Source organism: Bifidobacterium xylocopae, from assembly GCF_003315615.1.
Classification (GTDB): domain Bacteria; phylum Actinomycetota; class Actinomycetes; order Actinomycetales; family Bifidobacteriaceae; genus Bombiscardovia; species Bombiscardovia xylocopae.
This window is the reverse complement of the sequence record NZ_PDCH01000012.1, coordinates 1-57,671: the sequence shown is the minus strand read 5'-3', so window position 1 is coordinate 57,671 and position 57,671 is coordinate 1. Positions and strand designations below refer to the sequence as shown.

40 protein-coding genes, 2 pseudogenes and 1 riboswitch (1 of these 43 running past the window's edge) are annotated in these 57,671 nt (G+C 58.0%); of the genes and pseudogenes, 17 read left to right on the top strand and 25 right to left on the bottom strand.

Annotation, left to right across the window (positions count from 1 at the left end; genetic code table 11):
- Window positions 1–616, bottom strand: partial view of a tyrosine-type recombinase/integrase gene (locus CRD59_RS06105; RefSeq protein ID WP_113853798.1) — the 5' portion only. The gene continues 347 nt to the left of window position 1, outside the view; 616 of the gene's 963 nt are visible here — the first part of the coding sequence; it begins with the start codon at window positions 614–616; the stop codon falls past the left edge of the window.
- Between the two features lie 617 nt (window positions 617–1,233).
- Between CRD59_RS06105 and CRD59_RS06100 the strand changes: the two genes are divergently transcribed.
- Together CRD59_RS06100 and CRD59_RS06095 are read left to right on the top strand one after the other, a co-directional pair.
- Window positions 1,234–2,211: a nucleoside hydrolase gene (locus CRD59_RS06100; RefSeq protein WP_113853797.1), complete on the top strand. Its 978-nt coding sequence runs from the start codon at window positions 1,234–1,236 to the stop codon at window positions 2,209–2,211.
- A gap of 36 nt (window positions 2,212–2,247) precedes the next feature.
- Entirely contained in the window at window positions 2,248–3,669 is a 1,422-nt protein-coding gene (locus CRD59_RS06095; protein ID WP_113853796.1) for an MFS transporter, read from the top strand.
- A 217-nt stretch (window positions 3,670–3,886) separates the two neighbouring features.
- On the opposite strand, the gene CRD59_RS06090 is transcribed toward CRD59_RS06095, so the two are convergent.
- Both CRD59_RS06090 and CRD59_RS06085 read right to left on the bottom strand, forming a co-directional pair.
- On the bottom strand, window positions 3,887–5,272 hold the full coding sequence (locus CRD59_RS06090; RefSeq protein ID WP_201736567.1) for a DHA2 family efflux MFS transporter permease subunit: 1,386 nt from the start codon (window positions 5,270–5,272) through the stop codon (window positions 3,887–3,889).
- Window positions 5,273–5,401: 129 nt separating this feature from the next.
- Complete coding sequence (locus tag CRD59_RS06085) at window positions 5,402–5,716, bottom strand: ArsR/SmtB family transcription factor (protein ID WP_113853795.1); 315 nt, start codon at window positions 5,714–5,716, stop codon at window positions 5,402–5,404.
- A 325-nt stretch (window positions 5,717–6,041) separates the two neighbouring features.
- On the opposite strand from CRD59_RS06085, the gene CRD59_RS06080 reads away from it, so the two are divergent.
- Window positions 6,042–8,774, top strand: a complete 2,733-nt coding sequence (locus CRD59_RS06080) for a YhgE/Pip domain-containing protein (RefSeq protein WP_113853794.1) — start codon at window positions 6,042–6,044, stop codon at window positions 8,772–8,774.
- Window positions 8,771–10,933: a YhgE/Pip domain-containing protein gene (locus CRD59_RS06075; RefSeq protein ID WP_113853793.1), complete on the top strand. Its 2,163-nt coding sequence runs from the start codon at window positions 8,771–8,773 to the stop codon at window positions 10,931–10,933. Before CRD59_RS06080 ends, CRD59_RS06075 begins: the two co-directional genes overlap by 4 nt.
- A gap of 79 nt (window positions 10,934–11,012) precedes the next feature.
- Here the strand turns inward: CRD59_RS06075 and CRD59_RS06070 are convergent, their stop codons facing one another.
- Entirely contained in the window at window positions 11,013–11,333 is a 321-nt protein-coding gene (locus CRD59_RS06070) for a hypothetical protein (RefSeq protein WP_113853792.1), read from the bottom strand.
- A 198-nt stretch (window positions 11,334–11,531) separates the two neighbouring features.
- On the opposite strand from CRD59_RS06070, the gene CRD59_RS06065 reads away from it, so the two are divergent.
- From CRD59_RS06065 to CRD59_RS06055, 3 genes are all read left to right on the top strand, one after another.
- Window positions 11,532–11,918, top strand: a complete 387-nt coding sequence (locus tag CRD59_RS06065) for a VOC family protein (protein ID WP_113853805.1) — start codon at window positions 11,532–11,534, stop codon at window positions 11,916–11,918.
- 243 nt (window positions 11,919–12,161) lie between these two features.
- Window positions 12,162–13,052: a 3-hydroxyacyl-CoA dehydrogenase gene (locus CRD59_RS06060; RefSeq protein ID WP_113853791.1), complete on the top strand. Its 891-nt coding sequence runs from the start codon at window positions 12,162–12,164 to the stop codon at window positions 13,050–13,052.
- 327 nt (window positions 13,053–13,379) lie between these two features.
- Window positions 13,380–15,128, top strand: a complete 1,749-nt coding sequence (locus tag CRD59_RS06055) for an MFS transporter (protein ID WP_236632768.1) — start codon at window positions 13,380–13,382, stop codon at window positions 15,126–15,128.
- A 36-nt stretch (window positions 15,129–15,164) separates the two neighbouring features.
- Here CRD59_RS06055 and CRD59_RS06050 read toward each other — a convergent pair whose 3' ends face one another.
- Window positions 15,165–15,914 carry an endonuclease III domain-containing protein gene (locus CRD59_RS06050; RefSeq protein ID WP_236632767.1) on the bottom strand — a complete coding sequence of 250 codons (750 nt, stop codon included), beginning with the start codon at window positions 15,912–15,914 and terminating at the stop codon, window positions 15,165–15,167.
- 161 nt (window positions 15,915–16,075) lie between these two features.
- Between CRD59_RS06050 and CRD59_RS06045 the strand changes: the two genes are divergently transcribed.
- The 3 genes from CRD59_RS06045 to CRD59_RS06035 all read left to right on the top strand — a co-directional run bounded on the left by CRD59_RS06045 (window position 16,076) and on the right by CRD59_RS06035 (window position 18,852).
- On the top strand, window positions 16,076–16,303 hold the full coding sequence (locus CRD59_RS06045) for a FeoA family protein (protein ID WP_113853789.1): 228 nt from the start codon (window positions 16,076–16,078) through the stop codon (window positions 16,301–16,303).
- A gap of 117 nt (window positions 16,304–16,420) precedes the next feature.
- Window positions 16,421–18,493: a ferrous iron transport protein B gene (gene feoB, locus CRD59_RS06040; RefSeq protein WP_113853803.1), complete on the top strand. Its 2,073-nt coding sequence runs from the start codon at window positions 16,421–16,423 to the stop codon at window positions 18,491–18,493.
- Window positions 18,490–18,852, top strand: a complete 363-nt coding sequence (locus CRD59_RS06035) for a peptidase (protein ID WP_113853788.1) — start codon at window positions 18,490–18,492, stop codon at window positions 18,850–18,852. Before feoB ends, CRD59_RS06035 begins: the two co-directional genes overlap by 4 nt.
- A 144-nt stretch (window positions 18,853–18,996) precedes the next feature.
- Here the strand turns inward: CRD59_RS06035 and CRD59_RS06030 are convergent, their stop codons facing one another.
- The 3 genes from CRD59_RS06030 to CRD59_RS06020 all read right to left on the bottom strand — a co-directional run bounded on the left by CRD59_RS06030 (window position 18,997) and on the right by CRD59_RS06020 (window position 24,514).
- Window positions 18,997–20,322, bottom strand: coding sequence for an MFS transporter (locus CRD59_RS06030; protein WP_113853787.1), 1,326 nt, complete (start codon window positions 20,320–20,322; stop codon window positions 18,997–18,999).
- Window positions 20,323–20,481: 159 nt separating this feature from the next.
- Window positions 20,482–23,145: an alpha-L-rhamnosidase gene (locus CRD59_RS06025; protein ID WP_113853786.1), complete on the bottom strand. Its 2,664-nt coding sequence runs from the start codon at window positions 23,143–23,145 to the stop codon at window positions 20,482–20,484.
- A gap of 55 nt (window positions 23,146–23,200) precedes the next feature.
- Window positions 23,201–24,514 (bottom strand): MFS transporter, encoded by a 1,314-nt coding sequence (locus tag CRD59_RS06020; RefSeq protein WP_113853785.1) that lies wholly within the window; start codon window positions 24,512–24,514, stop codon window positions 23,201–23,203.
- A 266-nt stretch (window positions 24,515–24,780) separates the two neighbouring features.
- Between CRD59_RS06020 and CRD59_RS06015 the strand changes: the two genes are divergently transcribed.
- A complete protein-coding gene (locus CRD59_RS06015; RefSeq protein ID WP_113853784.1) occupies window positions 24,781–25,869 on the top strand; it encodes a LacI family DNA-binding transcriptional regulator in 1,089 nt (362 codons plus the stop codon).
- A 42-nt stretch (window positions 25,870–25,911) separates the two neighbouring features.
- On the opposite strand, the gene CRD59_RS06010 is transcribed toward CRD59_RS06015, so the two are convergent.
- Entirely contained in the window at window positions 25,912–26,259 is a 348-nt protein-coding gene (locus tag CRD59_RS06010; protein WP_407923123.1) for a DUF4186 domain-containing protein, read from the bottom strand.
- A 246-nt stretch (window positions 26,260–26,505) separates the two neighbouring features.
- On the opposite strand from CRD59_RS06010, the gene CRD59_RS06005 reads away from it, so the two are divergent.
- Window positions 26,506–27,795 (top strand): class I SAM-dependent methyltransferase, encoded by a 1,290-nt coding sequence (locus CRD59_RS06005; RefSeq protein ID WP_113853782.1) that lies wholly within the window; start codon window positions 26,506–26,508, stop codon window positions 27,793–27,795.
- Window positions 27,796–27,951: 156 nt separating this feature from the next.
- On the opposite strand, the gene CRD59_RS06000 is transcribed toward CRD59_RS06005, so the two are convergent.
- From CRD59_RS06000 to CRD59_RS05990, 3 genes are all read right to left on the bottom strand, one after another.
- The gene (locus CRD59_RS06000) at window positions 27,952–28,785 is read right to left on the bottom strand and encodes a hypothetical protein (RefSeq protein ID WP_113853781.1); all 834 of its coding nucleotides are present in this window, start codon (window positions 28,783–28,785) and stop codon (window positions 27,952–27,954) included.
- Between the two features lie 270 nt (window positions 28,786–29,055).
- Complete coding sequence (locus tag CRD59_RS05995) at window positions 29,056–31,101, bottom strand: SpaA isopeptide-forming pilin-related protein (protein WP_113853780.1); 2,046 nt, start codon at window positions 31,099–31,101, stop codon at window positions 29,056–29,058.
- Between the two features lie 273 nt (window positions 31,102–31,374).
- Entirely contained in the window at window positions 31,375–32,895 is a 1,521-nt protein-coding gene (locus CRD59_RS05990) for an amino acid permease (protein WP_113853779.1), read from the bottom strand.
- Window positions 32,896–33,116: 221 nt separating this feature from the next.
- Here CRD59_RS05990 and CRD59_RS05985 point away from each other — a divergent pair, with 221 nt between their 5' ends.
- Window positions 33,117–34,619 (top strand): amino acid permease, encoded by a 1,503-nt coding sequence (locus CRD59_RS05985; protein ID WP_113853778.1) that lies wholly within the window; start codon window positions 33,117–33,119, stop codon window positions 34,617–34,619.
- A 59-nt stretch (window positions 34,620–34,678) separates the two neighbouring features.
- Here CRD59_RS05985 and CRD59_RS05980 read toward each other — a convergent pair whose 3' ends face one another.
- Entirely contained in the window at window positions 34,679–35,629 is a 951-nt protein-coding gene (locus CRD59_RS05980; RefSeq protein ID WP_113853777.1) for a 3-hydroxyacyl-CoA dehydrogenase family protein, read from the bottom strand.
- Between the two features lie 129 nt (window positions 35,630–35,758).
- Window positions 35,759–35,940: riboswitch (Lysine riboswitch) on the top strand.
- A 106-nt stretch (window positions 35,941–36,046) separates the two neighbouring features.
- Here CRD59_RS05980 and CRD59_RS05975 point away from each other — a divergent pair.
- Both CRD59_RS05975 and CRD59_RS05970 read left to right on the top strand, forming a co-directional pair.
- Complete coding sequence (locus tag CRD59_RS05975; protein WP_113853776.1) at window positions 36,047–37,528, top strand: amino acid permease; 1,482 nt, start codon at window positions 36,047–36,049, stop codon at window positions 37,526–37,528.
- A 281-nt stretch (window positions 37,529–37,809) separates the two neighbouring features.
- Window positions 37,810–39,318, top strand: coding sequence for an amino acid permease (locus tag CRD59_RS05970; protein WP_113853775.1), 1,509 nt, complete (start codon window positions 37,810–37,812; stop codon window positions 39,316–39,318).
- Here the strand turns inward: CRD59_RS05970 and CRD59_RS05965 are convergent.
- From CRD59_RS05965 to fbaA, 3 genes are all read right to left on the bottom strand, one after another.
- Window positions 39,308–40,429 carry a LacI family DNA-binding transcriptional regulator gene (locus CRD59_RS05965; RefSeq protein WP_113853774.1) on the bottom strand — a complete coding sequence of 374 codons (1,122 nt, stop codon included), beginning with the start codon at window positions 40,427–40,429 and terminating at the stop codon, window positions 39,308–39,310. The two genes, CRD59_RS05970 and CRD59_RS05965, sit on opposite strands and share 11 nt — an antisense overlap.
- Window positions 40,430–40,483: 54 nt before the next feature.
- Window positions 40,484–41,785 (bottom strand): adenylosuccinate synthase, encoded by a 1,302-nt coding sequence (locus tag CRD59_RS05960; RefSeq protein WP_113853773.1) that lies wholly within the window; start codon window positions 41,783–41,785, stop codon window positions 40,484–40,486.
- A gap of 98 nt (window positions 41,786–41,883) precedes the next feature.
- Complete coding sequence (gene fbaA / locus CRD59_RS05955) at window positions 41,884–42,957, bottom strand: class II fructose-bisphosphate aldolase (RefSeq protein ID WP_113853772.1); 1,074 nt, start codon at window positions 42,955–42,957, stop codon at window positions 41,884–41,886.
- Between the two features lie 610 nt (window positions 42,958–43,567).
- On the opposite strand from fbaA, the gene dcd reads away from it, so the two are divergent.
- Window positions 43,568–44,149 carry a dCTP deaminase gene (gene dcd / locus CRD59_RS05950; protein ID WP_113853771.1) on the top strand — a complete coding sequence of 194 codons (582 nt, stop codon included), beginning with the start codon at window positions 43,568–43,570 and terminating at the stop codon, window positions 44,147–44,149.
- 368 nt (window positions 44,150–44,517) lie between these two features.
- On the opposite strand, the pseudogene CRD59_RS05945 reads toward dcd, so the two are convergent.
- Window positions 44,518–45,352: pseudogene (locus CRD59_RS05945) on the bottom strand (sugar phosphate nucleotidyltransferase); the annotation flags it as partial.
- 950 nt (window positions 45,353–46,302) lie between these two features.
- Between CRD59_RS05945 and CRD59_RS08170 the strand changes: the two are divergent.
- Window positions 46,303–46,644 carry a hypothetical protein gene (locus CRD59_RS08170; RefSeq protein ID WP_236632772.1) on the top strand — a complete coding sequence of 114 codons (342 nt, stop codon included), beginning with the start codon at window positions 46,303–46,305 and terminating at the stop codon, window positions 46,642–46,644.
- A gap of 61 nt (window positions 46,645–46,705) precedes the next feature.
- Here CRD59_RS08170 and CRD59_RS05935 read toward each other — a convergent pair.
- The 8 genes and pseudogenes from CRD59_RS05935 to CRD59_RS05905 form a co-directional block, all read right to left on the bottom strand.
- Window positions 46,706–47,268: pseudogene (locus CRD59_RS05935) on the bottom strand (GDP-mannose 4,6-dehydratase); the annotation flags it as partial.
- A 444-nt stretch (window positions 47,269–47,712) separates the two neighbouring features.
- The gene (locus CRD59_RS05930) at window positions 47,713–48,675 is read right to left on the bottom strand and encodes a DMT family transporter (RefSeq protein WP_269088374.1); all 963 of its coding nucleotides are present in this window, start codon (window positions 48,673–48,675) and stop codon (window positions 47,713–47,715) included.
- Window positions 48,662–50,449, bottom strand: coding sequence for an NTP transferase domain-containing protein (locus CRD59_RS05925; protein ID WP_113853768.1), 1,788 nt, complete (start codon window positions 50,447–50,449; stop codon window positions 48,662–48,664). Before CRD59_RS05925 ends, CRD59_RS05930 begins: the two co-directional genes overlap by 14 nt.
- 171 nt (window positions 50,450–50,620) lie before the next feature.
- The gene (locus tag CRD59_RS05920; RefSeq protein ID WP_127920949.1) at window positions 50,621–51,460 is read right to left on the bottom strand and encodes a LicD family protein; all 840 of its coding nucleotides are present in this window, start codon (window positions 51,458–51,460) and stop codon (window positions 50,621–50,623) included.
- 49 nt (window positions 51,461–51,509) lie between these two features.
- Complete coding sequence (locus tag CRD59_RS05915; RefSeq protein WP_127920948.1) at window positions 51,510–52,868, bottom strand: MATE family efflux transporter; 1,359 nt, start codon at window positions 52,866–52,868, stop codon at window positions 51,510–51,512.
- A gap of 921 nt (window positions 52,869–53,789) precedes the next feature.
- Window positions 53,790–54,518, bottom strand: a complete 729-nt coding sequence (locus tag CRD59_RS05910) for a glycosyltransferase family 2 protein (protein WP_161522288.1) — start codon at window positions 54,516–54,518, stop codon at window positions 53,790–53,792.
- A gap of 757 nt (window positions 54,519–55,275) precedes the next feature.
- A complete protein-coding gene (locus tag CRD59_RS08285; RefSeq protein WP_269088373.1) occupies window positions 55,276–55,404 on the bottom strand; it encodes a hypothetical protein in 129 nt (42 codons plus the stop codon).
- 512 nt (window positions 55,405–55,916) lie between these two features.
- A complete protein-coding gene (locus CRD59_RS05905) occupies window positions 55,917–56,792 on the bottom strand; it encodes a glycosyltransferase (protein WP_113853764.1) in 876 nt (291 codons plus the stop codon).
- Window positions 56,793–57,671: the final 879 nt, after the last annotated feature.

The following is a 57,671-nucleotide window of genomic DNA, read 5'->3' as shown; positions in this document are numbered from 1 at the left end:
CATTACATATATGACCCCCATGGCCACCAGGGAATACCCAACCCTCCGGTCTGCACTCAAGGTCACGAACCAAACGGTCGGTTAATGGCACCACTCGATCCTTGTCACCTTTGCCGTGCACCACCAGGCTTTTGCCGGTGAGGTCTCCTACCAGATCGTCCGTCCTCACAATAGCCGCCTCATTGCGGCGCAATCCGGCATCACTGAAAAGCCTGACAAGAAGTCGTACACGGCCATCCGAATGGTACAGACCCTTGACTACCGCCTCGGCCGGCGCAGGCAGCTGTTTCTTTTTCCTTCGTTTTATAGCTGGAATAATATCCATTGGATTAGAATCAATTCGCCCATGGACGACCGCCCAACGGAAGAACGACCTCAGCGCGTTTACACGTGACCGCAATGCGCTGTCGCCGACGCCCTTACCCACCCAAGTCAAGACTGCCTCCGAGGAGACACCGGCAGGGGGCAGGTTCGTCTCACGTGCAAATTGAGAAATGATGTACCACCAATGCTCAATCGTATTACCGGTATCGCCGTGCACCCGAAGCTCCATGACCCACTGATCCAGCCACTTAACCCACTCCTGCGACGGCTGTCGATGCGACGCATACTCCATGCCTGCAACCTCCCCCAGACACAAAAAAAGCCGGCTACAAGTACCGGCTGTGAACAACTACGTCTTTCAAGACTAATAATTCCGAGAAACCAGACAAAAAAAGACAACCCATGCCCGAATAGTGTCTAGCATAGGTTGTTGATACTGATCAGGTTCTGCTTTAGTGACACCGTTCGCAGAAGGAATGAAGCATAGATTTAATTGTAATTGAACAGACACGTCAATTATGGCTAATAATTCCGCCATACTTTTAAGTCGTGGGTTCTCGGTTCGAATCCGAGGGGGGGCACTTGGCCGGCAGGAAGCCCGCCCGGAGCCTGATTCTCAGGCTTCTTTCCTCTATGCGTTTTCCTGCAACCGCCAACCCCGCGTAGCCCGCCTTCGGTGACTGGCGGCACCTATCCGAGGGCGGTTCGCCCAGACGACACGGAGAGCGAAGTCGGCCCCGGCAAATTGACAACATGCTTTCCAGCAATTAAGTTTGGTCTCTGCCTCGTACAGTAAAACGTTTTATCAGCAGCTGTGCGCAGGTCCGCAGCAACCAGACGGCTCCTCCGGTTCGAACGACCAGGAAGAATGCCGCCAGCCTCGACAGAGGAAGCAAGAATGGAGCGAAGATGCTGACAGACACCGCCAAAATCATCCTGGACCTCGATACGGGCATCGACGATACCCTGGCGCTCTCCTACGTGCTCGCGTCGCCGGACGCGGAACTCATCGGGATCACCGGCACTTACGGCAACGTAGTCGTGGACCACGGCGTATCCAACGACCTGCGTCTGCTCGCCATGTACGGCCGCGAGGACATCCCCGTCTTCAAAGGTATCGACCACCCCTCCACGGCCGAAAGCTTCGCGGTGCCGCCGGACTCCGAGATTTTCCACGGCGCCAATGGCACCGGCAACGCCGAAATCCCCGCACAGACCGACCGGCAGGCCGAGAGCCGGAGTTCGGTGGATTTCATCATCGAATCCGTCCGCAAGTACCCCAAGGGTGAGCTGACCATCGTCCCCACCGGTGCCTTGACCACCATCGCAGCCGTTCTTGAGCAGGCACCCGACATCGTCGACAAAATCCGCATCGTCCTTATGGGCGGCAGCCTCACCCAGCCCGGCAACGTCGGCCCCTTCGCCGAAGCCAACATCAACCAGGACCCCGAAGCCGCCAACGCGGTCTTCGCCAGTGGCGCCGACATCACCATGGTCGGCCTTGATGTCACAACCCAGGTGCTGATGACCAAGGACGACACCAAAGCCCTGCGCGAGACCGGCACTCCCGTGGGTAAGTTCCTGGCCGACATGACCGACTATTACATCGGAATTTCGGAGCAGGAGGACGGAGACAACTACCAAGGCGGCTGCAACCTGCACGACCCGCTGGCTGCTGCCGTGGCCATCGACCCGACTCTGGTCACCACCCTGGCCACCAATCTGATGGTCGAGACCGAAGGCCCCCAGCGTGGACGCACCATCGGAGACCCCAGCCGCATCCTCCAAGAGCCCAAAACCACCAAGGTCGCCCTGACCGTGGAAGCGCAACGCTTCCACACCCAGTTCATGGACCGCCTGCTGAACCTGGCCAAGGCCAGCAAGTAAGCGATACAACAACCAATCGATAAGGAACATCTTCACATGACTGCAAACACCAGTCCGGAGGCCACCGCACAGCCGGGCACCCCCAGCGAGGCCGAGATCAACCGTGCCAAGACCAAGAAGTCGCTGCCGGCCCTGCTCACCATCTTCCTGCTCGGCACACTTATGATCCAGGCCTTCAACCTGGTCTTCCAAAACGTGGGCGACTCCCTGGGAATGTCGGCCAACGCAGCTCTTGTCTCCACCCTGCCCGGCATCGTTCTGGGCGTGGTCTGCATGCTCTATGGCACCCTGTGCGACTACATCTCCCCCAAGAAGATGACCATATTCGGCGTCGCCGCCCTGATTTTCGGCAGTCTGCTCGGTTTCTTCGGCTCCTTCAACTTCTGGGTGGTCGTCCTGGCACGCATCATCCAAACCGCAGGTGGTCAGGTGGCCGGCTCCGTGTTCCTCGTGATGGCCATGAAGTACCTGAACAACAAGGAACGCGCCTTCTACCTGGGCATGTTCAATGCGGTCTACTACGCATCCTCCGCGGTCGGAGTCCTCGCGGGCGGCCTCATTGCCTCCATTGATTGGAGGTACCTGTTGCTGGTGCCCCTGCTGTCCGTCTTCCTGATCCCACAGATCATCAAGAACACGCCTGATATCAGCGGTACAGGCGAGCGCATCGATGTCCTCGGCATCGTGCTCTTCGCGGTCATCGCCGGCCTGATCGCCATCTACTTCTCCTTCCCCTCCCCCTGGATCCTGCTCATGCTGGCACTGTTCATCCTGACCTTCGCCGGATACGTCTGGAAGGCCAGCAACCCCTTCCTCAGCAAGCGCTTCCTGGCCAACAAGGGCTACATGGCCGTTCTGCTGGCACTGTTCGTCTTCTACTTCTTCAACTTCGCCTGTGTACCGATCTACAACGTAATCGGCGACCAGATCTACCACATCTCCCTCAGCCAGGTGTCCCTGTGCCTGACGATCGTCTACATCGTGGCCACCTTGGTGGGCTGCGTGTCCGGCGCGATCATCGCCGCGATGGGCCGGGTCCCCATGCTGCTGCTCTCGGCGGCGCTCATGGCCGTCGGTGCATTCGGTTCCGCCCTCCTGATCACCAAGGGTTTCTGGCTGCTGACCATCATGGCCTGTGTCTTCATCGCCGGCATCACCATGTCCTACACGCCGCTCTATGACTCCTTCTCGGTCACACTGCCCCAGGACGAGAACGGCCGTGGCGTTGGTATCGGCGATTTGATGATGAACACCTCTGCCTCCATCGGCATGGCTGCCTACAGCGGCCTGATGGCCAACGACGGTTTCGGATCCAAGGGCTTCCTGGGCATCCAGCCCGGTGCCGAAGCCCAGGCCTCGAACATGTTCCTGGTCATGGGCGCGGCCGCCGTCCTGGCCCTGCTCATCGTCCTAGCCGTACGTCGCAGCATTTCCGACAAGGTGCAGACCGCCGAGTAACACCGCCCGGCTGGCCGCAAAGCAGAAGCCCCTCCCTGCCTCAGCCGGGAGGGGCTTCGCATATTCGACCGAGGATCAAGAACGGCGAACGTGCCCGAGGTGAACCGAGCGGAATGCCCCGTCATGGCTTGGGAGCCACGGACCGGGGGATGGCGAGCCCTATGGGCCTGGGAAACTAGCATGCGGCAGCCTGCCCATGGACCGTACAAGGAACGGCTTATGCCTTCACCTGCCGTCCATCGGAGCCTTCACGCGTCCGATGGCCATGGCGGCAGGCAAACCCAGCAGGGATAACAGGGCGGCGACCAGCATCGCCGCCCGGAAGCCGGAGGCGAAAGCACCCGCCGAAGACGCGCTGCCCCGGGAGTAAAAGACCAGCACCGAGACAGCGACCCCCCACCGCACCACCGAAAAGACGGGACATGTTGTATATACCCGAGGCCTTTCCGCTGTCGGCTGGCGCCACTGCACCCAGGACGGCTTTCTGCAAAGCCGGGCCGCCCATGGACAAACCGGCGCCGGACATGACCAGCGGTACGACCAAGGCCAGATAGGAGGTCCGGGTTCCCGACACCAGCGCAATCCAGAGGTAACCCAGGCCTTGCAGCAACAGGCCTGCGGCGGCGACCATCCGTTCCCCGAACCGATCCACCCAATCACCCGCCAATGGGGCTATAAGCACCAGCGTCCCCGTCCAGGGCAGGAGCTCAAGGCCGGAGACCAGGGCGCCGGCCCCACCCACCACCTGCAGCTGCTGCGGCAGGAAGAACACCACGCCATACATGGAGGCATACAAGAGGAAAGTCGCCAGATTACCACCGTCGAAGGAGGGCGAGTGGAACAGATGCAACGGAATCATCGGTTCGGTCCGACCACGCTGGCGGACGATGAGCACGCCCCACAGGGCCACTCCTGCCAGACCGGTCGCAATCGATGAAGCACGCCAGCTCCTGTCGGACAATCCGACGATAAGAGCCGCCGAGGCGACCACGACAAGTACCCCGTCGGCCATACTGATACGGGCAAGGCTGGGCCTGTCTGCGGGCAGATGCTTGCGACTGAGCCAGATCCCGGCCAGACCGATGGGAATGTTGATCCAGAAAATCCACTGCCAGGCCAGCTGGGATACAATCAGGCCGCCCAAAGCCGGACCGACGATCAGACCAAGCCCCCCTATGCCGGAATAGACACCGAGTGCCCGTCCCCGCCGCTCGGGCGGGGTAGCGGAAGCGAGGATGGTCATCGACATGGGCGTGAGCACCGACGCACCCACCCCCTGCACCACACGGGCGGCGATGAGCATGGCTATGCCGCCGGAGAGGGCGGACAGGAGGGATCCGAGGACGAACACAGCCATGCCCGCCATATACACAGTGCGATGGCCGAAGCGGTTGCCCAGGGCCACACCGACCAGGAGGACAGCCGCGATCGCCACGTTATAGGCGTTGAGCGCCCATTGCAGGGAGGCTACAGTTATGCCAAAGTCACGGCGGATGGCCGTGGAGGCGGTGCTGACGATCATCGAATCCATCATCGACATGAAAAAGCCCAGCGAGGTCAGGATCAGGATCCAGGACGGACTGGGTGGCGGTTGTTTACGCATGATGAAGCGTTCCTTTGTGCGACATGTTTATTCAACTGTTCATGAACTGTTGAATAATATCACATGGCATTTCCCGCAAAACTGCCCCCCCCCCCCCGGAGAAGGACCGCGGAGACGGTGGGCCGTTGGTTACAAAGAAGACAGAAAGCCCGGAACATATCGCCGGAAAGTCGTCTTATCCAGCGAAACGTATTTCTCCCTGGAGCGACGCTCATCCAGCGTGAGACCGGCCTCACGCAGGGCCCTGAAGTGGTATGAGCCCGCAGAGGGGCTCATCCGCACCGCCTGTGCTATCTCGCCGCAGGTCACGCCCCGGTTTACACGGTTGAGGTATCGCACAATCTGCAGACGGGTCGGATCCGCGAGCGCCTTGAGCGCTTTGACCCGATCCGCATCATCGGCCGCAGCCAACCCGACGCCTTTGTTTACCGTTTCAATACTCATACAAATATGGTATCTTCCAAACGATTCCCGCGCTTGCGCTCCTGCCAGCTTCCGTTCAACCGGACGCCGATCCATCAATGCCGCCCCTCCAGCAGAAGGTGCAATCACACAAGAACGGAATGGAGCGCTACGCCGGCAGAAAAAACGGCAGAGGAAACGGAAGGCTTGCGGGAGTAAGCCCGGAACAGCGGAGCGCCTCCCCATATTTTTGTATCTCCGCGCTACTACCATAAGACTTTTAGTATGCTCGTCAGGTCGCCATACCTGGCGCACGGTCTCAGCGGCCGAACCCGAGACGAATCCGAAGGGAAGACGATACAGGACCATGAGGAACGTGCTTGCCATCGTCAAACGCGACGCACTGCGTCTGCTTCGCGTGCCCGCGGCCTGGGTGATCATGTTCGGGCTCGTCTTCATCCCCCCGCTGTACGCCTGGTTCAATGTTCGCGGCTTCTGGGACCCCTACGGCAATACGCTCAACATACGCGTGGCCGTGGTGAACGAGGACCGGGGCGCTGACAGCGACATCATGGGCAAGGTCAACCTGGGCGGGCAGATCGTCTCCCAGCTCAAGGACAACAAGCAGCTGGGCTGGCAGTTCGTGGACCACGACAAGGCCATGGACCAGGTCAGGTCGGGCGAAAGCTATGCGGCCATCGTGATCCCCAAGGACTTCAGCCGCCAGCTTTCCGGGGTTGTGACCGACGGCTCGGCCCGGCCCCAGCTCAAGTACTACGTGAACGAGAAGGCGAACGCGATCGCCACGAAGGTGACCGACACCGGTGCCGCCACTGTGGACAAGCAGGTCAACAACACTTTCGTCTCGACCGTTTCGAGCGTGGTCTCCAATGCCGTGAACACCACCGGCGACAAACTGGACCAAGCCGGCCGCTCCGCCAGCAACCAGGCCATGGGCGACCTCGCGGCAGTGCAGTCCAGCATTGGCAAGGCACGCTCCACGATAAGCGACGTAAGCGGCCAGCTGGACCAGGTCCCCAATAAGACCCGGACGGCCCGCACGGCCCTCGACCAGGTGAGCAAGCTGCAGGACGAGACATCACAGGGGCTGTCCTCAGCCTCCTCCCTGCTGGGGCAGACACAGGGCGGACTGAACGGTTTCATCACCTCCTCCACCACCAATCTGGACCAGGCGTCATCGCTGCTCAGCCAGGCCAGCGGCCAGGCCAACGTCTCAGTCTCCACAGTGACGGGGATCCTGACCGAAGCAAACGGCGAAGTGGGCTCCGCACTTGGCCAGGCCAGGCAGATCAACCAATCCAATGCCCAGATCATCAGTGACCTGGAGGACCTCGGCCTACCCGGTACGACCGGCATAATCAACAACCTCAAAGCGCAGAATCAGTCCCTGGGGCAGTCCATCGCCGGCCTGGACCGGTTCAACAAGGACACCGGGGCGACGGTATCCTCCACCGCATCCCTGGCGGACACGCTCAACCATGCCACGCAAACCACCTTGTCCGCCAACGGCGCCGCCCGCAAGAACATCATCTCCGGCGCCCTGCCTCAGCTCAACAACGGTCTGACAGGCCTGTCCTCGGCATCCGGGGGTCTGGGGGCGGGCCTGAACGCCCAAGGGACAACGGTCACACAAGCCAAGGCCATCCTGGATCAACTGGACCGGGCCGCTGCCTCCACCCGCCAGTCCCTGTCCTCCACAGACTCCTATCTTTCCGGCCTGCAAGGCAAGTTGACGACCCTCTCCACCGATATCGGCGCCTTGGGCTCCTCCAACGCCCTCGCTCAGGTCTTCGGCCGGAACGGGAGACTGGATGTGGGCAAGGTGGCCGACTTCATGCTTTCCCCCACCGTCCTGGACACCAAGGTGGTCTACCCCGTGGCTTCTTACGGTACCGGCATGGCTCCGCTTTTCGTTAACCTTTCCCTTTGGGTGGGAGCCTTCGTGCTCATGGTCATCGTCAAGCTGGAGGTGGACGACGAAGGACTGGATGACCCCACTCCCGGCGAACGATACTGGGGTCGATGGCTCCTCTTGGCTCCGCTGGCGGCCCTTCAGGGCCTGGCCACCACCATCGGCACCATGGCGATCGGTGTGCAGACCGCTTCGGCGCCCCTGTTCGTGCTGACCGGTGTGATTGCCTCCCTGGTCTATCTATCGATCACCTACGCCCTGTCCACGACCTTCATGCATGTGGGCAAAGGTCTATGCATCGTCCTGGTCATCCTGCAGATTCCCGGTGCCTCGGGCCTGTACCCGATCGAGATGATGCCTTCCTTCTTCCGCCGCCTCTACCCATTCTTCCCATTCACCTATTCGATCAACGCCCTACGCGAGACCATCGGCGGCTTCTATCACAATGACTGGGGTGTCGATCTGGCCAAGCTCGGGGTCTTCGCCCTCCTCTTCTTCCTGCTGGGCCTGTTCGGCCGGCCACGGCTGAACAATCTCAACCGCCTCTTCGCCCGAGAAATCGACAGCTCGGACATGCTCGTCGGGGAACCGGTCGAGCGCATCAGCAACGAGTTCCCCCTGGCACAGGCCCTGGCCGTGCTGGCCAACAAGGACGAGTACCGGCAGGCGATTGTGGCCCGCGCCACCCGCTTCGCCCGGCTCTATCCGCGTTTGAAGCGCGGTGCCCTGGTCGCCGGCATCGCCGTGCCCGCGATCCTTGCGGTCACCTTCTCCTTCACATCCGGCACGATGGTCACGGCCCTGGCCGCCTGGATCATCTGGATCCTGATCATTATCGCCTTCCTGATGACGATTGAGATGATGCGCGACAGCGTGGTGCGCCAAATCAGGCTGGGCACCCTGTCTGACCAGGACATCCGCGGCATGGTCTATGGCTACGACCGGCCCCGCCGCAGGGGCGGCAGGGCCAGGAGGGCGGCCACCGCACCATTGCCTGTGCCCCCTGCCGTCCCAGCCCCTGCCGCAACAAACCCGGACGACGGAAGCAACGACCGAGATGAAGCCGACGCAGCCGATACGATCAGCCTGCCCACCGGCAGGGAGATGGGTGACGAAACGGCCCGCCAAGACCACGACGGCAGACGAACGGGGGACCAACGAGCATGAGCGCCATGTGGAAACTGTTCACCGGTGACCTCAAACGGATCACCTCCAACATCGTCTCGATCATCATCGTAATCGGGCTGATCGTCATCCCCGGCCTGTTCACCTGGTTCAATGTAGCGGCCTCCTGGGATCCTTTCTCCAACACCAAGAACCTCAAATTCGCCGTAGCGAATGTTGACAAAGGCTATAAGTCTAATCTGATTCCGATCAGGATAGCGGTGGGCGACCAGGTGGTCAACGAACTGCGCGCCAACAGCCAGCTGGACTGGACCTTCACAACCAAGGAAGACGCGATCGATGGCACCAAGTCGGGCAAGTACTATGCTTCGGTCATCATTCCCGAGGATTTCAGCCGCGATATGATGACCTTCTTCTCGGCGGACGTCCAACACGCCAAACTGACCTATTACACCAACGAGAAAACGAACGCACTGGCCCCCAAGGTCACAGGCCAGGGCGCCGACCAGGTGTCCGGGCAGATCAACGAGATGTTCGCCAAGACCATCACCGGGACCGCCCTGTCGATCGCCTCCCAGCTCGCCAAACAAATGGACCGCCCCGAGTCCAAGGACATGCTGGCCCGGTTCACCGCGAATGTGGACGACTTCGCCAAGGACCTCAACCAGGCCTCATCCACGCTGACCAGTTTCGCTTCCCTGAATGACGGGGCACAAGGCCTGCTGAACTCCTCCACCCAGATGGTCGCCTCACTGTCGGACGGTGCCGGCAAAGCCGGGGCCGAGCTGCGCAAGGCCAAGGGCAGTGTGACGGACGTGACCGGCGCCCTCGACGCTACGGCAAAGAACCTGTCCGACGCCCTGGCCGAGTCCGCCTCCTCCTACGAGGCGGTGGGCGGGAGCATCGACAACACCTTCGACTCAGCCGACCGGTCGGTGGCCGACGTGTCCGCCGGGCTGGACCGCCAGGCCGGGCAGATCGGCCAGCAAGCCGACCAGTATCAGCGGATTCGAGATTCACTTGTCGGCATCACGGGCGAGAATTCCGTCTCCCACCGTCTCGATTCGATCATCGCCCAACTACGCCAGCTGAGCGCCTCCCTGACCGCCTCGTCCGCAAACCTGACCCACAAAACAACCGAATCCAAACAGCAACGGCAACAAATCAAGGATCTGGCGGCGCAAGCCAAAGGATCGATCAACGCCGTTTCCTCTGATTTCAACCGCACACTCAAGCCTCAGATCAACCAGGTCGCCTCCTCGGTCAACGCCACTACGGCCACACTCGACGCAACCGGCAGCCAGCTCAAGGGCACTTTGAGCGGTCTGGGAACCGACAACTCTGCGGTCACCAAAGACATGGCCGGCGTACGTGAACTGCTGGATTCAATGGCCTCCCTCATGGACAGGACCAGCGGGCGGCTGACCGACTTCACCCGTAAGCTCGACAGCGCCCTGTCCTCCGGCGACATGGACCAGGTGCGCCACATCCTTGGATCCAACGACCCCGAAACCTTGGCGGCCACCCTGGCGGCCCCGGTCAAGCTCAACCGAAGGGTCCTATACCCAGTGGAGTCCTTCGGCGCCGCCCTAACCCCCTTCTACACCCTCATCCCCCTGTGGGTCGGCTCGCTGCTGCTGGCGGTCACACTAAAAATCACAGTCTCCCGCCGGACCCGGGAATCCCTGGGCAATCCCAAACCACACCAGCTCTTCCTGGGACACTTCGGTGTCTTCGCGGTCATCTCCCTCCTCCAGTCCTCCTTCTCCTGCGCAGGCACCCTCCTCTTCCTGCGGGTGCACGCAGTACACCTATGGCTGTTCATGGCCACGGGATGGATCAGCGGACTGGTTTACGCCTTCTTCATCTACGCATTGGTGGCCTCCTTCGGCAACGTGGGTAAGGCCATCGGCGTGATCTTCCTGGTCATGCAGATCTCCGGCTCTGGGGGTGCCTACCCCTTGCAGGTGCTCCCCGGCTTCGTCTCAGCGGTCAATCCCTATCTGCCGGTCTCCCACTCAGTGCAGGCCATGCGCGCAGCCATCGCCGGCATCTACATGAACGACTACTGGATCGAGATCGGCAAACTCCTCCTGTTCGTGCCGCCTATGCTCCTGCTGGGTCTGCTCCTGCGCAAACCCCTGGTCAAATTCAACCAGTGGTACGTGGCCAAAGTGGAAACCACTAAGCTCATTGGCTGAACGCCCACACTCCACATCCAGTCCCGCGGCAATACCACCGTGCAAGGCACCCCATCCGTAACGACCATCGCCGTCGGCACTACCGACGACGAATGCTTGGCCGACAGGCCAACCAGAGCGCCAGGAGGATCAGGGAGAAGAGGATGCGGATGATCAAGTGATGCTCATGTATCCGCCCGTACATGCTCAACCCGTTGGCGATGGCAGCAGCGATCAGACCCAGCAAACCCACAGGCAGTAACCAATCCCAGCGCAGGCTGCCCAGCAGGCAAGCGGCGAACACGATGGTCATCAGCAGGCACCACAGAGGTTCGGTGTGCACCGCGGCGACCGCCGACCCAGCCATGAGCACCGCATACACAACCGTCAGCAGCCTCAACACATTCGTGAGCGCTTTCATCAGTATCCTCCCATACCCCACACTGAATGCCCTCGGTCATTAAAGCATAAAATAATATGAAGCCAGGGTGAGTACCCATTCCGAAGACCCCGTCCAATTCCGGCAAGCGCGACGTAGCGACATGGGGACGGATAGAATGGTGGAAAAAGCGAAACGGTCAGAGCTGACCCATGAAACAAGGAGCAGGACATGAAACCGATGACGGCTTTTACTACGGATTTGCAGCATTCGGGGATGATCGCCTGGGATTTGGACGAGACGATCAAGTTCTACACCGAAAAACTGGGCTTCGAGCTGGTGGGCACCTTCCTCAACGGCGGAAACCGCTGCGCCTTCCTGCGCTACGGGCACCTCACAATCGAGACCTGGGAGGGCGAAACGGCGCCCATGACCACCGGAGCCATCAACCACTGGGCCCTGGACACCCCGGACATCGAAGCCGCCTGGGCCAACGCCAAGACACTCAAGCTGAACATCAAGGAGAAGGGGATCCAGTCCATTCCCTCCTTCTGGAAGCATGGCATCCGCTATTTCAACATCTGGGGCCCTAACAAGGAGACGATCGAATTCTGCCAGATCCTGTGATCCCGATGGTGCGCCGTACGATTTCGACCACCACCACATGGATATCGGCCAGGTGCATACCGCCCTGTCGGGGTATGCCCATGCCCCATTCCGCCAGCCCCCTCTCTACCGAGGATGTGCGATTCCCCACAACATCGGGGAAATATGCGGGTGGCTTTCCTGACCGCGCGAGATTAGATTAAGTAATGAGGTGTTTAACCAGCCGACCCAAAGACGGGTAGGCCCAGGAAAGGAAGTTCGCAGATGAACTTGGAACGTGTGACTGTAGCAGGCGGCGGGGTGCTGGGCAGCCAGATCGCCTATCAATCGGCCTTCAAAGGCAAGACCGTCATCATCTATGACATCAACGACGAAGCGATCGAACAGGTCAAGAAGCGCGTAAACGCCTTGCGGGATCAGTACAAGCATGACATCCAGGCCACCGACGAGCAGTTTGACGATGGCCTGTCCCGCTTGTCTTTCACCACTGACCTGGCCAGCGCGGTCGCCGACGCGGACCTGGTGATCGAAGCGGTGCCCGAGAGCCCCTCGATCAAGCATGACCTGTACCACAACCTGTCAGCCATGGCGCCCGAGCGCACCATCTTCGCCAGCAACTCCTCCACTTTCGTGCCCTCCGTTTATATGGAGGACACCGGCCGCCCGGATCGTTTCCTGAACATGCACTTCGCCAATCAGATCTGGATGAACAACACCGCGGAAATCATGGGCTCCCCGAAGACCGACCCGGATGTCTTTGCGCAGATCGTCCGGTTCGCGCGGGAGATCGGCATGGTCCCAATCGAGCTGAAGAAGGAACAGCCGGGATACGTGCTCAACACCCTGCTGATCCCGCTCTTGAACGCGGGCGGCTACTTGTGGGGCAACGACATCGCCGACCCCCACACCATCGACAAGACCTGGATGGTCGGCACCGGCGCCCCCATGGGTCCTTTCGGAATCTTGGACGTGGTGGGCCTGCGCACCTGCTACAACATCACCAAGGACCAGTCGGGCGACAACCCGCAGGCCCAGCCCTTCCTTGCGAAGGTGAAGGAAATGCTGGATGAAGGCAAGCTCGGCCGTGAGTCGGGGGAGGGCTTCTACCACTATCCGAACCCCGAATTCGCCGACCCGGGCTTCCTCAAGTCCTGACGCCAGCCGCCGCGCAAGGCAGCAGGCAGACGCACCGGACGTGACCCTTCCAATCCGCATGCAGCCCGACGCCAGGTTCTCTCAGTGGGCGAAACCACCGGCAGACCAGCGCCGGGCTGAAGCATGCTCGGAGGGGCGGCAATCGGCCATATACGCGACTCAGACAGCGACCAATACCCGAAACGGGACTCCCCTCCCCCGCGGCCAGGCGGTCCAACGGTGATAAACTGCATTATTATGACATTTTTGTGAAGAAGGACGGCAGCCCAGGAACAGAGCGAATCGGACAAGACCAGAACCACGGCCAGGCGGGCCGGGGAAGGGTATATGACAGTCGAGAATCAGACAACCGCAGGAATGAAGAAACAGGGCCGCGACAAGAACGGCGCGAAGAGGACGAATCCGCTGGCGCATGCGGACGGGGAGTCCGACAGTAGGCGCAGCGGGGCGCAGGACAAGACCAGGGAACGGGCCGAACGCAAGGCACGAAAAGAACAGGCCAAGGCACAGGCAAAAGCCAGAAAAGCCAACAAGGCGAACAAGACCGGGAAGCAGAACCCGTACAGCTTCCACACCTGGCGGCGGCGCCTTCACATGAGCGATGTGACCGTAGTGGAATCCTCCACGCTGAAGCGGGCCATAGCCGGCACCGTGGTCGGCAATTTCATGGAATGGTACGATGTCGGCGTCTACGGCTACTTGGCCGTCACCATCGGCGTGGTCTTCCTCTCGGATGCTTCGCCCGCCATCCAACGCCTCTTCTCCCTGGGCGTCTTCGCCGTCACTTTCATCGCACGGCCACTCGGGGGCATCGTGCTGGGGCAGCTGGGCGACAGAATCGGCCGCCAGCGCATCCTGGCCTTCACCCTCTTGTCCATGTCGGGAGCGACGCTCCTGATCGGCTTGTTGCCCGGCTATGAAACAATCGGCTTCTGGGCACCCGTGGCCCTGATTTTCCTGAAACTGGTCCAAGGATTCTCGACAGGCGGCGAATACGCCGGCGCTTCCACCATGGTCACCGAATACGCACCTGACCGCCACCGCGGGTTCTTCGCCTCCTTGCTGGATGTCGGCTCCTACCTGGGCTTCGCTTTCGGCGCCGGCCTGGTTTCCTTGATCGAGTTCCAGCTGACCCCGGAGGCCATGCAGGCCTGGGGCTGGCGCATCCCCTTCATCCTGGCCCTGCCCCTGGCCGCGATTGCGGTCTACTTCCGCACCAAGGTGGAGGACACCCCGGCCTTCCAGCAGGCACAGAACGCCACCGCCAAGAAATCCGAAGCGGAGCACAAGGGTGTGATCAGCCTGATTCGCGGCTACTGGAAGGAACTGCTGATGGCGTTCGTGCTCGTCTCGGCGGCGAACACGCTCAGCTACACCCTCACCACCTACATGCCGACCTATCTGACCACCACCCTCCACCAGAACATGGCCCAGTCCAACCTGCTGACCCTGCCGATCCTGCTGATCGTGGCGGCCTGCATCCCCATCACCGGGCTCATCTCCGACAAGTTCGGGCGCAAAAAGGTCCTGTTCATGGGGGCCCTGACCGGCCTGGTACTCGTGCTGCCCGCCTTCCAGCTCATGGCCCGCGGCGATTCGGCCAGCACCTTCCTCGGTCTGTTCCTGATTGCCATACCGGTCACCTTCTTCGTGGCCAACCTGGCTTCTTCCTTGCCGGCCCTGTTCCCGACCGCCTCCCGGTACGGCGGCATGGGCTTGTCCTACAACCTGGCGGTGGCAGTCTTCGGCGGCACCGCACCGCTGATCATGGAAGCACTGGTCGCGGCGACCGGGCAGGATCAGGCTCCTGCCTACTGGATCATGTTCACGTCCGCCTGCGGTCTCGTTACCGTGCTCTTCCTGGAGGAATCGGCACGAAAGCCCATGCCGGGCACCCTTCCCACGGTCTCCAGCCAGCAGGAGGCACGCGACCTGGTCGCCACCCAGGACAAGAACCCAGACCTGGACGTCAGGACCATCATCCACGATGCCGAGGCCAACGGCACCCGTCAGGTCCCCAAAGCAGTCAAGGTAGCGGCCAAGACCGTCCAGCAAATCCATTCGCAAACCGAATAGGACAACCCTCATACGGCAGTGGGACGCCGGATAGGCCTACGAGGGCCTGCCGGGCGTCCCACCGTCAAACCCGCTCGGCCCCTCTGCCAGGAAGGACCAATCCCCCGTCTGACGGGCGCACTTGCCGGCTTCGACAATCAGACCGTGGTATTCCTTGAGCTCGTCCAATCCGAAACCAGCCGGGTCCATGAAGGCGGCCCCCTGGATGCGGGCCGTCTCATAACTGCCCCACTCCGGCCAGCCCACGGCGGGGAGTAGACGGCGGGCGTAGGCGTCCCAGATGAAACATGGCTGGTCGAAGGCATAGAGGCGGATTACGTCTGCGGTCTCCGGACCCACGCCAGGAACGGCCAGCAGGCTTTCGCGCAGTCTCCGATCGGCGGATGGCCCTACATCGGGCCGGCGCAGCCCCCGTCCCAACATCCATTGGGCCAGGCCAATACAGGTACGGGCCTTGGCTTTCATGAAACCGCTGGGGCTAATCAGGGCTCTCAGCCGGTCATACCCCACCTCGGCCATGGCCACCGGTTCCAACAAGCCGGCCTGGCGCAGGACTGCCAGCGAGGTATCCACATTCCCCCAGGCGGTGTGCTGCACCAGGATGGCACCCACCATCATCTCGAAGTCGCTTTCAGCCGGCCACCAGTTCACCCGGCCAATCGCACGGACCAGGGCCTCATACAAGTCACGGGCGCCCATACCCGCTTTCGGCCCCTGCGCCCCATCCGGCGCCTTCCGTCGAGCCGGTTCCCTGGTCACGGACGTATCAGGATGTCTCTTTTTCACTGCGCTTCCATTCGATAGCATGGCGGTCATACACCTGTTGGTAGCGCGAATCAGCCACCAGGTCAACCCTCCCGGCCGGGTCGGACTCGCCGGGCCGCGCCATGTGAGAAAACGGCTGATAAATCTTTACAAGCCACCCTCCAAGGTCTACTGTCACAAGTATGACCGAGTCACTGCGAACCTGCCCGCTGGGTGTCGACATGGAGATATGTCGCATCGACCTCAGCAGCGCCTACCGTTTCCGACTGCGGGAGTTGGGCTTTCGCGAGCACGAGCGCATACGGGTTATCCAAAAAGCCAATTTCGGCGGCAGGGTCGTCGCCCACGGCACGGAACGGATCGCCGTGGACGGAGCCACAGCCAGGCATATCCTCGTCCAATTACACTAGGCCGGCTGGGCATCGCCTCCAGGCACAAGGCTGACCAAGGAGGGAAGGATCATCATGGCTGACGATCTGGCCGGCGGTGGGACCATGGGCGTCGGCACCGCAGGCATGGAGCACGATATGGGCAACCATCACGGCCACCATCACCGCAGGGGTCTGTCCGTCCTCCTGCCCATTGCCCGCCAACACATGCATCATCAGGAGGAAGCGGTTCCAACTGTCGCTTTCGTGGGCAACCCGAACGTCGGCAAATCCACGCTTTTCAATGCCATCCTCGGCGCCTCCGCATCGGTCATGAACGCCCCTGGGACTACGGTCCTGGTGGAACGCGGCCGGCTCAGGCGCGTCAACGCCACCTGGGACTTCGTCGACACACCAGGCACCGCGTCCCTGGATGCCCTGAGCCCGGACGAGCGGGTGGCCTCCGAGGCCGCCATGGGTCGGGCAGGCAACCCGCAGCCGGATGTGATCGTAGCGGTCTTCGACGCTACTTCCCCCTCGAAATCCTTATATCTGCTGAGCCAGCTGATCGACCTGGGACGCCCCATCGTGGCGGCCGTAACCATGCTCGACCTGGCCTCCAGGCAGGGGTCCCCCATCTCGGTAGCAACCCTGAGCCGCCTGGTGCCGGGCCTTGATTTCGTTGCTGTGGACGGGCGCGACGGCAAGGGTACGGACGACCTGCTGGAGGCCATCGGCGCCCGGCTCGCCGCCAAGGAGCAGGCCGACGCAGCCACGGCCCTGCGGCAACCGCCCCGCATCTCAGCCGTGCCGGCACCGGGACGAGCCGCCAGCCAGGAGGAGGTCTCGTCCTGGGTGCGCGCCACCGCCGACCAGCGCTTCGAATGGACTGCACGCATTGTGGCGGACCTGAACCCTTGCACCCCGGACGCAGCGAATCCTGCACCCACCTTCTCCGACCGCCTGGACCGGGTTCTGCTCCATCCGGTGGCCGGCATCGCCATCTTTCTGGCCGTCATGTACCTGGTGTTCGAGGCCACAACGGCCATTGCCGCCCCCATCAACGACTGGTTCGATGTCACCGTGCGCGGATGGGCCGCCACAGCCATCGACTGGATCTTCGCCGGTTTGGCCGGACCCGGTTCCCTGTCCACATGGCCTCACTCGCTCCTTGTGAACGGCCTCTTGGACGGTTGCATCACGGTTCTGACCTTCATCGCCCCCATGGGCATCATCTTCATCACTCTGTCCCTGCTGGAGGATTCGGGGTATCTGGCCCGCGCCGCCTTCGTCATGGACAAAGCCATGCGCGTGATTGGCCTGGACGGCCGGGCCTTCCTGCCGCTCGTAGTCGGTTTCGGCTGCAACCTGCCTGCCCTTGCCTCCACGCGCACGCTGCCCGATTCCCGACAGAGGCTCATGACCGGCCTGCTTATCCCCTTCACTTCCTGCTCTGCACGGCTGAGTGTGTATATCGTGCTGGCCTACGCCTTCTTCGGGCACTACGCGGGCCTGGCTATTTTCCTGATGTATGTGGCGTCCATCCTGATCATCCTGGGCGTGGGACTCCTGCTGCGCAGGACCCGCTTCCGCGACCTCACGACCCAACCGTTCGCGATCGGCCTGCCGCCCTATCAGATGCCCCGCCTCCTTCAGCTGGGCAAATCGGTGGCCATGCGCCTGTGGGCCTTCCTGACCGGTGCCAGCTCCATCATCATCACCATGATTGTCATCATGTGGTTCCTCTCGGCCATTCCCGTCTCGGCGGGCGCTGCCGGAACGAATTCCTTCGGCCATGTGGACGACGTCCATGATTCCCTCTATGGGGCCGTCGCCACCTCGGTGGCTCCGATCTTCACCCCCGCCGGCTTCAATGACTGGCATGCCTCGGCGGCCCTGATCACCGGTTTCGTGGCCAAGGAGGTCGTGGTGGGCTCCATGTCTCAGTCCTACCAGATCCACACCTCGGACGACGCTTCCGGTCAGGAGCAGGGACAGGGCACACTGGGGCAAGCGGTCCGCAAATCCTTCATAGCCTCAAGCCACGGCCACGGGGCGGCGGCCGCTGCCGCTTTCATGATTTTCGTGCTCGCCTACACCCCCTGTCTGGCCACGGTCGCGGAGATGCGACGGCAGTACGGGGGCAAGATCGCGGCCCGGTCGGTGGGTGCGGGCCTGGTCATCGCCTATATCCTGGCCGTCATCGTCTTCCAAGTGGGACGGCTCCTATGAGTGCCGCCAACGAAGGCTTCCGCCGGACCGCCTCCCCCCGGTCCGACCCGACGGCATCTGATGCGCAGGCCCCGATCTCCGAGCGCATCCTCGCGGCACTCTCCGCCGGTCGGCCGCCCCGACGTGTGGCCGCCAGCCTCGGCGTGCCTCTTGACTTCGTCTCCCTGGTCACCGAACAGGCCCGGCGCTCCGGCAAGTTGGACTACTACGATCTGGCCACAGGCAACTGCGGTTCGGGCCCCGGCTGCAACCCCGATCCCGATTCCCTGGTCTGCGCCTCCTGCCCCATCCTTCCCGCCGCCGTCCGCCGTCGGCAGTCCATCCTCGGCCGCCTGCTGAACCTGAAAACCAGGCATTGACGGCGATCAGAGCCCTGCGCTCCCTGCCCACAGAGTGAACCGGCCATCGCTGCCCCCCCTACGGGATGCTTCTAACCCGGGGGGGGGGGGGACTACAGTGCGTTCATGCTGCCCCAAGAAAGGTTGCGGCCTGAAGCATGGTGTTCATCTGACAGAGCGGATAAGCATGATGATGGCTGCGCCGAGCAGGACCGCCGCGATCGCGACGGGAAAAATCACCGAGTAACCTAACCTGATCACAATGAGAGACACCAGCACCGGCGCAATGACCTGGCCCAGGGTATTCGCCAGATTCAGGATTCCCAGGTCCTTGCCCGCCTCTTCTTTGCTGGGCAGCACGTCCACGTTCAGGGCCTGGTCCACCGAGGTATAGATGCCACTGCCGACCCCGGCCACCCCCGCGTACAGCATCATGCCCAGGGCAGTGGGTAGAACCCAGGGAATTGCTATGCCCAAGGCCAGGATGCAGGAGCTGATGACGACGATGATCTTACGCCGACGAAGCTTATCGGAGATCGGCCCGGCGATGATTGACGAGCAGAAGGTCACAATCATGGAGATGACCGACATGGTCGAAATAGCAGCCGCCGAAGCTTTGACGGACAGCCCGCAGTATTTCTGCAGGATGTAGAGCTGGTAGGTGGCCACCATGGAGGTTCCCACCATCATGAACAGCCGGCCGCCCAAGGCCAGATAAAAGTCCCGGCTGCCTCTGGTGGGGGGCGTGAAGGACACCCGCAGCCTATGCCATACGCTCTGCGCTTGGGCACCTTGGCCGGCGCGGGCCGCCATCGAAGCGGGATTGTCGAAGGCTGAACGCTCTCGTGGCCAGATGATGACCGTAACGATGCCGGTTACTGCAAAGAGGCATACGCCTACGATGAAACCCGGCTGAATACTCTGGATGAATTGGGCACCAATCAAAGTCCCCAAGGACTGGCCCACAATATTACCACCACCGTATAGAGCCGAAAACGTACCACGCGTCGCTTCGGGGATACGATCGGACAACACGGCCACCGCAGGCGCGATCATCATATTGACGCCGACCTGGACCATGCACCAACCGATGACGATGGTCACGATCGTAATCGCATGCGCCGTATAGAGGTAACCGGCTGCGGTCACGACACCTCCCGCCACTATCCAAGGGGTTCGCTTACCCAACCGCGAGCGCGACATGTCGGATAGAGCACCGAAGATCACGTTGGACAGCAAGGCGAAGACGCAACCGACCGAGTTCATCGTGCCAAGTATGGCTTCAGGCACGCCGACCCCCAGATCGGTGAAACGCTGGGGCAAGAGCACCTGCGAGCCGGAAGTGCCCGCAGTCATCCAGATTATCGAAAAAAGAGCAAATCCGAGACCGAAACGGACTTTCTCCACTCCAGTGAGTGGTCTGCCCGAGTCAGGTGCAATCGTATCCGGAAGTGGTGTCTCAGGTGGTTTTTGTTCGACTGCAGTGCTCATAGTCGCATCCAATCATGTATAGCGGGGCAACCATGTCCCGCCTGAGCCGCTTTGCTCATTCACCGATATTGAGGCGGCCGTCCGCTGATACGACGCGGTCGCCTCCAGGGGCGTCACACCGGCAAGCCTCCCATGAGAGGGGACAGACCGGCACGGCGCTCATCTCCGCTTAATCAGCAGGTCATGTGTTCCGGGTCCATAGTCCTCAGCCTTCCGGTCCACACCGGAGGTCACGGCCCCGACCATCACGCGGGCTGTTGAACCAGCGGGAACCACAAGATGGAGATGCAGTTCGCCATCTACAAGCTTCCATGAGGACTCAGCCAAGCCCCGTGGGGTCAGATGACTGGTGGAGCCCTCGGTCAGACCACCGCCAGTCCGGGGGTCCACTTCGAAGGTTCGCCAACCCGGTTCCAGAGCCTTAAGACCCCCGATCCGCTCGTGCATCCACTGAGCCACCGAACCCAAGGCATAGTGGTTGAATGAGGTCATGCCGCCAGGATTGATGGACCCATCAGGGCGCATGGAATCCCAGCGCTCCCATGTTGTTGTCGCACCCATCCGAACTTGGTAAAGCCAGGAGGGGCAATCGGTGGACAACAGAAGGGAGTACGCCTCACTGTCATGGCTCGTCTCGCTCAAGGCGGGCAGCACAAACGGTGTGCCGGCGAAACCGGTAGCCACCTTACCTCCCGATTCGCGAACCAGTTCGGCCAGTCGATCGCCCGCGCCCTGCTTGAGTCGGGGATTTCCATCGAATAAGCCGAAAGCAACCGAGATCGCATACGCACACTGGGTGTCGGAGGTCATGCGCACAGCGGAGCCGGAAACGTCCACGAACCTGGCATGGTATCCGGCGACGATCCGCTCGTACAGTTTTTTGTAGTCGCTGCACTTGTCTTCCATCCCCAGGACCTGGGCCATACGGGAGGCATAGTCTACGGAACGTGCAAAATAAGCGCTCGCCACCAGCTCCTTTTGGGTGACCGCCTGGGTGGGATCGTCAGGCGGGGCGGTCGGGTCGAGCCAGTCGCCCAGTTGCCCCAATGGATAATCCGGCCGACGGTCCCAGACGCCATCCGGTGACAAGTAGCCACGGACCTCCTCGACCCAGCCGCTGACCAGATCCCAGGACTCGGCCAGCACCCGTTCGTCGCCTCCGGCCATATACAAGGTCCAAGGCACCGCCACAGCAGCATCGCCCCAGATGGCGATGGCGCACGGTTTTGCCCACACACCGAGCGGCACGAAGGGAGCAAAGAACGGAACTGTGCCATATTTCTCCTGTTCGATGCGTACATCCTTGAGCCAAGAGGACAGGAAGCCCTGCACGTCGTACAGGTAGGCGGCCGTCGGTGCGAACAGGTCGATGTCCCCCGTCCAGCCCATCCGTTCGTCACGCTGGGGGCAGTCGGTTGGTATGGAGACGAAGTTGGAACGCATGGACCATAGGACGTTACGATGGAGTTTGTCCAACATCTCGTTCGAGCTCGAGAACCATCCGGTACGCTCCATATCGGAATAGTAAATCCGGCAGTCGATGTCGTCGGTGGTCAGCTCGCCGGGCCATCCTTCGATGCTGGCATAGCGGAAGGCGTGCATTGTGAAACGGGGCTCCCACCACGCATCAGAACCGTCCGACGTATACAGGTCATGCTCCTGCCCACGTCGTAAGGTGCGGGTCGCCAGCGTACCGTCCTGCTCCAGCACCTCCGCATGGCGGATGGAAACCTGGGCACCCTTTCGCAGACCATGCATGTGCAGTCGCATGCGCTGGGTACGATTCTGGCCGAAGTCCAGCAAATAGGAACCACAACCACCCTCACCACCAATGCGGGTGATGGAGACCGGTTCGCTCTTACCCTGGTCACGGACGGCCTGCAGCTTCGGATTCTCGATCTTGGACGGATCGTAAGGCACCTCAGCCACAGGCGCCCAGGCCGAATCGTCGAAACCGGGGCGTGACCAGCCCGGTTCCTCCAGACGGGCATCGTATGTCTCCCCCTCGTACAGGTCCGAGCACACAATCGGCCCCATAGAGGTTTTCCATCTGCGGTCCCAGGAATTGGAATAGATATGGGTGATTGAACCGTCCTCGCCTTCCACCTCGAGTTGGGCGAACACCCCAATCCGGTCTCCATAGAAGTTTGCCATGCCGCCATCGAACCCGAGCCGCCCCCGGTACCAGCCGTCACCCAGCCAGAAGCCCAAGGCGTTTGCGCCCTTGTTGAGCTGATCAGTGACATCGTAGGCCCAGCACTCCAACCGGTCGCGATATACGGTCCAGCCGGGCGTAAGCTCATCCGATCCCACGCGGCCGCCATTCACCTCCGCCTGCACTACACCCAGAGCGGATAGATAGAGTCTTGCGGCTTTGGGCCGGGACGGCAGGCCGAACTCAGTACGCACCAAAGGCAGATGGCGATGGTCGGTCTCGACTTCAGACCAGGATGGGCCCACAAAGTCGGCGATTCGATCGGTCACATCGAGCCCCGACTCGAAACGCCGCTCAAGCGAGCGCCCCAGATCCCTGCCATCGCAATCCTGCAACAGCAAGGTCACGACGGCTTCCTCCCGTGAGGACAGGGGGGCGAAAGGCCAGGCCAGAAGCAGGTTATCACCCGCATCGACCTCAGCCTCCTGCCTCACCGGATCCCCACCTGGCATCCGCCTCGTCACAGAGACCGTCACCCGCGCGCCCTCCGGTGGTTGGCTGGCATAGGTCCAGGAGAGCCTGGGCCTATGATCACCTATTCCCAATACATCCCCGTGAAAGTGCTCCACCTCAGGTGCGCTGATTACCGCCGTGTACCCACTGTCCATCTCGCTCGACCTCTTTGCCTTATCAGTTATATCTGACGCTTATCCCCGGTGGGGATCAGCCTTCGACTTGGTCCCGCTGGACCCGCTCGCGACGATCCTCGTCAGTGCCATACCGGGACTGGAGCTTGATCATTATCGAACCGGCTACGGCTTCGACGACGACAACCACGGCGAACCCCCACATTGTGGTACGGATGGCCGATGGCACGACCAGGGCAGGCGTGACCAGAGCGAACAGACCGCAGCACAGACGGGAGAATCCATTGATGAACCCTTGTATCGAGGCCCGAATCTCAATGGGGAAGGATTCCTGCGTCCACACCTTGTACAGCGCCTCACCGGCCAGGGGACTGCCCAGGTTCATGAAAGCCGTCGCTCCGACGATGACCCACAGGTTGGTCCCGCCGAGGGATAGGGCGACCATGGCTATGAAAGTGATGATGATGCCCGCCACAAACGCCTTGTTGCGATATTTACCCCCTGCGATCGAAGCGAAGAGGATATTGAGAACCAAGGTCACGAAGTTGAGAATGATCCCCATACCGGTGGCCAGGGTTTGTGAAGCGTGGGCGTTAACCAGCATAAAGGTCTGGAACTGACCCCAGGTATTGGCCAGCAGGTTCCAACCCACATAGAAAATCAGGATGGAGGCAAAGAAACCCAAGTACATTTTCTTGTCGGCGCCCATCATGATTTTGACGACAGAGACCTTCTCGCCCGTGTTGACCCCGGGCTCGGCCGCGTCACGCTGGTCCGCCGCCTCATGGAAGGCGCGGAAGGTTGGAGACAGCGTACGCCACAGCCAGGCAATCAGCGCAAAGACGGTCAGAATCACGAAGACGACACGGCCACCGGCCGCACCCTGCATACGGGAGACCAGGAAAGCGCAGATGAAGGAGATGAAGACGCCCACCTGCCAGTAGACCTGTGTAGTCGAAACAAGTCGTGCCGCCAGAACGTCGTTGGGGGCATCGTGCGAGACCACGGTCATCGAGACCGGCAGATCCGCACCGGAAGCCGCGCCGGCGATGACGACACCGACCAGGAGCATGGTGTAAGAACCGGAGAAGACCACTACGGCCGCACCCACCGCGTAGAGCAGGTTGATCCAGTTGAAGAAGCGCACCCGCCCCACTGCATCGGCTATTCGGCCGCCGGCCAGGGAGCCGAAGGCGATTGCAAAGGTGAGCGCGCCTGAGAGTATACCGACCTGGCCATTGCTCAGCCCCAGACCTTGCTGCCAGACCGTAATGGTGGAGGATAAGCCGACGATGATTCCGGATCCCAGCATGGAGCCGATGCCAGCTGCCACAGCGAGGGAGCCATAACCCCCCAGCCCTTTGTCAGACACTGCATTCCCCGTACCCATGGGTTGCTCTCCTTTGTCGCAAAGACCGCATCGAATACAAATCCGCCCATACGCGAAAACACCAAAATGCGGTCATGAATTAGATTTTTCATCCGCTCAACGAGCCTTACGACTACGTTGTCACCGCCAACTATAAACCCACATTTTGAAAATTTCAAACCGTTTCAAATGCTGACTCGCGCGGCCGACGTGGCTCTAGGCTAATCTTGTTGTTATCAGCTCCACTGTCGCGGGGGCCACTTGTGTGCGCACAGGGAAGGAAGGCAATGCCGTCAGCAGGAGATTCCTCATCCACTCAGGGGGGCGGCAAGGTCGGAGTCGCCGACATCGCGCAGAAGGCCGGTGTGTCCCTTGGCACGGTCTCCAACTACCTCAACTATCCCAACCGCGTTTCGCAAACCCTTAAGGAACGCATCAAAGCGGCGATCGACGAACTGGGATACGTCCCCCGTCCCGCCCGCGGCGCCGCTGCCCTGACCGGTCAATCGACGATCGGCATCATCATGACGGACATCGAGCATTCACTGTTCACGGCCGTCTTCGAGGGCGCGCAAGAAGTCTGCGAGGACGATGACCTGCAGCTGATAGGCGCCAACGCATTCTCGGATTCGCGACGCCAATCCAGCCTGCTCAAGCTCTTCTATTCATTAGGTGTCAAAGGCGTCATCCTGTGCAGCGTCGTGGATTGCGAAGCCGATATGGAATGGGCTCGCTCCGTGGGACTGAATGTGGTCCTAGTCGACCATGCCCCGCCGTCCGGCGGGCCGCAGGCCTGCAGCGTATTGGAGGACAACGATTCCGTGGGCGTCATGGCAGCCGACCACCTGCTCGCCGCTGGCTGTAAACGAATCGCGTTCGTGGCACATTCATTCGATTACCAGAGCATCTATGACCGCTACCGGGGGGTCGAACGCGCGCTCCTTGGACGCAGCGGAATCAACCTGTCCGTCATCGACTCGCATGGCATTATGGAAGAGGACGGAACTGCCGTGGGGGCGACCATCAACAAGCTAGGGCCCCAAGAGGTCCCGGACGGCATCGTGGCCGGAACCGACAACCTCGGCATCGGCATCATAACGGCTTTGCGCGATGGCGGCCGTTACAGGGTTCCCAAGGACATCAAAGTCATCGGCACTGAAGGAGTCCGTTTGGATTCCTACCCTCCCGTGCCCTTGTCAACGGTGGCGGCCCCCGGCATCGACATGGGCCGCAAAGCGGCCGCCCTTCTTCTGGACGAAATCGGCAACCGCCGGCACGTTCACGGCACAGTGCTCATCAAACCCACACTCGTTCCGCGGGCATCCACCTTCGTGGGGTCGCAGTCCGACATTCGGAAAATTAACCGAACGACATGACCACCGAATCGGGCACTCCGCCAACGTGGAAAAAGCAGGGGATCAGACATTCGGATGGGCGACAAGGTCCCGCTCAATCCAAGCCATGACGAGTGCGGACAGGTGATTGACCTCCCCATCCGTCAGTGGGCGGCCCTTGGGAATGTGGTGCCAGCGTTCGATGCAGCCCCTGCAGCAGGTGGCTGTGGCGTGCTGGGCGGTAAAGACCGGATGCCCTCGGTAGGGGGTCTGCTTGCCGTCCTTGGCCGGGTACGCGGCACCCACACGACGCCGCAGGAGGTCACGTGCATGCCGGTCGATTGTCGCTTTACCCTTGGCGCGGGCATAAGCGCGGTCGCCGGGACTTAGCGCGAATGAGGCACGGAACTTGGATGTTCCAAGCCGATCCATCGTTTCCCGTACCCATTCCCGTGACTTCGCATCGCCATGATCCTGCGTCTGCCCCTCTTGCGCCATCCGTTCGTGCCTTCCTTCGTCGTTCGCTGCTATGTCCAATATATGCACGGACTTCGCTATGCGCGCCTGCCCCACGAAAGAGCCCCCCCCGGGGAGTAGGGTTGTCATTAGGAAGTAGCAGTGATTACGCCCCGTTCACCGCATCTGAGGTGTGCGGGGTTCGCAGGAGAAAGAGGCTGTATGAACGCACGAAATATGACGGTCGCGCAGATGGTCGAGGCCTTCCTGGAGCCTGATGCCCCGGTGCAGGTGAGGGCCTTCGATGGCTCCCGCTTCGGCGCAGACGATGCGCCCCTCCACTTGGAGGTCAAGAGCTCGCGCGCTGTGTATTATATTGCAGAGCATCCCAACGACCTGGGCCTGGCCCGCGCTTATCTCCAAGGAGATCTTGACTCGCCTGAGCTGCTGCCCGGCAACCCTTATGGTGTGTTCAAGCAGCTGACCGGTCTGAAGGCGTACATGCGCAAGCCGAGCAAGCCGGAACTGGCCCGCATCGCCGCCGGTGTCTTCTCCCACGGTGTCCACGTGCCGGACCCACCGGCCATCGAAGGCCCATCGCTGTTGATGCGTCTGCGCGATGGCATCCGGCCCCACACCCGCAAGGGCGATGCAGCCACGGTCAGTTACCATTACGACCAGTCCAACGATTTCTACCGTCTGTTCCTTGGCTCCTCAATGACCTACACCTGTGCCGTGTTCGACAAACCGGACACATCACTGGAGGATGCACAGTGGCACAAGCTCGACATGGTGCTGGATAAGATGAACCTGAAGGCCGGCGACCGCTTGCTGGACATCGGCTGCGGCTGGGGTTCCATGGAGATTGCGGCCGCCAAGCGCGGCATCCACGTCATCGGCGTCACCCTGGCGGATGAGCAGGTTGAGTGGGGCCAGGATTGGATCAGGCGCGAAGGCTTGGAGGACCTGGCCGAGATTCGCCTGATGGACTACCGGGACGTGCCCGAGTCCGGTTTCGATGGCATCTGCTCCATCGGCATGATGGAGCATGTGGGCTTCAAGCAGTATCCGGCATACTTCCGCGAGATGATGGACAAGCTCCGTCCTGGCGGCATCCTGCTGAACCATCAGATCACACGGACCAATTCGCATGACGGCAAACGTGCCGGCGGCTTCATCGATCGTTACATCTTCCCTGATGGTGAGCTCGCCAGCCCTGCCGAAATCGAGATGACCATACAGGACAGCGGATTCGAGGTTATGACCCAGGAGAACCTGCGCCAGCATTATGCCTTGACGCTCAAGCACTGGACCGAGAATCTGCAGGCCAACTGGGAACAGGCTAAGGACATGGTCGGTGAACCGAAGGCACGGCTGTGGGGTCTGTACATGGCCGGATCACGCCTGAACTTCGAAATCAACACCATTCAGGTGCATCAGTTCCAGTGCGTCAAACCGGATCCTGCGACGGGCACCAGCACCTACCCCCTCCGCCCCTGGTGGGAACGCTGAACCCTGCACGCTGTCACAAGAATATAAACCCCCACCTGACTACCGGTGGGGGTTTCGTATACGCCCAGCATTCCTGGTATCGTCTTCCAGGAATTACTTTGAGTATAGTAACAGCCCCTCCGCGGAGGGGCTGTTACTAAAGGTTGATAAACGTTTTCAGCGACGGTTCCTTGACATGTACGTCATCGGAATAGCGACCGCAAGCAGCAGCGTAACCGCAACAAGCGGGGAAACGATTGAGGAACCCGTTGCGGCGAGATTGCCTGATGGTATGCATTCAGGGCATCCAGCCGGGACGGCAGGCTCAGCTGGTTCCGCGGGTGCCGGCTCTGCAGGCACATCTTTTACCGTGATTTTGGGCTCATACTTCACATCGAAATGCAATGTGCCGTCACTATCCTTCGTAGGCACTCGCAGAACCATGGGATCGCCTCTCGCTATCTTCCCGGTGGGGCCCGAAACAAGCTGTATGGCCCAATATGTACCGGTGCTTACAAGAAATGTCGCCGGGGTTCCGCCGGTTACCTTGTTCTGTGACTGATCGTAGTTCGCTCCCTGCAGCCAGACACCCTCGCGTACGCCGTTACCGACGGTTATCTGCCCATCACCATCCGTTGTACCGAAGTATATGGTTGTGTTGCCATTGGTCCGGTCAATTGTCGAGGACATCTGCCCCATGACCTGGTCTGTAATGGCTTTCGTGCGAGCATGTTCATCGTTGCCGGAAACACCGTTTATGATCCGCTGCATCGCGTTGTAATCCAGTTTGGTCGCGGAATAGATGTAACCGCTGCCCGCTGGTTGCGGGGTCTGGGGGATGATATTCTCGCCATCGCCGTTAAGCTTAACCTGCACGGTCAGAATACCGTCTTGAGGCTGGCCGTTACCGGCCCAGGCACGCACGGGGCGCAAGCCCACTATCATGGCCAGCAGCAGTGTACAGGCCAATATGCCGACCCCCACTGCTCTGAGCGTCTTCTTCAGGCCCATTTGAAACTCCCCATCAAAGCTACTTTCGGCCCCGGACTCTTACTCGGGTGTCTGCTCTTCTCAATGCCGAGAACCGTATTCACCCCACTGCTCTCTCTTTCAGTGGGTTCCTGGGGCCCCGCAGATAGCGGAGACCCTAGGAAACGGACCCTTACAGGTCCATGCTGAGCCAAACTGCTGGGCGGACATCCACCGCCCGCCCAAAGGCGGACGGATGGATACCGCTGGTCACCGCTGGCTAGTGGACGGTGACCGGATCTGATTCAGCAATCAGATGTGACGACCGACGGAAGCAGACTTCCGGTTGCGAACAACCAGCACGCCACCCATGATGGCCAGGCCGACAACCAGCAGCAGGACAATGCCCTTACCACCAGTCAAAGGCAGGCTGATGGGCGCACCAGCTTCACCGTCTGCCCAGTTCATCATGCCCTTGGTAATGTGGTTATTATCTGCATCTTTGATATTGCTATCGATGTTTGTCGCCTCAAACCTACCGAAGTTCAGGCTATTAATGTCCGCCCGCAATCCTGCAGGGTTGGCGAGAATAGCTGCAGCAGCACTTGGTTGAGACACGATGTTACCGAAATCGACAGTATCGAAGGCACTTGCGGCCTGCTGGTAGTTGTGAGGCGCTTGGGTCTCGATAAGCTTAAACTCACCCTGGTTCCTGCTCACGCCCACCGGCAGGACAATGCCGGTGAAGGTGACGACACCCTGTGCGTTAGAAGTGGCGGTCACCTTCGGGTTTGCTGCTGTGCCGGAACCAAAGGTACCATCAGCAAGAAGGAAATCACCGGAACCATCGTTCTTCTGGAGTGCGAACTCCGCACCAGCAAGACCGTGACCATGGGTATCCACCTTGGCAAACTGGAAACCAGCGGAAGGCATCGAAGCATCCGCCTGCCCTGCATTTTGGCCACTCGTATCATCATTGTCAGTATCTGTTGCAACAGAATTGGCCAGACGCCCGGGCTGAGAAGCATCAGAAGCTCCATTCGCGGATATCTTGGACTTAACAGTGATGACGAAGTGCGGATTGTTGACAGTGCCAGTCAGACCAGTGAGGTATGAGGCGCTAGCATGCTTGAAGTGCACGATGAGGAACTTGGATTGACCGTCACTCGCAAACATGTTTCTCGAATTGTCAAGAGACTTCGGGGCGGTGGTGGTGTAAGAAGAGTCCACATTCACATCGTCAGGACCGAGAGCATGAGTTTGCTCACTGTTGCTAGCATCAGTATAAACGAATTCTACGGTCACATTTCCACTGACCGTGGGATCGACTTCCAATGCGCTGGAGACTCGATCAACAACTTTCAAATACTCACCAGTGACCGCTGTATCATGCACATGGCTCCAGTACACATTGTTGTTGTTAGGCTGCGCTGTGCCAGTATTGATGCTTTGCGTAATCTTCCAGGTGACATCCTTACCGACCTGAGCAATGTCATTACCAGGGGTATAGGAATGTCCATCATACTCTGAAATCGTCTTGGAGATTTGCTGATTGCTGACGTTCTTGGGGAAGATATGCAGGTGATGGATATATCCTGTCACTCTGTGCTGCCCACCACCATCGGTCATAAGACCGGAGGTCATATATGGAAGGCTGAAAATCGTGGCTTCAGCAACAGAGTAACGGCTCAGATTATCAGGATGTGCAACCTCAGAAAGCTCATAGTAGTGCATACCGTTGCTTTCAAGAGGAACCACGTCGGAGTCTTGTGCGTTCGCAATGGGGTTGGTAACTCCAACTCCAGTAGGGTTGGTGCCCTTGGCCCACTTCGCCCACTCATCTGCATTACCGGGCAAAGTGCCACCGCTTGGCTCCTTCATCCAGATGCCAATATCGTGATGCGCACCGGCTTCACCGTCACTGTTCCTGTTGATGATCTGGCCGTTGACGTCAGTGACACCGTACCAAGTCTTCCCAGACACTGCATCATAATTGGTGCCTAGCGGATGAGCGCTCATCTCGCCAGGAGTGTGTGTCCCGCTTGGCGTTATCTCCTGCAGCTTGAAGACCACACCTTGTCCCGGAGTGGAGCCAGGCCTGGCATCCAAGGAAGAACCGGTAGCAGCAGTGCCAGCAGCGTTGGCCAGGTACTTGGTTAAAGTGACCTTGTTATTATGATTCGCAACCGGGTTAATGGCGGTAGAAAACTCATCGTCGGCTGAAATAGTGTCGGGAGCAGCGTGGGCACCAGGTGCGGCAACCAGGAAGGCTGCCACCGTGGTGAGCGCCGCCACTGAGAGGCCAAGCAGTCTGGTCGACAGACTACGCCCCTCGGCGTTCTCGTTATGAATACGCATTGAATGCGCTCCTTTTCTCTTACCTTATCTATAGCGCGGGCCTTGGCTGATTCATCCCCCATCTTTCACCGCAGCGATGTAAGACCGCAGACAGCGTCAGTCAGACTCCGCACGAAGGTCATTATACGCACCGCCTGCGAGAAAGAGCAAATATACGGACTGTGCCAGACCTACTCGCGTAATGAGTTTGTAACTACATCGCTGTCGTTCATGGCCGCAGGCCCAGGCCATAGAGGGAAAACCTGCGCATCCGCGGGGAACGGGGAAACACCCTCAGCCCAGGGAATCACGCCGGTGCCGCCAGAGGCAGGCACCGCCGAAGACCAATAGCCAGAGCAGGCCACAAATGGCGGAAGCGCGCGTATCCTCGGCTAGGAACAACGATGCGTAGACGAAGACGAAGAACACGATTGCTAAGCCACCTGTCCACCGGTAAGCGGGCATCAGGAAGCCGTCGGGCAGGAAATCCTGCGACGAACGGTAGCGGCGGTGGGCCAGGACCAGGAGCACATATATGAAAATAATCACAGCGCTGGAAGCCGACGCGAACAAAACGAAAGCCGATGAGAAGCCCGGCAGGAAACGCAGCAGCGGCGAGAGCAGGATCAACAGACCGGACACGAGGATGGCACGGGCGGGTACATGGCCCCGGTTGGAGATGGCCGCCAGCGAGCGCATGGCCGGGGACTTGGCGGATCCAGCCAGCTGGAAGAGGTTGCGGCCGGCCGAGTAGAGCAGGGAGTTCAGGGCTGAGGAGGCCGCCGTGATCACCACGAAGAACACAAGGGCCGCGGCCCAGTCCAGACCTGCGTAGCGGAAGACCATCACAAACGGGGAGGCGAAACTGCCGTCCGCCTTGGGATGGAAGGTGCGCCAAGGCACGATCAGCATGATGGCCAGCAGGGCTCCGACGTAGAAGATAAGCACACGCGCTATGATCTCGTTGATGGCCTTGGGCAGCACCTGACGGGGGTCCTGGGTCTCCGATACCGTAACGCCCACGAACTCGATCATCTCATATGCGAAGAAGACCATCTGGAAGCTCATGAAAAAAGCCATCCAGCCGTTGGGCGCCAGGGAGAAGCCCTGGAGGATGTTGTCGAAGCCCGCGTGACCGGCCGGAGAGGCTGGTTCCGAACCGGACATGTGGACTGCAGGGTAGTGGAAGTCGATGGCCACCATGACCACGGCAGTGGCGATCATGGCCACTATAAGCGTGATCTTGATCATGGAGAACCAGAATTCGGCCTCGCCGAAGACCTTGACCGCTATCAGGTTGATGCAGACCATGGCCAGGAGGAAAGCCACCTCGATCGGAAAACGCCAGGCGGACAGGTCGATCCCGAAGGTGTTGAAGAAGGTGACGAAGTAGGTGCCCACGGCTGTGAGCTCGGACATGCCAATCAGAATCAGCACGATCCAGTATGACCAACCGGCGAAGGAACCCCAGCCGGCGCCCAGGTAGCGGCTGATGAACGCGATGAAGGTGTGCTGGTCGGGATCGGAGTACATGAGCTCACCGATGGCGCGCATGAGCAGGAACATGATGACGCCGACCGCGATATAGACGAACACGATCGACGGCCCGGTCAGTGCGATCGACTTGCCCGAGCCAAGAAAGAGACCAGTGCCGATGGTGCCGCCGATGGCGATGAATTGTACGTGGCGCTTGCTCAGACCGCGTTCCATCCGGTTGGATGAGCCTTCCCGCTCCCTGTCCCCGCCGCTGGAAGTCCTCCCCAGGGCTGATCCGGGTGCGGTCGTCTGCTGGCTGTCTTCATCTGAATGTCGCATAGGGCACCCATCGTAACTCCCCATCCGGGACGAGCCGGGCGCTTCCACACAGCGAGACGGTTGGACGCCGGGGACGACCTGCTGGCTAGACTGGTGCATGGACTTTCAAAAGCCAAGGCCCACAAGGCGCGGCGGACTGGAGCCTCCGGTACCGACCGGGCAAGGGCCCGGCCTCCCCGGGACAGGACCAGCGAGCGGATAGGGATAGGGAGCACTTGAGCATGGGTCGGCAGAATGTCCTGCAGGACAGCGAACGAACGGCGGAGCGGTCGGGAGGAGACCCAGGCGGGGCCGGCAGTTTGCGGCGCACACTCAAGAACCGGCATATTCAACTGATCTCCCTGGGCGGCGCAATCGGAACCGGACTCTTCTACGGATCCAGCGAGTCGATTGCACTGGCGGGCCCGGCGATCCTGCTCGCGTATCTGATCGGCGGGACTGCCATCTTCCTGATCGTGCGCGCACTCAGTGAGATGAGCGTGGAGGACCCCCAGGCCGGCGCCTTCTCCTACTATGCCACTCGCTACTGGTCCAAGCGGGCCGGGTTCGTGTCCGGCTGGAACTACTGGTTCAACTACATTCTGGTCTCCATGGTGGAGCTTTCGGTCGTGGGGTCGTTCGTTAATTACTGGTTCCCAGCCATCCCTGCCTGGGTCTCGGCGGCCGTGTTCCTGGTCGCGATCACCGCCGCCAACCTGATGGGGGTGTCGCGGTTCGGCGAATTCGAATTCTGGTTCGCGATAATCAAAATCGTGGCCATCATCGCCATGATCCTTGGTGGCGCGGCGGTCGTGGCCATGGCCCTGCCGTCCGCCGCTGGGATGCGCGCGTCGTTCGCCAACTGGTTCAATGACGGCGGGTTCCTTCCCACCGGGCTAATCCGGCGGTGCCCGGACGGACACTGGACCGGCCTGCTGATGGCACTGACCGTGGTGATGTTCTCCTTCGGCGGCACTGAGCTGATCGGCATCACAGCCGGTGAGACGGCCGAGCCACGCAAGACCATACCGCGCGCCACCAACGACATCATCTGGCGGATCCTGGTCTTCTACATCGCCGCCCTGGGCATCATCATGGCCGTGGTGCCCTGGCGCTCGATCGGGCGGCCGGACACCAATGGCAACGTGTCCAGCCCCTTCGTGCAGATCTTCGACTCGGTGGGCGTGCACGCGGCCGCCGGCATCCTCAACTTCGTCTGCCTGACCGCCGTCATGAGCGTCTACAACTCGGCCCTCTACTCCAACTCGCGCATGCTTTACTCGCTGGCGAAGCAGGGCAACGCGCCCGCCTACCTGGGCCGGGTTTCGCGCGGTGGCGTGCCCTACGCGGGTGTGCTCACCTCGGCCGGCATCACCGTCATCGCCGTGGTGGTGGTCTTCCTGTGGCCGCAGTTTGCCTTCAACTACCTCATGAGCGTGGCGACGGTCGCGGCCCTGATCAACTGGGCCATCATCATGGTCACCGAGATGAGGTTCCGCCGGACGGTCGCCGCCGGGCACGGACCCAATGCCCTGGCTCGCAAGAGCGGGGGCGCGGCCTTGGACGCCATCGCCTTCAAGCTCCCCTTCGCGCGCGTCACCCCATGGGTCCTGCTGGCTTTCATGGCCCTGGTGGTAATCCTGATGTGCCTCTCCCCCTCCTACCGGGTCGCCGTCATCATAGGTCCCATCTGGCTGGCCCTCCTGCTACTCGCCTATCAGCTCACCGCTCGCGGGAAAGGCTAGCCATTTTTGAGTGAAAATCCACGTCGGGGATTCCCCCCTATGGGACGATGCCCGGAAGACTACTCATGGTCGCGGGCATCACGCTGGAGGGCGGACAGGAGTCGGCGGTCCCGGTAGGCGATCCGACGACGGGCCTGGGTGCCCTGCCAGGGGTAGAAGCCGCGACCGGTCTTGGCGCCAAGCTCTCCGGCCGCGACCTTGGCCTTGAGCACCTGATCCTCGCCACCCTCACCCGCCAGATCGTCGTAGAGGTACTTGGAAATGTTGTCGAAGATGTCCAGACCGCCCAGGTCGGCGCTGGCGATCGGGCCCAGGATGGCCCAGCGGCGGCCGAGCGAATACTTGACGATGTCATCCACCGCCTCTGGCGAGGCGATGCCACGCTGCACGATGTTCAGGCATTCGCGGATGACCGCGGCCTGGATGCGGTTGCCGACGAACCCCAGGGACTCCGTCTTGAGCGGTACCGCATGCTTGCCAACCCGGTTCATCAGGGCCACGGTCGCCTCGACCGTCTCCTGGCTGGTCTCCTTGCCCGGAACCACCTCGACCAGGGGCATGAGCTGGGCCGGGTTCCAGAAATGGGCCACGACGAAACGCTCGGGATGGGACAGGACCGAGGCGATCTCGCTGGGGCTCAGGCCCGAGGTGTTCGTGGCCAGGATAGTGCTCTCGGAGACGATGGCCTCCACCTGCGACCAGACCGAATGCTTGACGTCCAGGTTCTCCAGGACCGATTCGATGATGAAGTCCACATCCGCCAGGGCCTGGTAGTCGCTGGTCGGATCGATCCGGTCCAAGATGTCCTGACGCTCGTCGGCCGGGACCAAGCCGGACTCGATGAAGGTATTCAAATCGTTTTCAATCAAGGTCCGTCCACGCTCCAAGGCCTCCTGGCTGCTGTCGACCAGGACCACCGGATAGCCCTTCATCGCGAACTGAAGAGCCGTCGCATGCCCCATCGTTCCTGCACCGAGATTACCGATACGCTTGATGTCGTCCACTGCCATGGCGTCCACCCCTTCACTGTCCGGCGCTCGGCCGTCGAACGCCCGCGGCCCCAGTATATCGGGAGGTCCAGGATGTGGGACGGAAACACCCGGAGGCCAAACATGCGCTATAGTGTGTGGCACAACATTAGTCACAGAAGAGGTCGCTGAGCTCATCAGTAACCGGACAGAGGCGCAACGGCGCCTGGGAGGTCCGGCGAAAGGGTGGTCAGCCGAAACGTTCAGGCACCGTCGGGCCTGGAGGTTGGGACTGGGTTCAACAAATCCAGGACTGTCGCAGCGGTTGTTCGCTGCGGAGCGCTATGGACGATTCAAGCGTTAGCCTCGGTCGACGATGCCCGGAGCTGCATGGCTTCCAGACAAAGCGGCCAACGGCTTCCGTCGTTTTTACGCTCCTTCTTACGTATTGCAAGGAGGATGGCCATGACCCAGACGGGTTCGGCAACTACCAGCGGCAGCGGCGATTCGGGAGGGGTGCAGCGCAATCTCAAGGCACGGCACGTCTCGATGATCGCCCTGGGCGGGTGCATCGGCACCGGCCTGTTCATGACCTCCGGGTCGACGATTTCCAAGGCGGGCCCGGGTGGTGGCCTTGTAGCCTACGCCGCCATGGGCATCATGGTCTACTTCCTGATGACCTCCCTTGGCGAGCTGGCCACCCACATGCCGGTCTCCGGTTCTTTCGCCACCTACAACGCCAAGTATGTGGATCCGGCGCTCGGCTTCGCCATGGGCTGGAATTACTGGTTCAACTGGGCCATCACCGTGGCGGTCGACATCTCAACCGCCGCCTTGCTCATCCAGTACTGGCTACCTGATTCACCCGGGTGGGTCTGGAGCCTGTTAGTCATGGTCGTGATCTTCCTGATCAACGCCCTCACCGTCTCCACCTTCGGCGAGACAGAGTTCTGGCTCTCCCTTATCAAGGTCCTGACGGTCATCGTATTCCTGCTGATCGGCTTCGCCATGATCTTCGGCATCATGTTCCAGCCCGCAGTGGGTCTGAAGAACTTCACCTACAAGGGTGGCCCGTTCGTGGGCGGATTCCCGGCCATCCTCTCGGTGTTCCTGATTGCGGGGTTCTCCTTCCAGGGCACCGAGCTGGTGGGCGTTACCGCCGGCGAGTCCGACAACCCGTCCAAGGCCGTGCCCAAGGCCATCAACGAGGTGTTCTGGCGGATCCTGCTCTTCTATATCCTGTCCATTTTCGTCATCGCCGCACTGATTCCCTACACCTCTCCCAACCTGCTGTCCGCCGCGGACGGCGACATCGCAGTCTCCCCCTTCACCCTGGTCTTCAAGAGGGCCGGTCTGGCGAGCGCCGCATCAGTGATGAACGCGATTGTGTTGACCTCCGTGCTCTCAGCCGCGAATTCAGGCTCGTATGCCTCCACTCGCATGCTCTACGCCCTGGCCAAGGACCACTACGCCCCGCAGATTTTCGCACGCACCACCAAGCATGGCATTCCGATGGCCTCCCTGATAGCCACCACGGTCGTGGCGCTGGCCACCTTCGCCTCCTCGATTTTCGGACAGCAGGTCTACATGTGGCTGGTGGCCGCCTCGGGCCTGACCGGCTTCATCGCCTGGATCGGCATAGCCCTGAGCCACTACCGCTTCCGCCGGGCGTTCGTCCTGCAAGGGCATGACCTCAGCGAACTCAAATACCATGCCAAGCTCTTCCCGCTGGGCCCCATCCTGGCGCTTATCCTATGCCTGGTCGTGATCGGCGGGCAGAACATCGAGGCATTCATCCAGTGGAATTGGCAGGAAATCGGCGTGACATACATGTCAGTGCCTCTGGTGCTGATCCTCTTCTTCGGCTACAAGATCAAGCACCACACCCACCTCATCCCCCTCAAGGACATCGACGTGTCGGCCGCTGACGACACCCGCTGAACCGCCGCGAAACCAGGCGGACGCCCACACCTTCCTGCCGAACGCGACATCTGCCTGACTTCTACAGGAGCTAGACTGGCCCACCATCAGCCGATGGCGGGCCGGCCGTCGTGCGGGCCAGTTCCTCGAGGAATGGCTGGCACGCACGGGTCTCCACCAGCGCGACGAATGCCGGCATGACATCGGAACTGAGGACTTCCCGCGACCGCGTCCAGGCCCCGGAAGCCGCAACAGCAGAGCGCGACAAGCAACCGCACGAGCGATCCCGGAAGGAGGGAGATATGACGAACACACCAGCGGACACACGAGCCGCCACCGGCACCGTCGGCAACCAGAAGGGTGGCGATGGGCACGGCGGCGTGCAACGCAACCTCAAGACCCGCCATATCTCCATGATCGCCCTGGGCGGGTGCATCGGCACCGGCCTGTTCATGACCTCGGGATCCACCATAGCCAAGGCAGGCCCGGGTGGTGGCCTGGTGGCCTACGCCGCCATGGGCATCATGGTCTACTTCCTGATGACCAGCCTGGGTGAGCTGGCCACGCATATGCCGGTCTCCGGCTCCTTCGCCGTATACAGCTCCAAGTACGTTGATCCGGCGCTGGGCTTCGCCATGGGCTGGGATTACTGGCTGAATTGGACCATTTCGGGCGCAGTCGACATCTCCACAGCTGCACTGCTCGTACAATACTGGCTGCCCGACACGCCAGGTTGGGTCTGGAGCCTGCTCGTCCTGGTGGTCGTCTTCCTGATCAACGCCCTGGTCGTCTCGGCTTTCGGCGAGACCGAGTTCTGGCTGGCGCTGATCAAGGTCGTGACCATCATCGTCTTCCTGGTGGTCGGCTTCGCCATGGTCTGCGGCATCATGTTCCATCCGGCCGTGGGTCTCAGGAACTTCGCTTACAAGGACGCCCCGTTCGTAGGCGGGCTGCCGGCCATCATGTCCGTATTCCTCATCGCGGGCTATTCCTTCCAAGGCACCGAGGTGGTCGGTGTGACCGCGGGCGAGTCCGAGGACCCAGGCAAGGCGGTGCCCAAAGCGATCAATGATGTGTTCTGGCGGATTCTGCTCTTCTATGTGCTCTCCATCTTCGTGATAGCCGCGCTGATCCCCTACACCTCACCCAATCTGCTGGGTGCCTCCGACAGCAACATCGCGATGTCACCGTTCACACTCGTCTTCCAGCGCGCAGGACTGGCAGGTGCGGCCTCCGTGATGAACGCGGTGGTGCTCACATCCATCCTGTCGGCCGTCAACACCGGTGCATACGCCTCTTCACGCATGCTTTATGGTCTGGCGAAGGACCACTATGCCCCTCGATTCCTCGCCACCACCACCAAGCGAGGCATTCCGATGGCGGCGCTGCTCTCCACACTGGGTATGGAACTGGCCACTTTCGCCACTTCCATCTTCGGGCAGTCCTTCTATATGTGGCTCGTGACAGCGACCGGCCTGACCGGCTTCATCGCCTGGATCGGCATAGCCCTGAGCCACTACCGCTTCCGCCGTGCCTTCCACAGGCAAGGGCGCAGCCTGAAGGAGCTTAAATACCGCACCAGACTCTTCCCACTTGGCCCGATTCTGGCCATGGTCGTGTGCGTCATCGTCATCGCCGGTCAGGACCTCCCGGCGTTCACGTCCGGCGACTGGCGGGAGATCGTAATGACCTACTTCAGCGTAATCCTGGTTGCAGGGTTGTACTTGGGCTACAAGTTCACCCATCACACGACAATCGTGCCCTTGGAGGACATCGACCTGGAACCTGGACCCACTGCAGTCAGCGGCTGAGCAGTTCTTGAACGGAACCCGTCCATCGGGTGGATTCCCCTGGCTTGAGCGACATGGAAATAAGCTCGGACACAGCCTGATCACCCTCACCTGCACCTGGTTGATCAGCGGCCCCTGCGCCTTGGTAAGCCTTCCCTGGAATGACCTGGACCAGGCGCCGCACCAAAGCGTTCGCCAGGCCGTCGAAATCCTGGAGGACACTCGTCAATCTGACTCCGGCCAAGTCAGACACATACGTGCCGTCGTATGCGATGATCTGCACATCCCCGGGAATCGACCGACCCCGGCGTAAGGCCTCCTGCGCACAGAAAGCAGCGGCCAGATCGGGTGCCACTATGGCATCCAGGTCCGGATGCCGCTCAAACGCCAGATGGGCCGCATCCTTGAACTCCTCCATTCGGGCCACCGACTCGATCTCCATGTACTCGTAGCGAATGCGCTTGGCCAGCAGTGTGCGCTCGAACGCCAGGTGATAGCGAATCGGCGGAAATGTGGGCTGGCCCGCGATCGTGATTGAACCCAACGGCTCGGAGTTGAGACCGGCAGCAGTCTGGTAGTGGGTACGGGGGCCACCTATCTCCACCACCCGCCTTGCGCCGGTCCGCACGAACAGTTCGGCCGCCAACCGGCCGCCCTGGGAATGGTCCGATCCGACCGAGGGGATGGATCCGCCCAGAAAACGGTCGAAGGCCACGATTGGACGGTCGATGGAGGACCAGTAGTCGGCAGGATAGACCGCGTGGGCACCCATGATGATGCCATCCATGGCCCGCCGGCGCAACATGTCCACATATTGGCTCACATCCTGGTCCACGTCGGCGGTGGAGCACAGGGCCGTACGCAGTCCCTGCTCGTAAAGGGCTCGCTGGAGGGAGGCGGTCAATGTGGCGAAGAACGGATGCCGGATGGTCGGAATGATGACCCCGACCAGATTGGTCCGGTTACGGGAAAGGTTGCGGGCCAGTTCGTTGGGCACGTAGTTGAGCCGGTCCATGGCCGCCTGGACACGCTCGGCCATCGCCGGCGAGACATAGCCGTTGCCGTTGACGACCAGGGAGACCGTGCTGGTGGACACGCCCGCCTCACGGGCCACGTCGCGCATACCGACCATCAGGGCACCTTCCGCCGAATCGGAGCGGTATCGAACGTTCGATACCGACTGGACTCAGTCTACCAGAGAGCGCAATGAGACGATTTGGTCGCGTCCGGCCCCGGAACCGATGGCCGAGATCCGGCAACCGGACAGGTCCTCCAGCCGGTGCACGTAGTCCTTGGCCTTGTCGGGGAATTCCTCGAAGGAACGAGCGCCAGAGATATCCTCGGACCATCCCGGGAACTCCCGGTAGACCGGGCGGGCGGAAACGAACTCGGCCTGGTCAGTCGGCATGTGCTCCACGCGTGCAGTGGAGCCGTCGGCCAGTTTCACGTCGTAGGCCACACAGACCGGTATGGTCTCCAGGCCGGTCAGCACGTCGAGCTTGGTCAGCACGATGTCGGTCAAGCCATTGACCTGGGTCGCATAGCGCGACACAAGGGAATCGAACCAGCCACAACGACGGGGGCGGCCTGTCGTGACGCCGAACTCGTGACCCTGCTGGCGCAACCACTCACCGGAATCGTCATTCAGCTCGGTAGGGAAAGGACCTTCGCCCACACGGGTGACGTAGGCTTTGGCCACGCCGATAACGCGGTCGATCTTAGTGGGGCCCACGCCAGTACCCGTGCAGGCGCCACCGGCGGTGCAGTTGGAGGAGGTCACAAAAGGATAGGTGCCATGGTCCACATCCAGCATCGTGGCCTGCCCTCCCTCGAAGAGGACCGACTTGCCTGAGTCCAACGCCTGGTTGAGCAGGAGGGAGGTGTTGGCCACATAGGGCCTGATTCGCTCCGCGGCCTTCAGGAGCTCATCCACAGTCTCGCCCACATCAACCGCAGGCAGGTCGTAAATTTTTTCCAGCATCAGGTTCTTCTGGTGAAGAGACGCCTGTACCTTGTCTCGCAGATGTGCCTCGTTGAACAGGTCATGCACACGGATGCCCACCCGGTTGACCTTATCCACATATGTCGGACCTATACCGCGACCGGTGGTACCTATTTTGTGGGAACCCAGAAAGCGCTCCGAGACCCTGTCGAGCGTGCGGTGGAAGGGGGCGATGATGTGCGCCGCCTCGGAGATCCTGAGTCTGGAGCAGTCGACACCGCGCTCCTGGAGGCCGTCGATCTCGGACAAAAGGGCTTCGGGGTCTATGACCACGCCATTGCCGATGACCGGGGTGAGGTCGGGATGAATGATGCCGGAAGGCAGGAGGTGGAGGGCATAGGTCTGATCGCCCACGACCACCGTATGCCCGGCGTTGTTGCCCCCGTTGAAGCGGGCGACATAATCCATTTTGCTGCCGATCAGATCGGTGGCCTTGCCTTTGCCTTCATCACCCCATTGCGCGCCGACGATCACGATTCCAGGCATGAGCTCCTCCTCCGCTCCAAGCGGTCTTCCGCGCCTCGCACCGAATCGGCCGCCATGAGCAGCCTACCCCGGAGCCTAGAAAGCTACACCCCTAAGCCCTACTTGAGGGCGCGGCCCGCTGATCCCAGCCGCCGGCAAGCCTCGACCACACGTGCGGCCATGGAGTCCTCGGCCTCGCGGCCCCAGGAGCGGGGGTCATACTCGCTCTTGGCGCCGACTTCGCCATCAACCTTCAGGACCTTGTCATAGTTGACGAACATGTGGCCGGCCACACCCCGCGTGAAGGCATATTGGGTGTCGGTGTCCACATTCATCTTGACCACCCCGTGGCTCACAGCCTGGGCGATCTCCTCCGGGCGGGAACCGGAGCCGCCGTGGAAGACCAAAAGGAAGGGCTTGCCGCCCGGTGCGGCGTCCGCCTGCCTCACCGTGCAATCCGGGAGTTTCCCCTGGGCAGCCGCATCGGCCGTCGCCCGCTGAATCCGCCCCAGAAGATCCGGCCTGAGCTTGACCACACCCGGCTTGTAGGAACCATGGACGTTGCCGAAAGTGAAGGCGGCCATGTAACGACCCTCCTCACCCAGACCCAGGGCCCGCGCGACGGCGACGCCATCCGCCGGGCTGGAGTAGAGACGCTCGTCGATGGCTGCCGAATGGCCGTCCTCCTCACCGCCGACCGCGCCCACTTCAATCTCCAGCACCGTATGGGCGGCCAAGGAAGCATCCAGGAGCTCACGGGCCACACGCAGGTTCTCATCCAAGGGCAGGGTGGAGCCGTCCCACATGTGAGACTGGAAGAGCGGCCCCTCCCCCCGCGCCGCCTGCCCCTTCTCATAGGCCAGAAGGGGACGCACCCACTCATCCAAGTATTGCGGAGCGCAGTGGTCGGTGTGGAGTGCCACCGTGATGCTCGGGTAGTGGGCGATCATTTCATGGGCGAAGCGGGCGAAGGCGATTGAACCAGCCACCCGGTCCTGCACCCGCCGCCCCGACAGGTAGGCGGCACCGCCGACCGACACCTGGATGATGCCATCCGACCCAGCATCCGCAAAGCCTTGCAGGGCCGCGTTGAGGGTCTGGGTGGAGGTTACATTGATGGCCGGGTAGGCGTAACCGCCGCGCCTGGCCGAGTCCAGCATGAGCGCGTATCGCTCGGGGGTCGCTACAGTCATGCTTTCATTATCGTCGTTACCACCGATAAAGCCCCTGGGATGGGACCATCTGGGCAGCCGACGGCAAAGGCCGCCTGTGCAATATAGAAAGCCCGGCGGATGGGGGCCGCCGGGCCGAGAGAGGAAGAGAAAAGAAACTTAAGTTGTCAGTGACCGCCGAACTCAATCACATCAGTAATCACTCCGTCGGCCTCTTTCCTGCCAACAACTACAGTAAAGCAGGCATTTCTCAGCGAAGCTGTGAAGTTGTCTGAGAGTTTCATGGGAACTTTGTAATATTTTTGTAAATATCTAGCTTGCTGGTACCTAGCCCTCGGAATCTCCCCTCAGAAAAGAACCCGGCGGGAGAAGAGAGACCGCCGGGCAGAGATGAGGTGGGGATATTCAACCTCTCGAGTCCTTCCAATGCAACTCAACCGACACGGCCTGCACCATGCCGACTTAGTACAGTGAAACAGGCCAGACTTGGAAGATGACATGTTTATCCTGTGAATCCCCTGGGAAAGGGGCACCAAACACCACTGAAACCAGCTAGAGGCCGGACCCAAGGAGTCTCCTATGGAAGTAGACTGGGAACCAGATGAGAACGGCGATGGTAAGGAGAATACGCATGCTGCTCAGCGACCACGACATAGAGGCTGCCCACGCATCAGGGAGCATCTCCCTCGAACCGTGGACGCCCGAGATGGTGCAGCCCGCCAGCGTCGACGTACGTTTGGATCGGTTCTTCCGCCTGTTCAACAACCACGAATACACCTATGTAGACCCGGCCGAGGACCAAGGCAGCCTGACCGAGCAGTTCGAAGTGCCCGCCGGGGACCCCTGGATTCTCCATCCCGGTGAGTTCGTGCTCGGATCAACCTGGGAGTATGTCAAGCTCGACGCGACCATCGCCGCCCGCCTGGAGGGCAAGTCCTCCTTGGGCCGGCTGGGCATCCTGACCCACTCGACCGCCGGATTCATCGACCCCGGCTTCGAAGGCCACATCACCCTGGAGCTCTCCAACGTGAGCACCCTGCCTGTCAAGCTCTGGCCCGGCATGAAAATCGGCCAAATGTGCTTCTTCCAGCTCAGCTCCCCCGCCCAGCACCCCTATGGGTCCCAAGGCACCGGTTCCCACTACCAAGGCCAACGAGGGCCGACGCCGTCAAGGTCCTACATCAACTTCTACAAGGCCGACGTGGAGGGGTGACCGTCTGTCTCCCGTGCCCCCTGCGCGGAGGTCAGCTTCCACAGGAACGGACCAACTTACCAACTACCATCGTGCGCACCTGTGCTCGGTAGTGCGTTTATCCTTCACTCAGCCAAAGGTTTGGCCACGCTCAACTGAAATGCCACGGTCCGAATTCGAACCGATCTACGTGGGCTGCGGCTGGCCCTAGCCAAAGCCTGATAAACGGGCCAATCTCTGAGACTTGGGTGAAACCAAGAGAGCATCCCAGGCAAAGAACAATGACCTGACACGCACGATTCACTGGTCGCCTGACTCAGAAGACCACTTGTGGCCGCCGTATCCTCATCGACCAATCCGGTACAAGAACCGCTGCTACAGCACCTATATCTCTTATCAGCCACATCCATAAAGTGCCTGCCATACGGAGACTTCCCGTATTACTCCGCGGCTTTCAACAATTGGCCTATGGGAAATCCATCCATCCTCATAGGCCATTCCCTCGACAATAGCTATGGGCGGACCCTGAACATGTTGCACGATACGCACGATTTCAACAGCTGCATAAGAAAGATCTGTGGACCTGTATCCAGCCAAACGTAGCCACGGCCTAAGGTGCACACTGTGAGCAATCCGTCTTCCAAATACATCCGATTCAAATTGGTGATCTCCAGCTCGCCCCTGGCAGAGGGCTGGACCTGCTCGGCAAACTCGGTCACCCTGCCGTCATAGAAATAGAGTCCGGTGATCACATAGTTGCTTGCTGGGCGTTTTGATTTTCCAATGATACTCCCCACCCGGTGGTCTTCGTCCAATTCAACAACACCGTAACGCTCGGGATCATCCACATAATAGCCGACAACCGTACCCCCATGAGATATGTCGGCGGCCGAGCGCAGGGTGCACCCCAGACCGTTACCGTAGAATGTAGAATGTGGTGTCACCAAAGGCCAGCGCACAGGGCTCTCCGACAATAAAATTCTCTCCCAGGATGAAGGCCTGCGTCAGACAGTCAGGGCTAGGCTTAACTTTGTATGAGAATCGGACTCCGAATAGCTCTCCACTCCCTAAAAGGCGCTCAAAATTCGGCAAGCACAGTGAAGTCACAATGATCAGTATGTTGCGGCTGCCAACCATCATTAGGACACCCAGCGGGGAATAGAGCACCGGTTTATCGTAGACCGACAGCTGCTGTTTCGAGGTCACCGTCGTCAATGGATACAGCCGCGTATCCTACCCACCGGCGAGAATTATCCCCTTCATATGCGATCGTCTCTCATTGTTGTCGCTTAACTATCGACCTGTCCAGCACTGGCAGCCTAACGCCACACTGAGCCCGTACACACACTCGACGTTCTTTTACTCGTTTTTTGCGCAATCCTCGATATACTGGCGCATCAATTCCTCCCAATCCGCGAGCCTGAAGCCAAATGACTCGTTTGTGGGCAGATTCAGATCGCTTTGTTCTGGTCTAGGAGCTACCGTTTCCTTAACCTGGACGATAGTGTATTGGGCGGTCGAAGCTGGCTTGCCCCTGTCCCCATCAACATTCGTCTTGTCGAAGAACAATCGCACAATCTGCGTCCAGCGGCAAATCCAGCCTATGCCTTTGAAATTGTAGTAGTCGTAGGGGCTCTGGAATCCAGCAGTAAGTAGATGGCTCTGACCATAGCATCGGTGAAGGCCACACGCTTTAACTGGTCGTCGACGACCGTGACCTCTCTGAGACGACTGCTCGAACCAGTCACTTTGTCCGAGAGATCAATCATCGTCTTCATGAAATTGACCCTTGGCCGATGACCCAGCTGGAACGCAGGACGAAGTGCCGAGGGACGTCCGACACAGCCATGTCTCCCGCGGCCTTGGTCTACCCGTAGACCCCCACCGGAGAAAGGGCCTCGCTCTCGGAGTGCTCCCCCAGCAGTGCTGCCGAAAACGTAGTCGCTGGAGATGCGCACTAGGGTCTAGTGTACCTGCGGGCCACATCCGCCAACAGGCTGGCCCTTGTGTGTTAGCCTTCCACGCTAACCGGCGCCCTCCCTCGGTCTCCGCCACCGTGTAGAGGCTCCGGTGGTGACAATCGCGCCATACAAGGACCAATCGAAGCACCCATAAACCGTCGGATCAGAAAAGTCGAAGGTGCCAATATCGGTGAACTCAAGCCCTGGGAGGCCATGCCTTACGACATGCCGCCGAATGGCCTGGCCCAGCTGGCCACACGACCCTGTAACCAGCGTACGACCCGAATCCATCAGCTCGACATCCTTGAGCAATGGGCGGTGCAGGCCGGCCTCACTGAGTTCGCACTCCTCCAACGAAATCGGTCACTGGATATCGATATCGGGATCAGCCAGGTTAACGAACATATAGGTCTTCTTTTGCTCCAGCGATCAGTGCGCGTTGATCAGGTAGGCGTAGATGGTGCCGCCTTCCAAGGACTGGAAACTGTTGCCCACCCCCCGCTTGGTATTGTAGTTGATTTTGTTCTGAACCAGGTTGATGACAGGCAGCCATAGATCGGTGACCTTCGTCTGCTACCAGTACAGTGCTCTTTGAACCAACCCCGGTTGCCGCCGTGGGCCGACAGTTATTCGAACAGTTCGAGATGGTGGCCTTCAAACCATAGGTTCTGAACCAGGCCCTCACCAGCAGGTCCGAGGCCGCCTTCGTCGAGAAGTAAGATGAACAGGGGTGATAAGAGTCTCCTCCGTGAACCGGGCTGGGGTCATCCAGAGCAAATCCTGTATGCCTCATCGGAGCCGATGTGCTGGTAGCGCAGGTCGTATTTGCGAGTCGCCTCCAGCAGCCGGAAGGTTTCCTCGACGTTAGTCCCGACAAAGGGGTCGGGATTTATTATCGAGTTATCGTTGTGCGAGTCAGCCGTTTAGCGCATTATGGCATCATCCCCGTGCATGATCGCAACCAGCAGCCCCGTGTCGCAGATATTCCCCTGCACGAACTCACACGGTCGTCCGGCAGACCTTAGATGTTCTCAATGTTTCCCGTGATTAGCGCATCCAGGACATCGATATGCCCCCCCCCCCCGGATGGTACTTGAGAATGTAATGGGCGAAGTTCGAACCAATGAAACCACAGCTGCCAGTCACAAAAATATTACGAGAGGAAGAATTGTCTGTCATAACTCATATCGTAACCGCAAATCCTATACATAGCCGCGACGCACCTCCATATTCGGTAGCAAGAATCGTTCGCGCAATAAACCTATAGGCGCTGATGCTATACAGCTGCTTGGAAGCCAAGGGAGCCCGGTGGTGCCGACACACATCGTTTGTCTGTTGCTATCTACATAATTTGCTGGCTTGTTGACTTGGTTCGCCGGTTGGTCTTCACGCATGCTGTCGACAAAGTCGAAAGCCCGATATTTGAATTGCCATAAGCCAATTCGCGTAAAATCCTAACCCGCGTTTAAAATTTTCTGCCACGGTTAATTCAACCAGCCACGGATAGGTAGCTCGTAGGCCACTGGGGAACCTTGCCCCGCTGTTGGAACTCTTTTCTGTTCAGCACAAATCACCGATCAGGAACTCAATAAAAACTACAGCGCTATGGATCTCATTCACTCGCTATTCCTGCGACACCGAGGGATGACGGAAGATATCCTTCCAATCACAAGAGGCAAATACCGATCCGCCCAGTACAACAACACAACACACTATTGTTATTACGCTGGGTACAGTACCCTGCAGAACAAACGCAAAGAGTACAGCCCAAGCTGAATATGAGATATTCAGTGCCATCGATGGAGCCGCACCAATAAGATCAATAGCCTTATAGTATGTCAAGTATGAAGCTGCTCCAGCCAGCCCGGCAAGCACTACTACCAGGGTCGCCTTTGACGGCAAAACATCCAAAGCGACGGGCCAGGCCTTGAACAAAGGCAACACTATTGCTGCATAAGCGAGCGCGGACACTGTTTCGCGAATCTGTATGGCAGTTTCATTGTCTACAGCTCCTGCGGTCATTCCCCAGTCGCCAAGCACACCTTCCGCACCCCAGCCCAACACCGTCAGCAAAGCACCAATCATTCCCAAAACCGTATTGCCGTGCTGCGTGATTGGTGCCGAAAACCACCCCATAGCCATGACGGCAAGCACTGCTACTACCAAAGCACCAAGTTGAGGTATGCTCATACGTTCTTTGAGCAAGATATAAGCCAACAATGCCCCGAAAGCAGGGAACAGTGATGATATGATGGCTGTATAACCGGCTCCGATATTGTTTATGGCGATAACGTAGCCCGTCATGCCAATCGGCCCACCTAACAACGCTCCGAACACGACTACAAGACCACTCCGTGTTCTGAGTCCTTTCCATGTTTCTGAAAGACGCCTCTTAAGGCCCATATACAGGAAAAGCCAGATTGCACAGGCCGCATCATGCACAAAGGCTGCTACTAAAGCCGCAAATGCAAAAGACTGCGACAACGAAGAGTATGGGCTCAATAACATTGCCATACCTAGAACAACCGTATCCAAGCCCCACAGGGCACCAGCTAGACTCCCAACCTTCACGTCAGGCCTCCTCATACATCTTCAGCGTACGGTCCAAGAAACCCTGCGCATATTTATAATAGATATACAGCCATTCCCCAATGGGCGAGTCGACTGACTCCATATACAAGCCCCAAAGATACCAACACCAACCTGCCAACTGAATATGAGCAAGATTATGACGCCGTTCCTCATCAGTTGGCGTCCTCCCGAAGTAAGCTTCCAGTGCGAATTCAATCTGTTCATCATCAAGCTGGCAGCACACGCAGAAAGTGCCGAAATCAATCGCATAATCTCCCATTCCGGCATACTCCCAATCAATCAGTGAAATATCGTCATTTTTGCCAACTAAGAAATTGGCTCCGAGAAAATCAACATGGCACAGACAGTGCGGCGCATTATCCCGCTCAACAAATTGCTCAAGCCGTTCCACCTTCTGAGCCATCCCACCGTAGCCCTTTATTTCAATGGGGCCACACTCGCGTAACAGTCGTTCGTAATTCTTGGCCTCATCGTAAAAGTTGAAAACGCGGTTGATGCTTTCACCTGAATCGTGCAACTTTCTTGCCATTTTCATGGCTTCCTGGATTTGCGCCTCGTTGTGCGGGTCAAGATTTTTACAATTCGGAATAAAAGCAGAAATCTTCCAACCTTTTAATGGATCCTCATATATAAATGTCTTATCAAGGTGGAGTTTACTGGCAATTTTCTGCACCTTAACTTCTTCTGCTCGATCAATTATTCTGTCAGTTCCATCGCCTGGATGTCGATAGACGAACTCGCCTTTATCTGTCGCAAAGTGGCAAGAAAGATTCGTGAGCCCTTGCTTAAGAGGATACATTTCACGGATTTCATCCTTCCCACATCCCAATACACTCATGATATTGTCAAAGATCTCGGAATCTACATTCTGCAGAAAATGCGGATCAAACCCTTCAAGCTCATCTAGAGAATCAAACTCATTGATTATTCCGTCCTGGTATGGCTTCAAATCCATATCTAGCACATTCAGATGCTTTTTATAGATACCTTCCCAGAGCTCGTCCGCGGTCTCCGGTGAATCGTATTCATCGGCCAAAATATGAATAAAACTCCGCGAAAAAGCACGGTCAAAATACGCATGACCTAGCATGTACCAGCTGTCTGACCCGCCAATATTCACATCGGTAATCCTGCCTTCGGAATCTGCTGTGAGACACCACTCTTTTGTCGGACCGGCTGCATATTGAGCAGCATAATATGCCTTCCACACATACTTTTCAAAAGGATTACTAGCGAAATAATCGTCACTGGAGCAAACATATGTATTGCTCAGCCTGTCACGGACTGCCCACAGAGAGCTGTTGTTGTTGCGTAGCACGTATTCATCATTGACAACGATGCTAACGCCGTATTTCTTCTGGAGATAGAAAAACTGTTCTTTCTTATAGCCGACCACGACAGTGATATCCTTAATGCCGGCACGTTGCAACTGTTCAATTTGACGCTCGATGAGCACATCGCCTCGCACACAAAGCAGACCTTTCGGCTTCTCGTACGATATAGGCGCAAACCTGGACGAAAGACCAGCCGCCAGAATAACCGCATTGCAGACCTTGTACGGCTGTAGAGCCTCAACGCCTTCCTCCGTCACCGTTCCATCAGCGATGTAATGGCAAGCGCGCAAACTCCTCACGGCCGAATTCACGCTTCCCAGAGAAAGACCCGTGATACTTGCTAATTCCCGCTGAGTACTGTTCGAGTTATTGTATAGAGCTTTAAGCGTAAGAAATTGCTTCTTTACTAGCAAGGCCACCTCGATTATGTTCATTTACTTCTCTTTTACCCCAACATCTGAACATATTATGCCAAAGAAGCAAATCTCGCGAATCTGACCAATGCCATCCTTGAGTGCACGCTTTTAGGACCACCCACTTCGTTCATCATCGCTTGCCTCTCTGAGACATCGCGAAGCGATCTACTCTCGCAGGAAACGTAATGACTAGTTGTCATCTCTAGGTACTATTGAATAATAATGATGCCCTATTCGTTCTTTTACCGGCGGAAGCTGCATATAATCACCGTAGATGCGACGTAGAATCGCATCAGCGTTATCAGGAATGCGCACTTTCAGGCCTTCAAAAATTGCCTGCTTGCCTTCGCCGTAATCGCTTTTCTCATCGACTATCAGCGAACCTTTGGTGTCGTTCCAAATCTTGCAAGCAACATAGTCGGCTTGTTCATACTCTTCTACAGTAGTGTAGAGAGAGAGTTCTTCCCAGTAAGTACGAGCATCCTTCAGTATGAGCGGCCAAATACTCTTAACCACACGCATAAGTGGGTTTGCAAGTTTATAGGGAGTCGAGAATTTGCCTGCTCGCATATAATTTGATGAAATGGTGTGCACTTTCCTGCTCTCTCTATGAGCCTCTTTGCTGCTGCCATAGAGTCCATCTAGTGGATAGATGTCGATAAAGGTGCCCATTTGCGGTATTTCGTCGTCATATTCTCCTACCTGTTTATAGTGCGTATCGCTGATGCGTGTAATAAGGAAGGGAATCAACTTATTCTCTGTCGTATGAATTGCCAGAAGAGAACCAGTATCATGCTGCGGATCGTCAAAGAAGTCGAGCAATTTATTATAATCTGGTCGAGGCATGTAGACATCCAAATCATCATCCCAAGGAATAAAACCTTGATGACGTATCGCGCCGATTAATGAACCATATGCGAGGTAATAGCATAAATCATTATCCTCACAGATTTCGATGAACTGCTTTAGTATCTCTAACGTTGCAAGCTGAATTTCCCTTGTTGTTAACTCTCGCTTTTTACCCGACATCTTCAAATGACCCTCCACTGTCAGTTGCTGGCTTGACTTAGGATAAGTATCAAACCGAGGCTTTGATACTTTTACGGAAACAGCTTACAAATACAAGGTAAGTGGCACCATAGACCAGCAAAGCACTCCAAGCTGAAAGAAGATAGGCAGCAACGATAAAAACAATTGTAAGCACTAACTCGCCAAACGCAATAGCGCTCTTCTTCATCCCGAATAGATGCGCTATATAAACTTCTGAAAATATGCTCCGCAAAACAATGACAATCATCACACCACAAAGTACAGAGCTGATGGAATGCAACAAATAGATGCCGAACATGGTTAACAAGAAACTCAAGAATGTGGCTGATGCATTAATCCCTAGCATGCTTCTTTCGCGTCTGATCACATTGAAAATAGTGACGCAAAGAATGCTCATTTTGCTATCAAACACACACACAGGAAGTAAAAGGATGAGATAGTGAAAGCTATCCTCATAACCAGGCAGCCACAGCCCCAGCACCCACACCATCGGGAAGTACATCAAGTACACGAGCGGGAACAGCAGACTCATGGCATTACGAGCCTTGGCAAAAAATGTTCTCACACTTTGCTCGCCACTCTGCCTCAGCGCAGGAAACAACACAATACTGGCCTGCTCTACAAAAACAAGAAAGAAATTCACCAAAGAGAAGATTAATGAAAGCTTCCCAAACTTTTCAATACCCCAGTTCAAATCTATAAAGAATCGGGCGACGCCTAAGATAAGCATGCTCGCTACATTAGCCAACATCAAATTGATGCCAACTTTGATGCTGTCTACCCCTTGCCGAGCCGCAGTATTGATGCCAAGCCAAGGCGCGCCGACGAATTCGCGGAGGTGCCATATGCAATAGATTAGTTGGATGAGAGTCGAAACTGTATTGGCGAATACATACGGTCGGAACGAACGAACATCAGTAACTATAAATATAACGCAGGGTATAAAAAATGCCGCATGCTCTATCACTATAGAGTAAGAGGATTTCTTCGTTTCGTTCATGCATTGCAGAACGTTTGACATATAGGTTGCAGCGTTCTGTAAAACTAAATAAATTCCAGTTTGCGCGATGACGAAAAACCTACTTGGGCCTGGTTGCAGGATAAAACCCAGAGCCACGATAATCAAAGCAATGATGGATTGGTAGCCTACTCCAAATATGAACTGCGCCTTGACTGAGGCTTTATCCATCTTGTCTCTCGAAATTCCACCCATCTTCAGGTATATTCCGGAGCTCAACCCTAAATGGAAGAAACCCACATAAGAAACATAAAATAGATAAAGTTGCCAGTATCCGTACTGTTCAATGGGGAGCATCTTAGGTATAACCAAGGTCAGCAACGCACTCATGCACATGCTGATGCCTTGCGAGAAGAAGGCAATAGACATATTCGAAAGAAGAGATTTGCGGTTCATAGGAACCCGAGAATATTTATAGGGGCTATCACTTCATTCCTCTTCTCACGACTATGCCAAACTCAACAATAACGCTGACCCCCAGAAAACAATTATCGCGGTCCCAAGGAAAAGGCTGGCGAAACCCCAAGGGAGAATACTACCAACTTCTAAGACATCTTATTCAACCACGAAAGCACTCACGCAATTCGAAAGCTAAACACTAATAGCCTTTCCATAATTAGCATTCCAATATTGCTCTCTTTTAAACATATTCCGTGACCGCACGTTCATATTACAATATGATGCCTCTAGACGGGTACTTCCTGCTACCTACATGCGAGTGCCACACTACTATCGATTCCCGGTAGGTAGCCGATCCCCTAACACCTGGTTTGAGCAGTGTCCTCCGAGACCCTCAGGAGATGTGCCATTGATATCCGGGTAGGTTAAATCCTACCATAGCGTCGGTGCGATTCTGTCGCGGATGATGCCTGGGGGGAGATAACAGGAAAATTTGATGCCGTTATTGTCCCACTGATGTAGCAGCCACATGAGCTACGAGGGCCAAAAAACAGTTCCGCAATCCGGGACGATTGCTAAGCCAGCGGCGGACGCACCCATTATGATTGCCGATCGCGTCACTCAGACGGGCTATATTGACATCGATCAGATGGTGCTATGCCGCTATTGCGGGTGTGACTGGCCCATAGTAGAACATCGTTATCTCCGATTGTTCTAGACTGACTGATATTGACTAATATAGTAGGAGGGGGGCGACTCTCCATTAGATAACAGGCTTCCACAAACTTGAGCCACAACCACCAACACACTTATTTCTGGCAAATCGCAAACAGTTGGCTAAATCGTTATCGAGCACATCCGGCATACTGAGCAATACGGAGTATGGTTCGGTTAAAACCTCGACCTTGAAAACAAACACTGCAATAATTGAATACGTTTCTTCAGCATATCTTTAATAGATCCATGCGTAAGCTCAGTGACATTGTCGTCATGCCTTCTATAGAGCCCTAGAACTTGAGGATAGAGTAGAACCTTGCCATACCTATCATTTATCAATCCTATCCATTGGTCATGCATAGGCACACTATATGGTATCGGCAATATCTTGGTCAGCATATTCCTGCGGAAAGCCATTGCATTACCCATATAGGAATTTTTCAATATGTTTCGGACAAAGCCGGCCTGGGAGCCTCGAAGGTGGAAGAAGGACGGCTCAACTATCTGCAAATTTTTATCGACTATTGCGACATCATGCAGAATACATGAGACTTCTGGATGCTCTTTAAAAATCTCCATCACTTCCGATACTTTTGTCTTTAGCCAGATATCATCTTGGTCAGCCAAATAAATAATTTCACCCTTACTGCATGTCAAACCGTAAGAGAAATTTCGTATAACCCCTTTGTGGGAATGGTCGCGCAGTAGACGAACCCTGCAATCACTCTCGGCTATTTCCAATACAATTGATTGGGTCTGATCCTTTGATCCATCATCTGCTATGATGAGTTCATCTTGAATACGCAGGTTCGACAGTATCGAATAAATCTGTTCTTTTAAATATTTCTCACCATTATATGTAGCCATCACCACGCTGATTCTCATGACTTCTGCCTCCTCCATTTGACATACTCTATCTATAGAATCGAAGTATTCGTTAATTGATGGACAAAAATTCATAAGCTCGTTCTAATTGGTCGTAAACATACGAAACTCTTGAATAACACCTCAGCTGCATAGTGACTAATGACCGATTAACTTAACACAGCGCTAGTTTTTTTAAAAAACGATAGCAAGGCATAATCTATGTGGAGGTAAATGGCCGATATACAAGTTGTTGAACCATTTATAGCATTTACAATGTTAAACGACTTATATGGATACAACGGAGGCAGAAGATAGCTAAATGGTTATCCACTGCCACTAATCTACTCTGTCGCGGTGCCGGTCTTGGTGACTGTGGCCTTACCAATCAGTGTCTGAACCATATGCCCCATTATGCTGGTGACTGCATAGCACTTCTGTTCCCTACGCAGCACAGTAAGATTGTTCAGTGGGTCGAAGTCCTAAACACTGCATGCATGAGCGATCAGTCAAACATCACGTGCCGATTTCAGTGCGCATTGTCGATAAGCCGATGAAATCATCCTGGTTCTGCATTTCAAACCCAGCTCGTTATGGTTTTGGCATGCTAGAAGCTACACGTGCAAAGATTCGAACAACTCGTTGATAGCGGGGGGGGGGGGGGCAAGCTCGTTGCATCGGCCAGCAAAGATGCCGTACGCGACTATGGGCGCTTGCATATATCCTGCTGTTGGCAAATTACGGACCCCGCGGGTATTGCTGTAACACGACACACCCCTTGAGCCACTTCCACCAATCATCGCAAACGCTGCAGGCCAGCAACCAAACCATCTGGCAGACTTCGCTCTTCCATGTCATAGGAGAACAGGGATTCGCCAGAGTTTTTCAGTCTGAAATTCCATGCAGACAGTGCAGCCAGCTTCATGCCAAGATAAGACATATGGCATTGCATGAAGTTGTTCTACCCAATCCGCTTTAATCCCTTATCGATGTTCTCGGACCTGTCCCACGTCACGCTCTAGAGGCGGCGATGCTACCTAACGGCGGTCCTGAGTTCAGATATATCTTGACCTGCGCACCTACCAGCCCACCGCGTGGTCTTCGACCAGGGCCACAACCACCGCGGTTCAGCCAGGTTTCTTCAGCCATGCCACATTCTAATCGCTCTGGAACCTGAGAAAACGTGCGGCATAAGCCATCAGATCAGCTTGGTTATGTCGCTACTGGATGCAGACATTGCCGGGCTAAGTCAGCGACTGCTTTGCTAAGTGACCACAGATAAGGCGTTATCAATCGTTCATGCCGCGCTCACATTTTTTGCCCAATCCAAACCACGTTCCAATGCCCGAGATTGGGCATCATTTCGTTAGGCACCACTAATCTCGGCAGGGAATCTAACTCATTCCTCCAGCATTGCTAGAGGGGAGGGGGGGGGGGCTAGTATCCAATAGTCTTTCTGTTTGCTTCGATTCCGCCCATCCGATTTCCCAGATATCTGGCGGCACAATCGGCCACAAATGCACTTAGTTCCGAAAAATCCTTTTGAGCCAGCAGTTGTTTCATTACCCTAAAGACCATCTTCCCTCCTTCTCCTACGGCAGATGCTCCGTACAACTCATCTCTATGAGAAGCCAGGAACACTCCGATTGCCTTATTCCTCGAATACTCTTCACCGAGTGACAAATTGTGCGAATGTATAACTGCAGCATTGCCTGCATAAGCAATTTTATATCCATTCCTAAGAAATTTGGCTGCCATCAGCATATCCTCATTGGTATTACAAGGACGCGCAAACCCTCCACATGATAAATATGCCTCTCGCCGATACGCGCTACAGACATCCGAGACAAAAAAAGTTTTAATCCCCAACTGTTTAATATCAGACACATCTCTTGTAAAAGAGTGGTTTGGGTAGTTATACTGTCGAACTAGCTTTTCAAACTTGCGTGCGTTTGACCTAGGTATTTGTCGGCCCGACACCATTGCCACAGCAGGATCGCAAAAAGGCTGTGTCAAATTCTCTATGTACGATTGGTTTACCGGTTTTGCGTCTTGGGTCATAAACAGCACATAGGTGGACGACGTAGACATAAACGCCTCATGTCGAGTTGCGCCGTGATCAAACTCATTCCTAGAGATAGTTAAAACAGAAGCTCCATGATTACCAGCAATTTGAACTGTCTCGTCGTCTGAACTGGAGTCGATGACAACAATCTTGTCAGGAACAAGGGTCTGTGCGGCAAGGGAATCCACTAACCGCCCTATTGTAGGCCCTGCATTGAGGGTTGGAATCACAATGGAAACAGATGACATAGTTACCACTTCCGACGTTGAATAATACTCACTATAGAATCGTTTTTGAACAATGCTAAACGCTCAGGAAAAACTAGATGTTCGTTTGGAGTATAAGCTCAAAGTTTGTTCTTTTACAATTCAATCACCCCATTATTACTGTACTTCCCTAAATGAGGGTATCAGTAATCGGGCTTTGTAAATCCCAAGGGATGCAGTTCCTATGTGAATATACCGCAATCCACTCACTTACACAGCAGGAACGTTATGGAATATAGAAGTTCATATCCGATGACCAACCCCTCAGACATCAGAACAGAACCCGGGTTCCCCTGCTTCAGAAGTTAACCATGAATCCAAATCCCCCCCCCCCTAGCCCAGACAGAAACCACTTGACCGGCCCTACTGGCCCTGGAAATAAAAAGTTGCTTTAGCCTGGTTCCAGTCCTGCATAAATCAGTATTAAAGATTGTCAAGCAAAGGTGCATGACGGCGGAAGGCAATCTGCCGCATAAGCCCGCACCGATTGGTAGCGTCATCCCGCAGAAGGCCTTCTCTGACTGATTAACAGCGGCCGCTTCGAGCTAGCGGACTGTACACCACAAAGACGCGCAAAAGGAAGCAATTGTAACGAAAGCACCTATCAGTGACCCACGCCCCAGGAAGCACTGCAAGCGGTGATGTCAACGTTCTAGCCCGCCCACTCCGCCGACCAGCACCCACCTTCGGCCACTACCGACCCCGCAAAGCACACGACTCGCCCACCACCCCTACACATCGCACGACGCACCCCACCCACCCCGCACCGACTAACACCGAGAGCAGCTGCGCAGCGAGACACACTACTACCACCCGCGACTAACACATAACCACCATGGCGCACTCCTACCACCGAGTGAA

Bases quoted from the DNA above. Each gene is read 5' to 3' on its own strand.
- CRD59_RS06085 (WP_113853795.1), bottom strand. From the start codon at position 5,716: ATGAGTATTGAAACGGTAAACAAAGGCGTCGGGTTGGCTGCGGCCGAT.
- CRD59_RS05990 (WP_113853779.1), bottom strand. From the start codon at position 32,895: ATGCGACATTCAGATGAAGACAGCCAGCAGACGACCGCACCCGGATCA.
- CRD59_RS05920 (WP_127920949.1), bottom strand. From the start codon at position 51,460: ATGTCGGGTAAAAAGCGAGAGTTAACAACAAGGGAAATTCAGCTTGCA.
- CRD59_RS06080 (WP_113853794.1), top strand. From the start codon at position 6,042: ATGAGGAACGTGCTTGCCATCGTCAAACGCGACGCACTGCGTCTGCTT.
- CRD59_RS08170 (WP_236632772.1), top strand. From the start codon at position 46,303: ATGCCTTACGACATGCCGCCGAATGGCCTGGCCCAGCTGGCCACACGA.
- CRD59_RS06000 (WP_113853781.1), bottom strand. From the start codon at position 28,785: ATGGGCCTGAAGAAGACGCTCAGAGCAGTGGGGGTCGGCATATTGGCC.
- CRD59_RS05980 (WP_113853777.1), bottom strand. From the start codon at position 35,629: ATGGCAGTGGACGACATCAAGCGTATCGGTAATCTCGGTGCAGGAACG.
- CRD59_RS06055 (WP_236632768.1), top strand. From the start codon at position 13,380: ATGACAGTCGAGAATCAGACAACCGCAGGAATGAAGAAACAGGGCCGC.
- fbaA (WP_113853772.1), bottom strand. From the start codon at position 42,957: ATGACTGTAGCGACCCCCGAGCGATACGCGCTCATGCTGGACTCGGCC.
- CRD59_RS06075 (WP_113853793.1), top strand. From the start codon at position 8,771: ATGAGCGCCATGTGGAAACTGTTCACCGGTGACCTCAAACGGATCACC.
- CRD59_RS06090 (WP_201736567.1), bottom strand. From the start codon at position 5,272: ATGCGTAAACAACCGCCACCCAGTCCGTCCTGGATCCTGATCCTGACC.
- CRD59_RS05985 (WP_113853778.1), top strand. From the start codon at position 33,117: ATGGGTCGGCAGAATGTCCTGCAGGACAGCGAACGAACGGCGGAGCGG.
- CRD59_RS06100 (WP_113853797.1), top strand. From the start codon at position 1,234: ATGCTGACAGACACCGCCAAAATCATCCTGGACCTCGATACGGGCATC.
- CRD59_RS06020 (WP_113853785.1), bottom strand. From the start codon at position 24,514: ATGGGTACGGGGAATGCAGTGTCTGACAAAGGGCTGGGGGGTTATGGC.
- CRD59_RS06060 (WP_113853791.1), top strand. From the start codon at position 12,162: ATGAACTTGGAACGTGTGACTGTAGCAGGCGGCGGGGTGCTGGGCAGC.
- CRD59_RS05995 (WP_113853780.1), bottom strand. From the start codon at position 31,101: ATGCGTATTCATAACGAGAACGCCGAGGGGCGTAGTCTGTCGACCAGA.
- CRD59_RS06015 (WP_113853784.1), top strand. From the start codon at position 24,781: ATGCCGTCAGCAGGAGATTCCTCATCCACTCAGGGGGGCGGCAAGGTC.
- CRD59_RS06095 (WP_113853796.1), top strand. From the start codon at position 2,248: ATGACTGCAAACACCAGTCCGGAGGCCACCGCACAGCCGGGCACCCCC.
- CRD59_RS06005 (WP_113853782.1), top strand. From the start codon at position 26,506: ATGAACGCACGAAATATGACGGTCGCGCAGATGGTCGAGGCCTTCCTG.
- dcd (WP_113853771.1), top strand. From the start codon at position 43,568: ATGCTGCTCAGCGACCACGACATAGAGGCTGCCCACGCATCAGGGAGC.
- CRD59_RS05960 (WP_113853773.1), bottom strand. From the start codon at position 41,785: ATGCCTGGAATCGTGATCGTCGGCGCGCAATGGGGTGATGAAGGCAAA.
- CRD59_RS06025 (WP_113853786.1), bottom strand. From the start codon at position 23,145: ATGGACAGTGGGTACACGGCGGTAATCAGCGCACCTGAGGTGGAGCAC.
- CRD59_RS06035 (WP_113853788.1), top strand. From the start codon at position 18,490: ATGAGTGCCGCCAACGAAGGCTTCCGCCGGACCGCCTCCCCCCGGTCC.
- CRD59_RS06065 (WP_113853805.1), top strand. From the start codon at position 11,532: ATGACGGCTTTTACTACGGATTTGCAGCATTCGGGGATGATCGCCTGG.
- CRD59_RS06030 (WP_113853787.1), bottom strand. From the start codon at position 20,322: ATGAGCACTGCAGTCGAACAAAAACCACCTGAGACACCACTTCCGGAT.
- CRD59_RS06070 (WP_113853792.1), bottom strand. From the start codon at position 11,333: ATGAAAGCGCTCACGAATGTGTTGAGGCTGCTGACGGTTGTGTATGCG.
- CRD59_RS06045 (WP_113853789.1), top strand. From the start codon at position 16,076: ATGACCGAGTCACTGCGAACCTGCCCGCTGGGTGTCGACATGGAGATA.
- CRD59_RS05965 (WP_113853774.1), bottom strand. From the start codon at position 40,429: ATGGTCGGTATGCGCGACGTGGCCCGTGAGGCGGGCGTGTCCACCAGC.
- CRD59_RS05975 (WP_113853776.1), top strand. From the start codon at position 36,047: ATGGCCATGACCCAGACGGGTTCGGCAACTACCAGCGGCAGCGGCGAT.
- CRD59_RS05905 (WP_113853764.1), bottom strand. From the start codon at position 56,792: ATGTCATCTGTTTCCATTGTGATTCCAACCCTCAATGCAGGGCCTACA.
- CRD59_RS05915 (WP_127920948.1), bottom strand. From the start codon at position 52,868: ATGTCTATTGCCTTCTTCTCGCAAGGCATCAGCATGTGCATGAGTGCG.
- CRD59_RS05970 (WP_113853775.1), top strand. From the start codon at position 37,810: ATGACGAACACACCAGCGGACACACGAGCCGCCACCGGCACCGTCGGC.
- CRD59_RS05910 (WP_161522288.1), bottom strand. From the start codon at position 54,518: ATGGAGGAGGCAGAAGTCATGAGAATCAGCGTGGTGATGGCTACATAT.
- CRD59_RS08285 (WP_269088373.1), bottom strand. From the start codon at position 55,404: ATGAAGCTGGCTGCACTGTCTGCATGGAATTTCAGACTGAAAAACTCT.
- CRD59_RS05930 (WP_269088374.1), bottom strand. From the start codon at position 48,675: ATGAGGAGGCCTGACGTGAAGGTTGGGAGTCTAGCTGGTGCCCTGTGG.
- CRD59_RS06010 (WP_407923123.1), bottom strand. From the start codon at position 26,259: ATGGATCGGCTTGGAACATCCAAGTTCCGTGCCTCATTCGCGCTAAGT.
- CRD59_RS05925 (WP_113853768.1), bottom strand. From the start codon at position 50,449: ATGAACATAATCGAGGTGGCCTTGCTAGTAAAGAAGCAATTTCTTACG.
- feoB (WP_113853803.1), top strand. From the start codon at position 16,421: ATGGGCAACCATCACGGCCACCATCACCGCAGGGGTCTGTCCGTCCTC.